We start from the raw sequence: 57671 nt of genomic DNA, 5'->3' as shown, positions 1-57671 counted from the left end.
CCGCCGCCGGTACCCAGGTTGCGGCGTTTGCCGAAGGCCTGGACCATCCGCGCTGGTTGTATGTGTTACCTAATGGCGATGTACTGGTGGCGGAAACCAACGCGCCGCCCAAGCCGGATGATTCCAAGGGCATTCGTGGCTGGGTCATGGAGAAAGTCATGGGCCGCGCTGGCGCCGGGGTGCCGAGCCCGAATCGCATCACGCTACTGCGTGACGCCGACCACGATGGTGTCGCGGAGACGCGCACGGTGTTCTTGGAGAATCTCAATTCGCCATTTGGCATGACACTGGTCGGCAACGACCTGTACGTTGCTGACTCGGACAAGCTGCTGCGCTTCCCCTATCAACCGGGAGACACCGCGATCAAGCAAGCCGGTACCAAAGTCGTCGACCTGCCGGGCGGGCCTTTGAATCACCACTGGACGAAAAACGTGGTGGCCAGCAAGGACGGCACCCAGCTGTATGTGAGCGTGGGCTCCAACAGCAACGTCGGTGAAAACGGCCTGCAAGCGGAAGAAGGCCGGGCGGCAATCTGGGAAGTCGACCGCGCCAGCGGCGAGCACCGCATCTTCGCCTCTGGCCTGCGCAACCCGAACGGTATGGCGTGGGAGCCGCAGAGCGGCAAGCTGTGGACGGCGGTCAACGAGCGTGACGAAATCGGCAGCGACCTGGTGCCGGACTACATCACCTCGGTCAAGGATGGCGGCTTCTATGGCTGGCCGTTCAGTTATTACGGGCAGCACGTCGATGTGCGGGTCACACCGCAGAATCTGGACCTGGTGGCCAAGGCGATTGCGCCGGACTACGCGGTAGGCCCACACACCGCATCCTTGGGACTGACATTCGCCGAGGGCAGCAAACTCCCGGCGCAATTCAGCAACGGCGCGTTTATCGGCCAGCATGGTTCGTGGAACCGCAAGCCGCACAGTGGCTACAAGGTGATCTTCGTGCCGTTCGAAGGCGGGCAGCCTAAAGGGCAGCCGGTGGACGTGCTGACCGGGTTCCTCGATAAGGACGAGAACGCCATGGGCCGCCCAGTGGGCGTGGTGATTGATCAGCAGGGGGATTTGCTGGTGGCGGACGATGTAGGGAATAAGGTGTGGCGGGTGTCGGCCGCTAGATAGCGGAGCAGCAAGCCTTAAGCTTGAAGCTGCAAGGTGGCGCTGCACCGTCTTGCAGCTTGCAACTTGAAGCTTATCGCTGCTTTCAGGGATTCCGCGCCAGATTCGCCGGCAACACACGCTTTGCACTCAAGTAAGCATTCTGCCAATACGCCTTGGACAAAGTATCCAACTTCACCGTACCACCGGTCTGCGGCGCATGTACAAAGCGCCCTTCCCCCACGTAGATCCCGGCGTGGCTGACCTGTGAACCACCACCGGTGGCGAAGAAAAGCAGGTCGCCGGTCTGCAGGTTCTGCTCGCTGACATCCTGGGCGCGCATCACGATCAGTTCACGGGTAGTACGCGGTAGCGAGATGCCGGCAGCGTCGCGAAACACAAAACCAATCAAACCGCTGCAATCAAACCCGGAGTCCGGCGTGTTGCCGCCCCAACGATAAGGCGTGCCGACCAGGCCCAGCGCGCGGAAGAGCACATCTTCAGCCACAGGCGAGAAATTCTGGGTGGAATAGTTGAACACCGGCTTAGGCTTCACCGCGACAGGCGCGGGCGGCGGTGGGCGGCTTGCACAGGCGCTGAGCAGCGCGGCGCAAACAATAAGAATCAGGCGGGCCGAGGTCGACATGTGCAGAACAATCCTGGTCTGGATGCGGCTTTTCGCTGCCGAACGCTGAAAACCAGAACGCGCAAGCAAAGCTCGCGCGAACGGATTACAACAATGTCCAGGGATTCTAGCGCTTACACCTCAAACTTCAAGTATCACTTTAAGTTTACTTGCTAGCGGTAACCGTCGTCGGGGCCATGGCGAGTGCGCGCTTGGCTTCGATGAAGGTTTTGCTCCAGTAGCTGGAGCCCAGGTTGTCGACTCGAACACCGCCACTGCGACGGCTACTGGAGTGGATAAACTGGTTATCGCCCAAGTAGATACCAGCATGGCTGACGCGACCACGACCAGCCGTACTAAAGAAAAGCAGATCACCGGGCTTGAGGTTGTTGCGCGAGACCAACGGTGCATTCAGGTTGATCATTTCGCGAGTGGAGCGTGGCAGGTTCATGCCCGCCTCTTCACGAAACAGGTAGCCGATGAAACCGCTGCAGTCAAAACCGGCTTCGGAGGTACCGCCGAAACGGTAACGGGTACCGATCAGGGACATGCCGCGTTCGAGGATGCTGTCGGCGAGAACTGGAAGCTGGTAAGGCTTGCTGCCGGAGAAATCGGCCAGTTCTTTTTCAGTTGCCAGCTCTTCTTCGTAAACAGAAGCAGACTGTGCAGCAACAAATTTGGCCTGGTTTTGAACCTGTGGTTTTTGCTGTTCTGCCACCTGTTGAGGGTGGGATGCGCAACCAAACAACAGGGTAACGAGTGCGAGAGGCACGAGGGGTGCGAAGCGATTTAGCATGGGCACGACCGTGGCTGGTATGTAAAGAAGCCGAGACTATGCCTTCTATCACATCGATTTGCAAATTCAATCGTGGTCTATGTGACTTCCCGATTGGACTATGCCATCTAAGCCGTCATTCCATTTATCGGTTCAAATGCGTGGCCAATTCGGCTCAAACGCAGGTTTTTTGGCGCCTGAAAATTGCCGACCCCCTTCAATTCAATGGGTTACCAGCCCAACGTTTCTTTCAGGAAAGGAATCGTCAATTTTCGTTGAGCCTGCAAGGAAGCCTGATCGAGCTGCTCGAGCAACTCGAATAAAGCGCTCATGCTGCGCGTGCCACGGGTGAGGATGAAATGCCCCACCTCGTCGGTGAGATGCAGGCCGCGACGCGATGCGCGCAATTGCAAGGCGCGCAGCTTGTCCTCGTCGGACAGCGGGCGCATCTGGAAGATCAGCGCCAGGGTCAGACGCGACTTGAGGTCAGCCAGCTTGATCGGAAGTTCACGTGGGGAAGTCGAGGCGGCAATCAATAAACGCCGACCACTGTCACGCAGGCGGTTGAACAGGTGAAACAGCGCCTCTTCCCAGTCCGCCTTGCCGGCGATCGCTTGCAGATCGTCCAGGCACACCAGCTCGTATTGCTCGAGGTGGTCGAAGATGCCGATACCACGGTCCATCAACTCAGCCAGGGGCAGGTAAACCGCTGGCTCGCCCATCTGCTCGAAACGCAGGCACGCGGCCTGCAACAGGTGAGTACGCCCTACGCCGTGCTTGCCCCACAGATAGATCAGGCTTTCGGTCCACCCGGCGTCGGCTTCGCAGAGCCGCTCGACATAGCCGAGTGCAGCGGCATTGGCGCCTGGGTAGTAGTTGATAAAGGTGGCGTCATCACGCAGACGCACACCCAAGGGCAGCTGAATCGGTTTCATGCTGACTGAACGGCTCCAAACGAACCGTTAGTGGCCTCTGTGAAAAGTTTGCAAAGTTTATACCCGTGACGCCGGGCGCACAATGCAGCAGACCACAAGCAAAATCAAAGGTTTGCGTTAACTTGTTGGATTTGCGCAGATTGTTTGGCGCTGCTGCTCCAGAAACAACAAACCCGGCCAGGACCGGGTTTGTTACGAAGCGGTTACAGCTCGGGGTCTACAACGCCGGTGTACACATCCGAATCCTTGTACAGATCGTGCATATGGCGCACCAGCACCATGATCACTGCCGCCACAGGCAGTGCCATCAGGATGCCGGTAAACCCGAACAGCTCACCGCCCGCCAGGATCGCAAAGATCACCGCCACCGGGTGCAGACCAATCCGGTCGCCCACCAGCAACGGCGTGAGCACCATGCCTTCCAGCGCCTGGCCGACCATGAACACCGCGACAATCCCCAGCATCGGGTACAGGTCGCCGCCAAACTGGAACAGCCCGGCCACCAGCGCCGCGCCGATACCGATCACAAAGCCCATGTACGGCACGATAGCGGCCAGGCCGGCGATCAGGCCGATCAATAGGCCCAGCTCCAGACCGATCGCCATCAAGCCGCCAGCATAGATGATGCCCAGCGCCAGCATCACCAGCAGTTGGCCACGCACAAACGCGCCCAACACCTCATGGCACTCGCCTGCCAGGGAAACAATGCGCTCCTCACGATCGCGCGGCAGCAGGCTGCGGATCTTGGCCATCATAATGTCCCAGTCGCGCAGCAGGTAGAACGCCACCACCGGGATCAGCACTAGGTTGGTCAACCAACCAATCAGCGCCAGGCTGGATGCAGTTGCCTGGCTGAGGATGACACCGACGATATCGGTGGTCTGGCCCATGTGTTCGCTGATGGCCGCCTTGATCTTGTCGAACTTCCAGAAGCCGTCCGACAGCCCGAGCTTGGCCTGGGCCCACGGCACCGCCGTGTGCTGCAGCCAATCGAGCATCTGCGGCGCCAGTTCATACAAGCGATACAACTGCTTGGCCAGCATTGGCAACAACACCAACACCAATGCCGTGATGATCAAGGTAAACAGCGCAAACACTGCCACTACCCCCAAGGTACGCGACAAGCCAGCCTTTTCCAGGCGATCCACCATGGGATCGAACAGGTACGCGAGCAGCAACGCAACCAGGAACGGCGTCAGGATCGAATGCAGCAGAAACACAAATACACACAGCAGGACAATCCCGCCAAGCCACACCCAACGACGCGTATCCGCCATAAACCACTCCATCTATATAAAGAAGAAAACTACTACCAACGAAAACGCAGCTGCGCTTGAGGCTCAGGTGCAGCAACAGGTTGAGTGCTATCTGCCACAGGCTGCTGGACCGGTGCTTCACTGGCAGGAATCTCCTGCAATTTAGCCAGGCTCAACTGGGTACGTAACTGATCGGCACTGCCGTTGACGCGGTACACGATGCGATCGCCATCCACCCGTTGGGGCTGGCCACCAAAGGGCTCAAGCAGATGACCCAGCGCGGCGTAACGCTCAAGGGTCATGCCTTGCACTTCCAGCAATTGCTCGGTGCTCACGCCAGGCTTGACCGCAAAACGCGGCGCCAATTTCTGGCTGACCGCCAGCATCACCGCATCGGCCACGGCAGCCGTGTCGGCACCTTGCGCCGTGCCCTGTTCGCTCTTGTCGCCCAACCACAGGCGCCATTTGGCCTGCCATTGGCTGCCTTCCTGACGCGCATGCACGGCCAGCAGAGCGTCGGCGCCGTAACGTTCGGAGGCGGCGCGCAACGGTGTGGCATCGGCACTTTCCAAGTTCGGCACGGTGGCGACCACCTGCTCATCCAGGTCACCCAGCGGTAGACGCAACGGCAGGCCACGGTGTTGCGCAGCGCGGCGCAGCGCCTGTGCGACGATCTGGCCATCGCCTACCAGGCTGCTGCCTCCAGTAGAATCGTTCAACCACCAACCGAGGATCGAGGGGCGATTGCTGCCCCAAATCGACAGGCCCGCATCGCGCAAAGCGCGGTCAGTACTGACCGGATCAAAATCCACTTGCAGGCTTTCCGGCGGGCCAGCGTCGTACCCATATTGCGTGATGATTTGTTGCGGATCCTTGCGAATCGCCGCCAGGCCCGGGCCTTCGGCGGCCTTGGCGTCACCAGTCAGGCGGATCACCATGGTTTGCACGGCACGCTGGGTAGCCTGGTCGCGCTCTTGCGGGGACTGGCTGCTGACGGGCTCAAGTACTTGATAAAGGCCATTGAGTGTTTCGGCATGACTCGCCAGGCTGACCAACGACAAGCAGCCTACAAAGAAGAAGTTACACAGACGCATGGAAGATTCCCGAACGACAAATTTAGCGGCTGCAACAGGCCGCGTGAACTCGGTTTGGCAAGGCTGTGACCACAGCCACCGGTAAAACATTCACAGGGTCATGGCAGTTTTTGTACTGTCATAACGATAGCGGGTTAAAGGCTATACCTTAATACGTACCGAAGCAGAGCCGATTAGCATTTTTTTAACCTGCTTTTTTGACCTATATGGCCCTGCCCGTCGGCCCGAGGATGGCCGCTGCCCCTCAAGCCTGATAAAATCGCGCGCCTTCGCAGACCGTCAACGGCTGGGCCTTTTACCAAAAGCGCCTGCCCGCTCGGTCGTTACCCCTGAATCCCCCCTAAAGGCCTGGATCATGAGCAAGCAACCCTCCCTGAGCTACAAGGACGCCGGTGTAGACATCGACGCCGGTGAAGCATTGGTCGAACGCATCAAGAGCGTCGCCAAGCGCACTGCGCGCCCCGAAGTCATGGGCGGCCTGGGCGGTTTTGGCGCCCTCTGCGAAATCCCGGCCGGCTACAAGCAGCCTGTACTGGTTTCCGGCACCGACGGCGTGGGCACAAAGCTGCGCCTGGCGCTGAACCTGAACAAGCACGACAGCATCGGCATCGACCTGGTTGCCATGTGCGTCAACGACCTGGTGGTGTGCGGCGCTGAGCCCTTGTTCTTCCTGGATTACTACGCGACCGGCAAGCTCAATGTCGAAACCGCGACCCAGGTGGTGACCGGCATCGGCGCTGGTTGCGAACTGTCGGGCTGCTCTCTGGTTGGCGGCGAAACCGCTGAGATGCCAGGCATGTACGAAGGCGAAGACTACGACCTGGCCGGCTTCTGCGTCGGCGTTGTAGAAAAAGCCGAAATCATCGACGGCTCCAAAGTGGCTGCCGGTGATGCCCTGCTGGCCCTGCCATCCTCCGGCCCGCACTCCAACGGCTACTCGCTGATCCGCAAGATCATCGAAGTGTCCGGCGCCGACATCGAGAACATCCAGCTCGACGGCAAGCCGCTGACCGACCTGCTGATGGCCCCTACGCGCATCTACGTCAAGCCACTGCTCAAGCTGATCAAGGACACTGGCGCAGTCAAAGCCATGGCCCACATCACTGGCGGCGGTTTGCTGGACAACATCCCGCGCGTCCTGCCAAAAGGCGCCCAGGCGATCGTCGACGTGGCCAGCTGGCAGCGTCCTGCGGTCTTCGACTGGCTGCAAGAGAAAGGCAACGTCGATGAAACCGAAATGCACCGCGTGCTGAACTGCGGCGTGGGCATGGTTATTTGCGTGGCTCAAGAGCACGTTGAAAGCGCGCTGAACGTGCTGCGTGAAGCCGGCGAGCAGCCTTGGGTTATCGGCCAGATCGCCACCGCCCCAGAAGGCGCGGCACAGGTTGAACTGAAGAACCTCAAGGCTCACTGATGCCTCAGACCTGTGATGTCGTGGTGCTGCTTTCCGGCACCGGCAGTAACTTGCAGGCCCTGATCGACAGCACGCGCACCGGCGACAGCACGGTGCGCATCGCTGCGGTGATCTCCAACCGCAGCGACGCCTATGGCCTGCAACGCGCCAGGGACGCGGGTATCGACACCCGCGCCTTGGATCACACGGCTTTCGAAGGTCGCGAGGCCTTTGATAGCGCCTTGATCGAACTGATTGACGCCTTCAACCCCAAACTCGTGGTACTGGCCGGCTTCATGCGCATCCTCAGCGCTGATTTCGTAAGGCATTACGAAGGGCGGCTGCTGAATATCCACCCTTCCCTGCTGCCCAAGTACAAAGGCATGCACACGCACCAGCGTGCGCTCGATGCCGGCGACAGCGAGCATGGCTGCAGCGTGCACTTCGTCACCGAGGAACTCGATGGCGGGCCTCTGGTCGTACAGGCAGTGGTTCCGGTAGAGTCTGACGACTCGGCGCAGAGCCTTGCGCAACGGGTTCACACCCAGGAACACAGGATTTACCCACTGGCCGTTCGCTGGTTTGCCGAAGGTCGGTTGATTCTTGGCGACCAGGGTGCATTATTGGACGGTCAGTTACTCGCGGCCAGCGGCCACTTGATTCGAACCTAGGAGATTTTATGCGTCGCGCCTTGCTCTTCGCTTTTGCGCTGTTCGCCTTGCCTGCCGTGCAAGCAGCAGACCTTCACCCCTTCTCCGCCAGCTACACCGCTGACTGGAAACAGTTGCCCATGAGTGGTTCGGCAGAACGCAGCCTGACCAAGAACAGCGACGGCACCTGGACCTTGAACTTCAAGGCCTCCATGATGATCGCCAGCCTGACCGAAACCAGTGTGATCGTGTTCGACAAGGACACCCTGCAACCGAAGAGCTACACCTTCGAACGCGGCGGCCTGGGTAAGGCGAAGAAGATCAATCTGGATTTCGACCAATCCGCCAAGAAAGTTACCGGTTTTGAAAACAAAGACCCGGTCAACGTCACCCTTGAAAGTGGCATGCTCGACAAGTCGACTTACCAGCTCGCCCTCCAGCGTGACGTGGCTGCCGGCAAGAAAAGCATGAGCTACCGTGTGGTCGAAGGCACGGACGTCGATACCTATGACTTCCGCGTCATCGGCCCTGAAAAGGTCCAGACCAAGGTAGGCGCCATCGACGCGATCAAGGTCGAGCGTGTGCGCGACCCGTCGCAGAGCAAGCGCATCACCCAGATGTGGTTTGCCAAGGACGAGGGCGGCATCCTGGTTGCCCTGCGCCAGGTTGAGACCGACGGCAAGGAATACAACATCATGCTGCAGGACGGCACCGTTGACGGTAAGGCTGTCAAAGGTAGCTGATAGGCTGATGAGCTGAAAAAGTAGCCTCGCTGAATGCGAGGCTTTTTTTCGCCTGCAGGTTTTGGGCTGGACGTTCTACCGCTATCGCTGGCTTGCTCACGAAGGTGGCGGAGGATCAACACAAGATAAACGCCCCCTCAAACATGAAACTTTTGTCATAAAACTCAGGCGCCTGCGACGCAATGTCACGGTTTATGGGGCCTGTAGCAATGTTGCGTTTTGTGCACTGAACTGTTGCGGGCAAAACCGGTTTACTTAGCAAGCTAACAAAACATATAAAAGAGGCCTGCGACGACTTGCCGCAGATCAACCAGAGATTGGAGCAAGCAGATGACTGTAAAAGTAACTGAACGCGACGATGCACACATGTCTCATGAAGCACTGGGCCATGGGATTCACATCTGGGATGTCCATCAACAAGACCAACTGGTCGGCATGTTCCACAACGAGAACGAAGCCCACAATTATAAAAACGAGCTCGAAACTCTTGAGATGAAACGCCAGGCACAAAGCTCCTGAAACGCTGATATCACGTAGACGCCCGGCCCCACGCAGCCGGGCCGCCTCCACAAAAAAACCGCCCGATGCGCGGTTTTTTGCGTTTTAGAAGCCGCTATGTCCCTACACGACTGTGCAATCGTACAAAAGCAGACATAACTTACACAGTCACAGTCCAGGTACTGCACGCCATTCCAAGCCCCCCTGAACTGGCCTGTTCCAGACGCCTCCAGGCCATGTCACAGCCTATCCCTGGCCGCAATATTTGCCGGCAAGTCACGCCCTCCGACCGCTTGAATAAACGGTTGCGAAAAAAGCGTAACAAAAAATAGACATTTGTTAATAATTCTCGATACCATTCGCACGCTTTTCACCCAGGACCGCGGATAAGGAATTCGACTTCATGCATGGCCACAACAGCACGCCGGAAAAATTACTGCTTGAGCGCTGGGGTGAAGCACTGGCCACGCCGCAATTCCTCGCCAATCACATCAGCCTTGATGCACTGATCAACACGCTGGCGCCCGCCGCCGAACGCAGTTTCCAACGTCTGATCCAGGCACTGTTTCGTGAAGGCCTGCTGGACCCCAACACTCGCACCTATGACGAACGCGGCCACTGCTGGCTGGCACTGCCTGACCAAACCCGCCTGCGCTTCGATCACCTGCGCCCCGGCCGTATGGGCAGTTGGGACCTGCGTGGCCAGGTCACGCTGCTACGTAATGACCAGACCGAGCAGAACATTCAATTCCCGTCGCAATTACTGACGCTGCTTAACAACAGCCTCGAATCATCGGCCGACCTGAACGTCTTGAGCCGTCTCAATACCGAAATCGATGACAGCTTTGTCAACGACACGCTATGCCTTGCCTTTCACGCGCAGTGGACACTCAAGCTGCACGCAGCAATGGACCCGGCCCATCAGCACAATCTGCTCAGCCACCTCAAGAACGATGCGAGTGTGACCAACGCTACGTCCGTGCTTGAACAATGGGGCACGCTGGGCCACCCATGGCACCCCAACTACAAGACCAAGTTGGGCTTGGCTACCGACCAGGTGATTGATTTCTCACCGGAGTTCGAAGCGCGCTTCCCGGTATTCCTTTGCGCGCTCCACCGCCAATATGCCCATGTCGAAGTATTGGCCGATACCGCAGATTACTGGCAGTGGTGGCAACAGCATTTTCCACAGGCAGCCCTGCAGTTGACCGCAGCGCTTGCAGCGCAGGGGCTTGAGGCGGCTGAGTACCTACCGCTGCCTGCTCACCCTTGGCAGGCACGCCAGGAGCTACCGCAACTGTTCGCCAACGAAATCGGTGACAAGCTGCTGGTGCTGACCGATATCGTCGCGTTTACCGCCCACCCGACCATGTCGTTCAGGACCGTGCTGCCTGAAGGCAGCCGCGACGCGCCGATGGTCAAACTCCCGGTCTCACTACGGCTGACCAGTGTGCAACGAACTGTTTCGCCACGCTCGGCGCGCATGGGCCCGCGAATCAGCCAGTTGCTGCTGACGATCCTTGAGCGCGAGCCCGCAATTCAGCGAATCCTGCGCATCGTCCCCGAGCGGATCGGCGTGCATTTCAAACCCCAACCGGCCAATGATGAGCACTCCCGTCACCTCGCCGTTCTCTACCGCGACAACCCGCAGAGCCTGCTCCAACCGGGCGAAATGGCTGTGCCGGTGGGCAGCCTGTTTGCCATCGACCAGCACGGCCAGCCGCTGCTGAGGCAATGGGTACGCCTGAGCAAAGGCCTGGAGGACGCCGATGCCATGCTTGCGTTCTTTCGCGACTATGCCGCGATCGCCGTACCGGCACTGTTGGGCATGTACCTGCGCTATGGCGTTGCCTTCGAGGCCCACCAGCAGAACGCCTTCATGGTCATGGCCGCAGACGGCCAATTGAACCGCCTGTTGTTGCGTGACTTCGGTGATATTCGAATCGACCGCAAGACCTTGCACGCCCACGGTTTGGATATCGAACTGCACGACCCCAAGATGACGCTGTATGACGACGCGGGCTTTGTACGTGACAAGCTGCTGCACACGGTATTCATGTGCCACCTGGGCGAACTGGTATTGCTCAGTGCCCGCCACTTCGATATTCCCCAGGCGTTACTTTGGAATGAACTGTCGGCCCAAGTCAGCCAGTGTTTCGACGACTTGCGCAGCCAGGTCGAACCACAGCGCTGGGCAACCGAGCGCGAAGCCCTGATGGAGCAGGACTGGCCGGCCAAGTCGTTCATGCGCATGCGCCTGCTGGAAAGCCATGCCGACATCGTCGGGCGGCTGCCCAACCCGCTGAGTGCCGCCGCCAATGGCAGCTAACCACACCGCGCTGCGGCTGCTGGTGGTGATTCAACTGGTGTCGATGGGGGCCATGGAAATGAGCGGCCCCTTCTGGCCCTTGCAGATCCAGAAGCTGCTCGGCGTGGCCAATGCCCAGTACACCGGCCTGCTGTCTTCGCTGGTGTATGCCGGGCCGATGATGGCGGCGATGATCCTGACGCCAATGTGGGGGCGCCTGGGTGACCGTACCGGCCACAAGCCGATGATCATTCGGGCGCTGCTGGCGCTGGCGGTGTGCCAGGCGTTGGCCGCTATCACCTTCGATCCGTGGCTGCTGGTGGCGATCAGGGTGGCGCAAGGCGCGTTGGCCGGCTTTATCGCAGCGGCCCAAGCCTACGCACTGGCCTACTGTGGTGATGGCGGGCGCGGGCACATTCTGGCGCGACTGCAATCGGCAACCGCAGTGGGGTCACTGGCTGGGCCGGTGCTGGGCGGCTGGCTGATGGATATCTCGGGCTTCGCACTGCTGTGCTACAGCGCCACCGCCGTCTGCCTGGTCTGTGCAGTGATCAGCGTGTTCCTGCCCAGCGATGCGCCGCGCTCGCGGCCAACGCGCACGTCCGCCCCCGCCGCACTGCCCAAAGGCTGGCTCGGCGCAATGCTGGGGATCATCGTATTGATTCAGGCTGCCAAGATGATGCCTCAGCCGTTTTACGCCCTCTACGTCGCCGACGTTTTAGACGCACCCGCATGGTTGATCGGCGCCAGCTATGCCGCCAGCGCCCTCACGCTGGCCCTGTCCGCCCCGCTTTGGGGGCGGCTGTTTGACCGACATCAACCGGCACACACGCTGCGCATTATCGAATGGGTCACGTGGTCCTGCGCCTTGACGCTTGCCTTCACGGCGATGGCCAACGAATGGCTGGGCTTCCTCGCCAGCCGGTTGCTGTGGGGCGTATGGCAAGGCGCGTTGCTGCCCGTCGCCTACACGTTGATCGCCAATACCGTTGCGCCCAGCCAACAGGGTTTTGCTCTGGGCATGGGCAATAGCGCCGCCAAAGCCGGCGCGCTGTGCGGCGCCTTGATGGGCGGCATCGGCATGGCGATGGTGGGCTTGGCGCACAGCTTTTGGCTGGTCGCGCTCACTTATGCCTTGGCCGCCCTGGGTATTCGCGCAATCCGTTCGCTCACCCGAACACCCGATTCATCCGGTTTTTCTGTCAATACTTCTAATAACTGAAAGGCAAGGTCATGAACAAATTGCAACTGGCAGCCCTGCTGCCCCTGCTCGGATCTATGAGCGGCCCAGCCTGGGCCGATCAAGTTGAAGAAAACCCACCAGCGCCCACCAACCTGCAATTACAGGCAACAGTGGTTTCGGCCACACGCAATGAAACCAGTATTGCGGCGATCCCTGGCTCTGTGCAGGTCATCAGCGAAGACCAGATCCGCCAGCAAACGGGTGCGGGACGCCGGGTTGCGGATATGCTCGGGCAATTGGTGCCGGGCATTGCTCCCTCCAGCGGTGGCATGAGCAACTTCGGCCAGACGCTTCGCGGCCGTAATACGCTGATCCTGATCGATGGTGTGTCCCAGAACGCCACGCGCGACAACTTCCGCCAGCTCAACAGCGTGGCACCGGAAAGCATCGAGCGCATTGAAGTGATATCCGGCGCCAGCAGTGTCTACGGTGCAGGTGCGTCAGGCGGCATCATCAATATCATCACCAAGCGCAACAAAGGTGAAGACCTGGCCTTCAGCAGCAAAATCGGCATGACCGCCGGCAACAACCTCAGCCACAAAGGTTTCTCCTACGAAACATTCCAGAGCGCAACGGGCCGTCAGGGCCCGGTGGACTGGTATGTTTCGGGTAACTACGTACAACGCAACGATCAGTTCGACGGCAACGCAAAGCGCATTCCCCAGGACACGTCCCAGGGCAGCAACATGGACACCGACACCTATGACCTGCAAGGTCGCTTCGGCTACGAGCTGGATGACGACAAGAAGATCAGCCTGTCGCTGCAAGACTACAAGGACGAGCAAGACACCCGTTACACCAAGAACCCACGCATCACCGACACCGCCGTCGCGGTCAAAGGCCTGGACCTGGATGACCAACCCTTCACCCACAACCAGGCGGTCAACCTCAACTACGCCGACAACGATTTCTACGGTCAGGGCTTGCAGGTCGAAAGTTACTGGCGGCGTGCCGACGCGTTGTTCTTCCCGGACCTGTCGCGTGGCCGCGCCGGGGTATCCGACAACAACAGCGTGCAAGATGTTTACGGCCTGCGCGCGGCGATCGATACGCAAATGCCGGACATCGGCCCGGCCACCGGCAACCTCGTCTGGGGCGCTGATTACGACCATGAAACCTCAAGCCAGCGCGGCGACCAATACCGCGTCAACGGCCTGGCCTACACCAAGACCGGCACCACGTTCGAACTCGGCCCCGACATCGCGACCAGCACCAAAGCCATCTTTGGGCAGCTGTCCTACGACATCGATGACTGGACCTTGCGTGGTGGCGTACGCCGCGAGTGGATCGAAAGCGAGGTTTCCGACAGCATCGCTTATGGCGAAATCGTCCAGACCGGCAATCGCGCGATACTGCCCGGTGGCACGCTCAAATACGATGACACCCTCTATAACCTCGGCGCGGTGTATCACCTGAGCGAAAACCAGGATGTGTTCATCAACTTCAGCCAGGGCTTTTCCCTGCCGGATATCCAGCGTTTCCTGCGTGACGTGAACAGCAAATACGACATTCAAAACCTGAATGCCCAAGCGCTGAAGGTCGACAGCTACGAGCTGGGCTGGCGTGGCAATTGGGACAAGTGGCAGGCCAACGTCACAGCGTATGAAAACACCTCGGATGTCACCCAGTTCTATGACGCCAATGATCGTGTACTGCGCCTGATCAATCAGAAAGAGCGTGTGCGCGGTATTGAAACCAGCCTGACGTACAACTTCACCGATCAATGGTCAGTAGGCGGCACTTACGCCTACGCCAAAGGCGAGACCCAGCAGAACGGCAAATGGATCGACCTGCCTGCCACACGCATCTCTCCCGCCAAGACCACCGCCTTTGTCGGCTACGACCGTGGCGACTACAGCCTGCGCCTGCAAGGTATGCGCCTGGCCGACTATGACGCCGCGTTCAAAGACAACAACGGCCGCGACATCAAAGGCTACACGCTGGCTGACCTATTGGGGTCGGTGAGGTTGCCGGTAGGTCGTCTCGAAGGTGCGGTGTACAACCTCACTAACCGCAACTACCAAAACATGTTCGCCCAGGCCAACGCGCGTGCACCGTACCCGAATGCCCAAGGTCGTACCTTCAGCCTGAGTTACGCAGTGGATTGGTGATCGGCTGACGCTACTGGTTAAAACACAAACCCCGCCTTTTGAGCGGGGTTTGTGTTTCTTGGCAGGGGCAAGCCCTTCACCACATGGCTGTTTTTACCGCCTTACCACATCAGGTCATCCGGGATCTGGTAGGCGGCGTAAGGATCATCCTCATCCGGCACTTGGCTTTCGGTGAGGATATTGAGCTGCACGATACGCTCCGGCGCACGCTCCTGGATCTTCAACGCTGCTTCGCGCGGGATCACCTCATAGCTGCCGCCGTGATGCACGATCGCCAGGGAGCCGTTGCTCAGCTTGTTGCGCATCAAGGTGTTGACCGACAGGCGCTTGACCTTCTTGTCATCCACGAAGTTGTAGTAGTCCTCGGTGGTCAGCTTGGGCAGGCGCGAGGTTTCGATCAGTTGCTTGACCTGGGCCGTGCGGGCCTTGGCCTCGGCTTTTTCCTGCTGCTGGCGGTTCAGCTCCTGGTCGCGCTTGATCTTCTCGGCCTTTGCCTCGGCTGCCAGGCGGACCTGAGTGTCGTCAGCCTCGATCTGGCCTTTGTGGACCAGGCGCTGCTGCTTCTGTTTGTCTTTGCCGACCTGCTTGGCCTGCTTTTGGTTGACCAGACCTGCTTTGAGCAACTGATCGCGGAGGGAAATGCTCATGGTGCTTACTCACTTAGGCAGCCGCTCAACCGCAGCTGGACATGTTCTTTTCCTGACGTTTGGCTTCGCCCCACAGGGCGTCCAACTCTTCGAGGGTGCAATCTTCTATGGGACGATGGGTATCGCGCAATGCCTGTTCGATAAATCGGAAACGTCGTTCGAACTTGGCATTGGCGCCACGCAGCGCGGTTTCCGGGTCGACCTTGAGGTGACGGGCCAGGTTGACCGCCGCAAACAGCAGGTCGCCGACCTCATCGGCAATAGCCACCGAGTCGTTATCGGCCATGGCTTCGAGCACTTCATCGAGCTCTTCGCGCACGTTATCCACCACCGGCAAGGCTGAAGGCCAATCGAAGCCCACCTGGCTGGCGCGTTTTTGCAACTTGGCGGCACGGGACAGGGCTGGCAAAGCGGCGGGCACATCGTCCAGCAGGGAGAGTTGCTCCGGTGCGTCGGATTTTTCCGCACGCTCCTCGGCCTTGATCTGCTCCCAGCGTTGCTTGACCTGCTCTTCGCTCAGCTGCGGGATATCCAGCGATGCATACAGATCGCCGGTGGGGAATACGTGGGGATGGCGACGGATCAGCTTGCGCGTGATGCTGTCGACCACCCCAGCAAATTCGAAGCGCCCTTCCTCCCGCGCCAACTGGCTGTAATACACCACCTGGAACAATAGGTCGCCCAACTCGCCTTGCAGGTGATCAAAATCGCCGCGCTCGATGGCGTCGGCGACTTCGTAGGCTTCTTCCAGCGTGTGCGGGACAATAGTGGCGTAGGTTTGCTTGATGTCCCACGGGCAGCCGTATTGCGGGTCGCGCAGACGGTTCATCAGGTGCAGCAGGTCATCCAGTGAATACATCAATTTGTGCCTAATCAAAAAGGAACGCCGCTGATCAAGTGTGAGAGCAAGCCCGCTCCCACATTTCAAACCGCGGTTATCCAGTGACTCATGGTGCGCGATTACGCCGGGTTTCAATGATATTCGGCAACTGGGAAATCCGCCCCAGCAACCGCCCCAGTGCGTCCAGCCCCGGAATCTCGATGGTCAGGGACATCAACGCGGTGTTGTCCTCTTTGTTCGAGCGTGTGTTGACCGCCAGCACGTTGATCCGCTCATTGAGCAGCACTTGCGACACGTCACGCAGCAAACCGGAACGGTCGTAGGCGCGAACGATGATATCCACCGGGTAGGTCAGCACCGGCACCGGGCCCCAACTGACCTGGATGATCCGCTCCGGCTCACGCCCGCCCAATTGCAGCACCGAGGCGCAATCCTGGCGGTGAATGCTAACGCCACGGCCCTGAGTGATATAGCCGACGATGGCATCCCCGGGCAATGGCTGGCAGCAACCGGCGATTTGTGTCATCAAGTTGCCCACGCCCTGGATCTGAATATCGCCACGCTTGCCAGGCTTGTAGCCGATGGCCTTGCGCGGGATCAGTTCCAGCTGTTCGCTGCCGCGTTCCGGCTCGACCAGTTGCTGCGCCAGGTTGACCAGTTGCGCCAGGCGCAAATCGCCAGCACCGAGGGCGGCGAACATGTCTTCGGCAATCTTCATGTTGGCTTTTTCGGCCAGCTTGTCGAAGTCCACCTGCGGCAGGCCCAGGCGTGCCAGTTCGCGTTCAAGCAAGGTTTTACCGGCGGCGACGTTTTGGTCACGCGCCTGCAACTTGAACCAATGGACGATCTTCGCCCGCGCCCGCGACGTGGTGATGTAGCCCAGGTTCGGGTTAAGCCAGTCGCGGCTCGGCGTACCGTGCTTGCTGGTGATGATCTCGACCTGCTCACCGGTCTGCAGGCTGTAGTTGAGCGGCACGATGCGCCCGTTGATCTTGGCGCCCCGGCAGTTGTGGCCGATCTCGGTGTGTACGCGGTAGGCGAAATCCAGCGGCGTGGCGCCCTTCGGCAAGTCGATGGCGTGGCCGTCGGGGGTAAAGATGTAGACCCGGTCCGGCTCGATATCCACCCGCAACTGATCGGCCAGGCCGCCGATGTCACCGAGTTCTTCGTGCCATTCCAGCACTTGGCGCAGCCAGGAGATTTTCTCTTCGTACTGGTTGGACCCGGCCTTGACGTCGGTGCCCTTGTAGCGCCAGTGCGCACAAACGCCCAATTCGGCCTCTTCGTGCATGGCGTGGGTGCGGATCTGCACCTCCAGCACCTTGCCCTCGGGGCCGATCACCGCGGTGTGCAGCGAGCGATAACCGTTTTCCTTGGGGTTGGCGATGTAATCGTCAAACTCCTTGGGGATGTGCCGCCACAGCGTGTGGACGATACCCAGCGCGGTGTAGCAGTCGCGCATTTCTGGCACCAGCACACGCACGGCTCGCACATCGTAGATCTGGCTGAAAGCCAGGCCTTTGCGCTGCATTTTGCGCCAGATGGAATAGATGTGTTTGGCGCGGCCGCTGATGTCGGCTTCGACACCGGTGGCCTGCAACTCCGAGCGCAACTGGTTCATCACGTCGGCGATAAAACGCTCACGGTCGAGCCGCCGCTCGTGCAGCAACGTGGCAATCTGTTTGTACTGATCGGGTTCTAGGTAGCGGAAGGACAAGTCCTCCAGCTCCCACTTGATATGGCCGATACCCAGGCGGTGCGCCAGCGGCGCGTAGATATCGAAGACTTCGCGGGCGACGCGGTTGCGCTTCTCGTCGTCGGCGGTTTTTACCGCACGGATCGCGCAGGTACGCTCGGCCAGCTTGATCAGCGCGACGCGTACGTCGTCGACCATGGCCACCAACATCTTGCGCAGGTTTTCGACCTGACCCTGAGTGCCCAGCACCAAGGACTGACGCGGGCTGAGGCTGGCGCTGATCGCGGCCATGCGCAGCACACCGTCGATCAGCTTGGCCACTACCGAGCCGAAACGCTGGCCAACGGTCGCCAACTGAATGTGCCCTTCACGCACGCCGCGATACAGCACGGCGGCGATCAGCGAATCCTGGTCCAGCTTGAGATCAGCGAGGATCTCGGCGATTTCCAACCCGGTGCGAAAGCTTGACGTGCCTTCGGCCCACAGGTTCTTGGCCGCATTGTCTTGCTGCTCAGACTCACGAGCGAACTCGCAGGCTGCTTTCAAGGCTTCACGGTCCAGTGCCGGGTCGACACTGATGGCATGATCCAGCCATGCCTCGAGATTGATACTGCCGTCGGTGTTGATCGGCTGGTGTGCTCTCACCTGTACCATCTTGCTTACCTTCCCTACGACGCACCTTGGGGGCGCCAAAAATCATCCCGACCTTTGCTGCAAGCTCCCTGGCAGTTCACGACCCTGAAGAATGCAGGCCAGTCGGATTAAACGGGCATCCTAGCCCGCTTCAAATAACGCCATGGCCTCGACATGCGCGGTTTGCGGAAACATGTCGAGAATCCCGGCACGTTTTAGCCGGTAGCCTTGCTTGACCAACTCAACCGTGTCCCGCGCCAGCGTGGCTGGGTTGCAGGACACATACACCAGACGCTTGGCCTTGAGGGTCGCAAGCTTGCGCACAACCTCCAGGGCACCATCACGCGGTGGGTCCAAGAGTACCGCAGAAAAGCCCTGTTTGGCCCATTCTGCGTCAGTCAAAGGCTGGGACAAATCGGCCTGAAAAAACTGCGCATTATGCAAATCATTGCTGACGGCATTGACGGCAGCCCGCTCCACCATGGCCTGCACACCTTCCACCGCCACCACTTCACGCACCTGGCGCGCCAGTGGCAGGGCAAAGTTGCCCAGGCCGCAAAACAGATCCAGTACCCGCTCGTCGGGTTGTGGCGCCAGCCATTCCAAGGCCTGGGCGACCATCGCCGCGTTGACCCCGGCGTTGACCTGCACGAAGTCACCTGGCCGGTAGGCCAACTCCAGGTCCCACTGTTCCAATCGAAACCCCAACACCGAGTCGGGTTCGACCGGTTCCGGCTGGCCCTCGCCATGCAGCCATAATTGCGCTTCATGGAAATGGCAGAATTCTTTGAGGATCAGCAGGTCCGCGTCCGACAACGGTGCCATATGCCGCAGCAATAACGCGATGGACGTACCGCTGAACAGCTCCACATGCCCCAGGGCCTGAGGTTTGCTCAGCCGGCGCAACAGGTTCGGCAAGCGCTGCATGATCGGTTGCAAGGCCTGTACCAGCACCGGGCAATCATCGATGGCAACGATGTCTTGGCTGGCCACGGCGCGGAAACCGACTTCCAGATGTTTGGCCTTGGCATCCCAACGCACGGCCACACGGGCGCGGCGACGGTAACCGAACTCCGGGCCACTCAAAGGTGCAGCCCACTCTTGCGGTTCGACACCCGCCACACGGGACAGTTGCTCGGCGAGCATGCGCTGTTTCAGGGCAAGTTGTTCGGCGTGGGGCAAGTGCTGCACGCTGCAACCGCCGCAGCGGCCAACGTGCGCGCACGGTGCCGGGCGACGCAGTTCGCTGGCGGTGAACACACGTTCGGTGCGCGCTTCGACGATCTTGCCGTGGGCGCCCAGTACCCGTGCTTCGACTTCTTCGCCGGCCAGCGCACCATTCACAAACCAGGTGCGGCCCTCAAAGAACACGATGCCGCGCCCGTCATTGGCCAGGCGCTCGATGGTCAGGCGTTGTTTCTTTCCTACGGGGATCTGCGGGGCTCGGCTGCCGCCCGTCGGTTGGAAACGCAGCCCCCTCTCGTGCTTGGCCATCAGTGAGGTTCGTCGAAGAGGCCGGTCGACAGGTAACGGTCGCCTCGGTCACAGATAATCGCAACGATCACCGCGTTTTCCACTTCTTTTGACAATCGCAACATACCGGCCACCGAGCCACCGGAGGACACGCCGCAGAAGATGCCTTCTTCACGGGCCAGGCGGCGGGTGGTGTCTTCGGCTTCACGCTGGGCCATGTCGATGATGCGGTCCACGCGGGTCGCGTTGTAGATCTTCGGCAGATACTCTTCGGGCCAACGGCGGATGCCCGGGATGGCAGAGCCTTCCATCGGTTGCAGGCCGATAATCTGGATCTCGGGGTTCTGCTCCTTGAGGTAGCGCGAATTGCCCATGATGGTGCCGGTGGTCCCCATCGAACTGACGAAATGGGTGATGGTGCCCCCGGTCTGGCGCCAGATTTCCGGGCCGGTGGTGGTGTAGTGCGCCTCGGGGTTGTCGCCGTTGGCGAACTGGTCCAGCACCTGGCCACGGCCTTCGGCGGCCATGCGTTCGGCGAGATCGCGCGCGCCTTCCATGCCTGCTTCCTGGGTCACCAGCACCAACTCGGCGCCATAGGCGGTCATCGCGGCCTTGCGCTCGGCGCTGCTGTTGTCGGGCATGATCAGCACCATCTTGTAACCCTTGATCGCGGCGGCCATGGCCAGGGCGATCCCGGTGTTACCCGAGGTGGCTTCGATCAGGGTGTCGCCCGGCTTGATCTGCCCGCGCAACTCGGCGCGGGTGATCATCGACAACGCCGGACGGTCCTTGACGGAGCCGGCCGGGTTGTTGCCTTCGAGCTTGAGCAACAAGGTATTGCTGGTTTCGCCCGCCATGCGTTGCAAGCGGACCAGGGGCGTGTTGCCGACGCAATCGGCGATTGTAGGGTACTGCAAGGTCATGGCGTATTCGCAATCCAGACTGCGGGGGCGGACATCATACCGGGAAAGCCCGGCAGGCCATATCACGCAAAGTGCGGTGCTTATGGCTTAAAGGCATAAGCAGAGAATGTGTTGCCTGGGAGCCCGCTCCCACGCTTGGAGTACATTCTCCTGTGGACGCTGGCTTGCCTGCGATGGCCGCGACGCGGTCAGCCTGCTAACCCAGTCGTCCATCGCCGTGGTTTCGCTGAAAAACCTCCTCCCCCATCGCCGCAATCTGGCCTTCGATCAATGCTTCGAAGGGCTTGAGCAATGGTTCGAATGAGGAGGGGGCTTCCAGCACTTGCAATGCCTGCACAATGGCTTCCACTGTGGACAAGGCACCCGGCCCTGGCGCCTTGCGTAGCCGATACCGGGAAACGGCGCCCTCGGCCAACGTTACCCGGGGCAACGCCGCCAACAATGGATTGAGGTGCAGCAGTTTGCGCGCCTTGCGCCAGGTGCCGTCGGGAACGACCAACAACACGGGCTGATCACCGGGAGCATAGGCTTGCAGCGGCTGCGCGCCCTCTGCAGGAAACAATAGTCGCGCTTGGTAGCCGTGCGGATTCAGCAAGGTAGGCAAGTCATCAAACGTCTCCCCCACTACCAATTGCGCATTGTTCAACCCCAACGCCGCCAAACGCGCAGTGTTCAGCGCATGGTTGACCTCACTCGGGTGCTGCAACAGCAATACGCGGGTGCGGCTGTCGAGGCTGGGGATCAGCGCGCACAGGCAGTGGGTGGTGGGCCGCAAGCAGCGGGAGCATTGGGGTCTGGACATAGTGGTTTCAGGCCTGGTTGAGCTGGGCTTTGAGCAAGTCGCGGAAGGTCTGGATCAGTGGTTCACGGCTGCGGCCGCGGCGCACGATCATCGAGAACGGCGCCTGGTAGCCGAAGGTCGCCGGCAGCAACACGCGCAGGTCGCCCTTGTCGGCCCAGGCCTGGGCGTAGTGCTCGGGCAGGTAGCCGATATAGGCGCCGGACAGCACCAGGATCAACTGCGCTTCCATACTTTCCACGGTCGCGGCGCTGTGCTTGAAACCGTGGCGCGCCAGTTCGGCCTGGCTCCAGTAGCCACGACCGACCATGCGTTGTTGGGTGATGACTTGCTCGGGGATACGCCGTTCATTGAATAGAGGATGCCGGGTGCTGCAATACAACCAATGCTGCTCGCGATACAGCGGCATGTAGATCAGCCCGCTCATGCGGTTGGAGAAAGCGCCGATGGCCAGGTCCAGGCGATTGTCCTGCACGCCCAATTGCAGTTCGTAAGGGCTCATCACCGACAAGTGCAGGTGCACCGCCGGGTGTTCCTGGCTGTAGGCGCCGATGACTTCGGCGAACGGCAGGGCTTTGTCGCTGACGGTGGAGTCGAGCACGCCGAGCTTGAGGGTACCGCGCAGTTCGCCCTTCAACGCCGCCGCGTATTGCTCGAACCCTTCCAACTCACCGAGCAGGCGAAGGGTTTCCTGATGGAACAACTCGCCCTTGCTGGTCAGGCTGAAGCCGCCCCGGCCGCGATGGCACAACACCAGCCCCAGCGCCGATTCCAATTGGCTCATATAAGTGCTGATGGCCGACGTCGACAGGTTGAGTGCGTGCTGGGCATTGGCGAACCCCTGGTGCCGCACGACGCTGACGAAGATGCGCAAGAGTTTCAGGTCGGGCAGAGCACTGGCCATGGGGTCTCCGAAGGCACACACAAAATCCTCTGGGAGCGGGCTTGCTCGCGAATGCGGTGGATCAGTCAAACGATCTTTGAATGACACACCGCATTCGCGAGCAAGCCCACATTTGAACCGAGTTTACCTCAGCCATTAGTTTAGAAAAATCTGAACTAAGTATTTGCCCCTGGCGATTCTTTCGTTTCCAGGGATTTCGCAGAATCGGCCCCTAATAAACAAAACAACGATGAGGCACTCCCGTGGACAAGATTTTTCACCAACCACTGGGCGGCAACGAAATGCCGCGCTTTGCCGGCATCGCCACCATGATGCGCCTTCCCCACCTGCAATCGGCCAAGGGCCTGGACGCCGCTTTTGTCGGCGTGCCGCTGGACATCGGCACCTCGCTGCGCGCCGGCACCCGCTTCGGTCCGCGTGAAATCCGCGCTGAATCAGTGATGATCCGCCCCTACAACATGGCAACCGGCGCCGCGCCGTTCGACTCGCTGTCGGTGGCGGACATCGGCGACGTGGCGATCAACACCTTCAACCTGCTCGACGCCGTGCGCATCATCGAGGAAGCCTACGACGAGATCCTCGAGCACAACGTCATCCCGATGACCCTGGGTGGCGACCACACCATCACCCTGCCGATCCTGCGGGCGATCCATAAAAAACATGGCAAGGTCGGGCTGGTGCACATCGATGCCCACGCCGACGTCAACGACCATATGTTCGGCGAGAAGATCGCCCATGGCACCACCTTCCGCCGCGCCGTCGAAGAAGGCCTGCTCGATTGCGACCGCGTGGTGCAGATAGGCCTGCGCGCCCAGGGCTACACCGCCGAAGATTTCAACTGGAGCCGCAAACAAGGTTTCCGCGTGGTCCAGGCCGAAGAATGCTGGCACCACTCCCTCGCGCCATTAATGGCCGAAGTGCGTGAAAAAGTCGGCGGCGGCCCGGTGTACCTGAGCTTCGACATCGACGGTATCGACCCGGCCTGGGCGCCAGGCACCGGCACCCCGGAAATCGGCGGGCTGACCACGATCCAGGCCATCGAAATCATCCGTGGCTGCCAGGGCCTCGACCTGATTGGTTGCGACCTGGTAGAAGTTTCGCCGCCCTACGACACCACCGGTAACACCTCGCTGCTGGGCGCTAACCTGCTGTACGAAATGCTCTGCGTACTGCCAGGCGTGGCGCACCGCTGATGAGCACGCACGAAGTGCTGCAAGCCGCCGCCGACCTGGTAGCGGCCTTCGCTCGTAATGACCGCGCCGCGTACTTCGGCGCGTTCACGGCCGATGCCAGCTTTGTGTTCTACACCCTCCCCCAACCACTGCTCAGTCGCGATGCCTACCAGGCGCTGTGGGACAGTTGGCGCCGGGACGAGGGGTTCGAGGTGCTGTCATGCACCTCGAGCAACGCCTTTGTCAGCCAGCAGGGTGACGTGGCGATTTTCATGCATGACGTGGCCACCGAGTTGCGCATGCAAGGGGAGCAATTCTTTAGCCAGGAGCGCGAGACCATTGTCTTTAGACGGCAAGGGTGTGGCACACAACAAAAACAAGGCCTGTGGCTGGCCTGTCACGAACATTTGTCCGCTATGCCGGAAGGGCTCCCGCCCCCTTAGCCAATATGATCGGAGCTGATCATGAATAATAAAAACAACGGTAAACGTATTCGCAAGATAGAAACCAACGGGGTCGAGCAGATCCCGGACCACGAACGCACCGCCACACCCAAGGATCTGTTCCGGCTGATCTTCGGCGGAGCCAATACCTTTGCCACCGCGGTGCTGGGTTCTTTCCCGGTGCTGTTCGGCTTGTCATTTCAGGCCGGCGTCTGGGCGATTGTGCTGGGCGTGCTGGTGGGTGCGCTGATCCTGGCGCCCATGGGACTGTTCGGGCCGATCAATGGCACCAACAATGCGGTGTCTTCCGGTGCGCACTTCGGCGTGCACGGGCGGATTGTCGGCTCGTTTCTGTCGCTGCTGACGGCGATTGCCTTCTTCTCACTGTCGGTATGGAGTTCAGGCGATGCGTTGGTGGGCGGTGCAAAACGTCTGATCGGCCTGCCGGAAACCGACCTGAGCCTGGGCCTGGCCTACGGCGTGTTCGCCCTTCTCGTACTGACGGTGTGCATCTACGGCTTTCGCTTCATGTTGTGGGTCAACCGCATCGCGGTGTGGGCGGCGAGCCTGCTGTTTCTGCTGGGGATCTTCGCCTTTGCCCCGGCTTTCGACCGCCATTTTGCCGGCACCGTAGCGATGGGGCAGACCGGTTTCTGGGCGGCCTTTATCGGCGCCGCGCTGGTAGCCATGAGCAACCCGATTTCCTTCGGCGCGTTCCTCGGCGACTGGTCGCGCTACATCCCGCGTGAGACGTCGAAAATGCGCATCATGCTGGCGGTGGTCCTGGCACAGATTGCCACCTTGATCCCGTTCCTGTTCGGCCTGGCCACCGCGACCATCGTGGCGATCAAGGCGCCGGACTACATCGTGGCGAATAACTATGTCGGCGGTTTGCTGGCGGTCTCACCGACCTGGTTCTTCCTGCCGGTGTGTTTGATCGCGGTGATCGGTGGCATGTCCACCGGCACTACATCGTTGTATGGCACCGGGTTGGACATGTCCAGCGTGTTCCCGCGCCTGTTGTCGCGGGTCAAGGCCACGCTGCTGATTGGGGTGATGTCGATTGCCTTCATCTTTATCGGACGCTTCGCCGCCAACCTGGTGCAGAGCGTGTCGACCTTCGCCGTGCTGATCATCACCTGCACCACCCCGTGGATGGTGATGATGATCATGGGGCTGATTGTGCGTCGCGGCTTCTACTGCCCGGATGACCTGCAGGTGTTCACCCGTGGTGAAACCGGCGGACGCTACTGGTTCAGCCATGGGTGGAACTGGCGCGGGCTGGGGGCGTGGATTCCGAGTGCGCTGGTGGGCCTGTGCTTTGTCAACCTGCCGGGGCAGTTTGTCGGGCCGCTGGGCAACCTGGCCGATGGAATTGATATCAGCCTGCCGGTCACGCTGGGGCTGGCGTCGGTGGTGTACCTGACCTTGCTGCGTGTGTTTCCGGAACCGGCGGCTGTCTACGGCCCAACCGATCCCCGCACTAAGCGCATGGATGCGGGCGTTAAACCGGCACTGCAACCCGCCGCCTGATCCTCAAAAAAAAGATAATTGGAGACTCGCCGCCATGGCTTTGGATTTATTCGTCGTACTCATCTACGCGGCCGGCATGCTCGTGCTCGGCTATTACGGCATGCGTCGCGCCAAGACCCATGAGGACTACCTGGTGGCCGGGCGCAACCTGGGCCCGTCACTGTACATGGGCACCATGGCGGCCACGGTACTGGGCGGCGCATCGACAGTCGGCACCGTGCGCCTGGGTTATGTGCATGGCATCTCCGGCTTCTGGCTATGTGCCGCGCTGGGCATGGGCATCGTTGCGCTGAACCTGTTCCTCGCCAAGCCGCTGCTCAAGCTGAAGATCTTCACCGTCACCCAGGTCCTGGAAAAGCGCTACAACCCCATGGCGCGTCAGGCCAGTGCGGTGATCATGCTGGCGTATGCGCTGATGATCGGCGTGACCTCGATCCTGGCCATCGCCACGGTGTTGCAAGTGCTGTTCGGCCTGCCGTTCTGGATTTCGGTGCTGCTCGGCGGTGGCGTGGTGGTGGTGTATTCGACCATCGGCGGCATGTGGTCGCTGACGCTGACCGATATTGTGCAGTTCGTGATCAAGACCGTTGGCCTGATGTTTATCCTGCTTCCAATCTGCCTGTATCGCGTTGGCGGCTGGGACGAGCTGGTGGCCAAGCTGCCGGCGTCGAGCTTCAGCTTCACCGCCATCGGCTGGGACACGATCATCACCTACTTCATGATCTACTTCTTCGGCATCCTGATCGGCCAGGACATTTGGCAACGGGTGTTCACCGCGCGTGACGAAAAAGTCGCACAATACGCAGGCACCTTCGCCGGCTTCTACTGCATCCTCTACGGCCTGGCCTGTGCACTGATCGGCATGGCGGCGCAGGTGCTGATTCCGGACCTGGATAACGTCAACAACGCCTTTGCCGCGATCGTGAAAGTGTCGCTGCCCGACGGGATTCGCGGCCTGGTGATTGCCGCGGCTCTCGCGGCGATGATGTCCACGGCCAGCGCCGGTTTGTTGGCCGCCTCCACCGTCCTCACCGAAGACCTGCTGCCGCGCCTGCGTGGCGGTAAACAGTCGAGCCTGGCGATCAACCGTTTGTTCACGATGCTGACCGGTATTGCCGTGCTGGGTATCGCACTGGTAGTGAACGATGTGATCAGCGCACTGACCCTGGCCTACAACCTGCTGGTGGGCGGTATGTTGATTCCGTTGATGGGGGCGATCTTCTGGAAGCGCGCGACGACGTCGGGGGCGATTAGCTCAATGACCTTGGGGTTTGTGACGGCGCTGGTATTTATGTTCAAGGACGGGCTGGATGCGAACACGCCGATTTACTACAGCCTGGCGGTCGGGCTGGTGAGTTTTGTACTGGTGAGTTTGTTGTCGCGTAAGCCGGAGGCGGTGGTGGCTCGGGCTGTGTGATGCATAACAGAATGTAGAGCGGTTTCTTCAGCGGGTGCGACGTCGGATGTCGCACCCGTTTTTTATCCCTCAACGCTCAAGTGTGAGTTTGCTGGATGATTTCCTGGACTAAAGAGGCCCATACCAATCCATGCGTTGTTCAATTTGGGGCATCCGTCTGGTGAATCACCAAGGCACGCACGCTACGCAAATCTGCCTGCTCAATCGATAGAAACCGACGACGCTCAACCCTGTCGGAAATCACCATACCTTCGCCATCAATGCTCGACATCCCACTACCCTTGCGTCCTTGTGAAGACGAAAATAGAGAAGGACGAACCGGAAAAAGACACGGATGACAGGATAGGAAGAAGGGTCCGACGACAACCCTGGTCTCGTCAGATAATCCAGTAAAGCGGTAGGGAACAAACTGCGGCTGCGCCCGAATGACAGGGAACCGAGCACGCCCTGAAAAACACCCCATTGCACAGCGCCCGCACGATCAACGAATCGATCGCATGAGCGCTTCAGGACTTACCTGCGGCGCGGGCGGCGCTGCTCATCATCTGTGCGAATAGGCACCGGTTGTAGCGGAGGCTCGATCAAGCCCAGTGCAACACCCAGATCATGGAGCCAGTTTTGAATTTTCTCTTTCATGGTTGCCCCCCTTGAGGGTAATGCTGGTAGGCGCAAGTTCTGTCGCCTTTTCCTACATTGATAGTAGCCCTAAGTCCTACGTAATGCATGAACGAAACCACAACGAACTATTACTGAATTGATTCAAATCCTGACGGATCGTTCAAGCAATTGCACGTGCGTCTCGCAGGACCTCTGCCCTGCCCTCTTGCTGAACGTCGATCCATGCATTGAGGTTAGCGCCGAGCATACCCTTTCGCCACATCAGCCAGGTGGTCGCAGTGGCAAAAGGCCCCATCAGCGGATGAACGGACACATTTTCCTTGCCTGGAAGGCTCTCGAGCATGGACTCGGACATCAACGCCACGCCGGAGCCGGCAATCACGCAGGCGAGCATGCCTTGATAGGATTCAATCTCGATTGCCCGCCCCATGGCCACACGCTCGTGGGAAAACCAGGTTTCCAGGCGAGTGCGATAAGCGCAACTGCGGCGGAAGGTGAACACTGAACGCCCGGCCACATCCTGCGGCCCGCGCACCGGCGGGTGATCGGCCTCGCATATCAGCACCAATCGTTCCTCGCACAGGGCGACGCCGTCCAGGGACGCGATGGTGATGGAGCCGTCCACGAATGCAGCATCCAGACGACCGGTGATCAAGCCTTCGAGCAACTCACCGCTGGGCGCCGATTGCACTTGCAGGTTCACCATCGGATAAGCCTTGTGATAGCGCGCCAGCAGCTTGGGCAAGTGAACCGCTGCCGTGCTGTACATGCTGCCCAACACAAAATCTCCAGCCGGTTGCCCGCCTTGCACGGCGCCATGGGCTTCGTCGTGCAACGCCAGCAGACGGGTGCTGTAGTCGAGCAACACCTTGCCTGCCGGAGAAAGCTGCAAGCGTTGGCGTTCACGCACGAACAGCTCGACGCCGAGCTGTTCCTCCATCTGCTTGAGCCGGGTCGACAGGTTCGACGGCACCCGATGCAGACGCTCGGCGGCGCGGGTGATGGAGCCCTCTTCGGCCACGGCCTGGAAAATGCGCAATTGACTGAACTCCATACCTTTCTCCAAAACTGAACAAGTTGCTCACTATTATTCAATTTTACAGAAAGTCAATCAGCTTTAGCCTGTGGGTATTCGCTTACCCGCAGGAAATTTGACCATGTCTCCCTTGATTCGCTTACTTGCCAGCTTTGTCGCCCTGATGATGGCGATGGGCATTGGCCGCTTCGCCCTCACCCCACAAATGCCGCACCTGCTCAGTGAGGGGCAGATCGGCCTGACCGGCGCAGGCCTGATCGCTGCCGCCAACTACCTGGGCTACTTCGTCGGCGCGGTGGATTCGATCTTTGCGCGCAGGCACCACCAGGTGCGCGGGCGCTTGTATGGCGGCTTATGGTTGTGTGTGTTGCTGACGCTGGCGTCGTATTGGGCTTATGGGTTCTGGCCGCACTTATTGCTGCGCTTTGGTACCGGTGTCGCGAGTGCATGGGCACTGGTGATGATCACCAGCCTCAGCCAACCATTGGCGATTTCAGCCGGGCGTCCACGCCTGGGCGCCTTGGTATTCGCCGGACCAGGGTTGGGGATACTGTTGACCGGGTTACTGGCCCTGGGCTCCAACCTGCTGGAGCAAAACTCGGCAACGTTGTGGCTGGTGTATGGCGTGGTGGCGCTGGTGATGTTGTTGGCAATCCTGCCTTTCCTGCCCAGGCCTTATGCCGATGGCCCAGCGGTTGCCAGCGGCACCGAGGTAGGCAGCAACGGCAGCATCGCGCATTTGTGCTGGATCTACGTGCTGTTCGGCCTTGGCTACATCATTCCGGCAACCTTCCTGTCGCAGATGGCCAGCGCTCAGTTCAAAGGCGCATGGCAGGCCGATCTGTTCTGGCCGTGCTTTGGCCTGGCCGCAGCGATTGGCGTGGGAGTGGCGAGCCTGCGCCGCAAGGACCCGCACACCACGCGCCGCTGGCTGATGACCACGCTGTGGCTGCAAGCGGCCGGTGTGTTCGCCTGTTTGTTCGGCAACGGCTGGGGTTTGGCGCTGGGCGTGCTGCTGTGTGGCGGGCCGTTCCTGGCCTGCATGCAGTTGGTGATGGCTCGCCTGCGGGACGTCGCGCCCCACGGCTACCAGCGCAGTACCGGGCTGCTGACCGCCAGCTTTGCCATCGGCCAACTGAGCGGCCCTTTGCTGGCATCGGTCAGCAGCCACCTCAGCGGCGGGTTGCAACCCGCGCTGGCGATTGCCGGCGCGGGCCTTTTAATAGCGGGCTCGGTACTGCTCAGCCGACAACCAGCGGCCCAGGCACACGAATCTGCTCACGCCGAGCCAACACCAGGAAAAACAGCCCACCCAGGAAGCAGCCGGTAAACCAAGCGAAGTTGGCCATAACCTGCAACGCCGGAGTAAAGGTGATCGCGACACCCACCAGCGTCGCCGGCACCAGCGCCTTGACCGCCGTCCAGTTCACGCCACCGTCGAAGTAGTAGCGCCCGCTGGGGCTGTCATCAAACAGTGCATCCACGTCGATCTTCTGTTTTTTGATCAGGTAGAAATCTACCATCAGAATCCCGAACAGTGGTCCGATAAAGGCGGCGAGGATATCCAGGGTGTAGTGGATCATCAGCGGGTTATTGAACAGGTTCCACGGCGTGATAAAGATCGACGCCACCGCGGCGATCATCCCTCCCGCACGCCAACTGATTTTGCTCGGCGCGACGTTGGCGAAGTCAAACGCCGGGGAAACGAAGTTGGCGACAATATTGATGCCAATGGTCGCGGTGACAAAGGCAAAGGCACCGAGCAACACCGCCATGCTGTTATCGATGCGCGAAACCGTGGCAATCGGGTCATGCAGCATTTCGCCGAACACCGGCAAGGTGCCCGAGACGATCACCACGGTGACCAGGGAAAACGCCAGGAAATTCACCGGCAGCCCCCAGAAGTTGCCGCGTCGTACGTCCTGCATGCTGCGGCAGTAGCGGCTGAAGTCACCGAAATTCAGGGTTGGCCCGGAGAAGTACGACACCACCAGCGCGGTGGCCACGATCACCTGGCCAAACGCCTGCCAACCCGACAGGGATTTCTCTGACAGCGTGAAGCTGATATTCGACCAACCCGCCTTCCACACGATCCAGCCGGCCAGGGCAAACATCACCGCATACACCACCGGCCCCGCCCAATCGATAAAGCGGCGAATAGACTCCATACCAGCCCAGAACACGGCCGCCTGCAGCAGCCACAGACTCAGGAAACCAAACCAGCCAAGGTAGGACAGGCCTGCAAAATGCGGTTCGGCATACACCGCCATCTGTGGGAAGAAGCGCAGCACCACAATGATCAACGCACTTGATGCCAAATACGTCTGGATCCCGTACCAGGCCACGGCGATAAAGCCACGAATCACAGCAGGGATATTCGCACCGAACACGCCGAACGCCAGCCGACAAATCACGGGGTAAGGCACAGCGGCCTGCTGGCTCGGCTTAGCCACCAGGTTGGCGATCAACTGCACAATGCAAATACCGGCGAGCAAGGCGATCAACACCTGCCAACTGGCCAGCCCCAGGGCGAATAGGCTGGCGGCGAACACATAGCCGCCAACGCTGTGCACGTCGCTCATCCAGAAGGCGAATATGTTGTACCAGGTCCACTTTTGCGGCAGTGGGCCCAAGTCCTTGTTATACAGGCGCGGGCTGTAGCCTTTGGGCAATTGTTCGGTCATCGCTGGGCTCCTCGAAATACCGGCCTGCGCTTCCGTCACGGGGTGCATACGGGAGGCGGTATGGTTTGTATACGAGACAGTCAGCAGAATGCGTGCCAATTGAGCGCAATCCCTTTGATACGGTGTTCCAAAGCGATTGATACAGGTCTAGAAGCAGGGACTACGCTCAGCTACGGTGCACATCAATCCTGTACACAATCAACGGTGCACTCGATGTGCACACAAGTAGCCCACCGTACAGCACGCCGCAGTCAGAAAGGTGCCCCAGGCCATGTCCATGATTGCCAACTGCGCGGACCAACCTTGCAGCGTGGCCCAGTTGCTCAGGTCATAGGTGCCGTAGGCAACCAGCCCAAGCAAGGCTCCAAGGCGGGCGGCGCGTTGCCAACGGGTGCTGGGCAAGACCACGAACACTACGCAACCCAGTACATAAAGGAGATAGAAGAATGTCGCGGGCAACAGGCGGGGCTGATCCAGCATCAGTGGACCCAGCAGGGATTTGTAGGTGGGTCCCATGAGGACGCCAAGCCAGAGGCCGTCCAGGATCAGGAACGCGAGCAGAGTGCCGAGGTAGGCGAAGAGCGTTTTCTTGGTCATTGATGAAACCTCTGTAGGCACCGGACGGCGCCTACAGAAGAGCAAAGTGCGATCAGCTTAGTTCAATGCGATCCGCGTGAATCACGATCTGGCCCTGCTTATACAGCGCACCAATGGCTTTCTTGAAGTTGCCCTTGCTCACGCCGAACACGTTACTGATGACCGTCGGGTCGCTTTTGTCGCTGACCGGCAAGGTGCCGTTGTTTTCACGCAACTTGGCGAGGATCTTCGCGTTCAGGCTGGAGGCTGCTTCCTGGCCGACCGGTTGCAGGCTCAGGCTGATATTGCCGTCAGCGCGGATCTCTTTGATAAAGCCCTTTTCTTCCTTGCCCGGGCGCAGGAACTTGAACACTTCGTTCTTGTGGATCAGGCCCCAATGCTTGTTGTTGATGATCGCCTTGAAACCCATATCAGTGGCTTCAGCCACCAGCAGGTCGACTTCCTGGCCCACCTGGTAGTTCGCCGGCGTTTTGTCCAGGTAACGATCCAGGCGTGCAGTGGCGGTGATGCGCTTGGTGTGTTTGTCGAGATAAACGTGCACCACGCAGTATTCACCTGCGGTCATCTGGCGTTTTTCTTCCGAGTACGGCAGCAACAGATCCTTGGGCAAGCCCCAGTCAAGGAACACGCCAATACTGTTGACTTCCACCACTTTCAAACTGGCGAATTCGCCCACTTGAACTTTTGGTTTTTCAGTGGTGGCGATGAGTTTGTCATCGCTGTCCAGATAGATGAAAACGTTAAGCCAGTCTTCATCTTCGCTGGGAATATCTTTAGGGATATACCGATTAGGCAAGAGGATTTCACCGTCTTGCGCACCATCCAGGTACAAACCGAAGTTAGTGTGTTTTACCACTTGCAAGCTGTTGTAGCGCCCGACTAAAGCCATGTCCAAATACCCTCATTGCGTGAGCGGCATTCTACCCGAGTTGGACCCGCCACGCGCGGGCGCCTGAAAAAACGCGGGCTGACGTGGCCTAGCAATAGCACCACCCAACGCACAGCCCCCGCTCGTCCGATCAACCGGCTGGTTTTTCCAAGCCGCCAACCGTCGTCCACCCCATGGTTTCGAATTAAAACAATAAGTTAGGGGGTTTATTTCAACAATGAAACTTTACCATTTCCGGCCGCAGCACTTATTCCCGGGAGATATTTACCAAGCAATTGTCAAGTATTTCCTGTACGATGCCTGGCCAAGTTAATTTTCTACAGGTTAGTGGCCGCCATGCGTGTAAAAGCATCCAACAGCAAAGCAAAGCCAGCTCCAGCCGTTGAAACCAGCGAATCGATCAACAGCCAGATCGCTGCGTTCCTTAAGTCCGGCGGCGAAATCCAGCAAATTGCCAAAGGCGTGAGCGGCCAGACTTTCGGCCCATCCAAGCAGATCAGCTTGGGTAAAAAGTAATACTGTGCAACACGCCTGGTCCCTAAGCGTCTTGCCCTCAAGGCGCTAGGACTAGAGTTCGAAATACCCTCTCCAATCATCCACATATTTGCATGAATCGACGAACGGGCCTCACCTGCCGGCATTCGCCGGTATGCTTGCACGCGTCTAGCGCGGGCATCTGCCCGATGTCCTTCGTCACTGCTCCTCGCTTTTCATGGTGTGAAGCATGCTCAAATCCTGTATTTTCCTGGTCGCAGCCCTGCTGGCCAGCCCCTTCGCCGAAGCGCAAATCTTTCAGCGCGAATTTGGCGATTTCGATTTGAAATTGGGCACCACTCCCAGCCGCAGCATGGCGCAGGGCTTGGTCAAGCCGACGTCGCCTGGCAGCGACTCGTTCCATGGCGGGTTGGACCTGAGCCACGACAGCGGCCTGTACTTCGGCCAGTTTTCCCCAAATATGGGCTTGTCCTCAGCCAGCACCCTCGAAGTCGATTCCTACATGGGTTTCAAACACCCCTTCGACCAGACCTTAGGCTACGAAGTGGGCTTGATCCATTACAGCTACCCCAAGCTCAGCCCCCTCGACAGCCAGGAGTTCTACGGCGGCCTGAACCTGCTGGGCAATCGCTTTGGCGCCTCCTTCAGCAACGACCCGGACCGCCAAGACAGCACCCTATTTGCCGACCTCGGCGGCACCCAGCCTTTCGGCATTGGGGTCAGCATGAAATACACCACTCATCAGTTGGGCACTCCAGTCTCGGTGGACGGCGGCTCCATCCGCGCCTTCAGTGACTGGTCGGTGCAGTTCTCGCGGGACTGGATGGGCGTTGACCTGAACCTGATCTACAGCGACTCCAGCCTGAGCGGCGGGGATTGCTCGGCGTATTCCGGACATAATTCGCAATGCGATGGTCTGTTGACGTTGAAGGCTGCGCGGACGTTCTATTAATGGGCTGAACTGTCGCGCCCAGCGCGGGTTCACATGTGACACCCCATTCCGCGAAGGACCCGCCCATGCTGCGTCGGCTCAAATTACTGGTGGTATTACTGACCGTGAGCCTGATGCTCGCCGGCTGCAATCGTGTGGGCCTGGCCTACCGCAACCTGGACGTGATCATCCCCTGGACCCTCAACGATTATCTGGACATGAACGCCGGGCAAAAGAGCTGGTTCAACGACAGACTCAAGGAACACCTGGCCTGGCACTGCACCACGCAACTGCCGGTTTATCTGGATTGGCTGGATCGCCTGCAACAGATGGTCGACAACAATCAAGTCACCGAAGCCGCACTACAGTCCAGAACTGTCGAGGCCAAGCAGGCTATTGACGAGATCGCCCGTGAGATCACGCCATCAGCCATCGAACTGCTCAAGGGCCTGGACGATCAGCAGGTCAGGGAAATGAACGAGGCATTGGCCAAGGATCTACGCAAGCGCCGGGATGAATACATCAAGCCGCCCCTCGCCCAGCAGATCAAAGAGCGCGCCGAGCGTATGAGCAAGCGCCTGGATGCGTGGATCGGCCCGCTCAGCACCCGTCAGCAAAGTCGCGTAACGGCCTGGTCGCTCGCTTTGGGAGACCAGAACACGGGATGGATCGGCAACCGTGCGCAGTGGCAGGCTCAATTCATCGACGCCGTGCAACACCGCGGTAGCGCCGACTTTCCGCAGAAAATGCAGCAGCTGCTGGTGGATCGGGAAAGTTTGTGGACCCCGCAATACCGCGCCGCTTATGCCCAGACAGAAGCGGCAGCGCGCAGTCTGTTGGTCGACCTGATGGGTGACAGTAGTGCGCAACAACGCTTGAAGCTGACGCAGAAGATTGATGGGGTGCGCAGCGAATTCAAGGCACTCAAATGCCTGAAGGCCGCCACACATTGACAATGTGGGAGCAGGCTTGCCCGCGATAGCGGTGGGTCAGTAACGATTATATCGACTGACACGCTGTCACCGCGGGCAAGCTCCCACAGGGGAGCTCAGGCAATCTGAGCTTTTGAAGCCACTTCGGCAAACGTCGCCGGATCCAGCGCATCCGCCTGCTCATCCAACACCTGACGCGGGTGATCGTTGCCCGGGATCGAACTGTCGATCAGTGCCAGCAGCTGCGCACCGAGTGCAGTCAGGATGAAATTCTCGCCATTACCGCCCTCTTCCTCAGGGCGCGATTCAATAAAGCCACGCTTGAACAGCAGCGCCTCATAATCGGCAGCAGTCCTTTTCAGCGCATCCAGGTTGCCGGTCGAGTCGCCCGCCGTTGCCTTCTCGGCTGCTTCCTGCTCGGCATACTTGCGCGGCGCGAAGCTGCCCTCGCCGTTCTGCACTTCATGCAACAGCCGTTCGATCAGATCCCAGTTGTAAGTCGTCATCCTGATTCCTCCTGCAGGCTTAAGGAAAAGTAGCCCGTCTTGAGGTGTGACCCGTCACGTCAGCCGCCGTTCAGCCAAATAGACGGCGGGCCATTTCTCTGAACTTTCCAGACGTTCGCGCCCTCAACAGCACATAACCGCCAAGGAGGTCTGTCCATGAAAACCCTGAAAAACCTGGCTATCGCCGCCACGCTGCTGACTGCTCTGCCAACCTGGGCTTGCACACCAGACGAGGCCACGGCCAAGCGAGAACAACTGGCCCAGGAAGTGGCCAAACTGACCGAACAGAACCCGACCAAGGCCAAGGAGATAAACGACGAGCTGCAGAAGATGGATCTGGATACCGAAAGCGCCGAGTTTCCTGACAAGTGCCAGTTGATCGATGCCCGGTTCAAGGAGCTCAAGGAAGCAGCCGCCAAAGCCAAAAGCTGAAGGCATAAAAAAACCGGACAAATGTCCGGTTTTTTTCCATCACTCAAGCCTTACTCAGCAGCCGGTGCTTCCGGCTTGCGGCGCTTAAGTGGCGCCATGCCATCCTTGCTCACGATCGACAGGTTGTCGGTCTTCGGCCGGTTGGCGATCTTGCGCTTGGTCGGCGACTTGGCGCCGGTTTTCTTCTTGTCGCCCTTGGCGTCGGTCTTTTTCTTCTTCACGCCAACCGCCTTGCCCGACGCCTTGACCTTCTTCGGCCCGGTGTAGGTGCCTTTGACTTCCTTGATGGTGCGACGCTCGAACGACTGCTTGAGGTAGCGCTCGATGCTCGACATCAGGTTCCAGTCGCCGTGGCAGATCAGCGAAATGGCCAAGCCATCGTTGCCGGCACGCCCGGTACGGCCGATACGGTGCACGTATTCGTCGCCGCTGCGCGGCATGTCGAAGTTGATCACCAAGTCCAGGCCGTCCACGTCCAGGCCGCGCGCGGCAACGTCAGTGGCAACCAGAATCTTCACGCCGCCAGCCTTGAGGCGGTCGATGGCGAGTTTGCGGTCCTTCTGGTCTTTGTCACCGTGCAGCACGAACGCCTTGTATTCCTGGGCCACCAGGCGACCATAGATGCGGTCGGCCGCAGCGCGGGTATTGGTGAACACGATGGCTTTCTGATAAGTCTCGTTGGCCAGCAGCCAGTTGAGAATCTGCTCTTTGTGCACATTGTGGTCGGCAGTGACGATCTGCTGACGCGTGGTCGCGTTCAGGTCGCTGACGTTGTTGACCTGCAGGTGCTCAGGGTTGTTGAGGATCTTGGCGACCATTTCACGCAGGGTCGAACCGCCGGTGGTGGCGGAGAACAGCATGGTCTGCTGGCGGTTGACGCACTCGGCTACCAGGCGCTGCACGTCGTCGGCAAAGCCCATGTCGAGCATGCGGTCGGCTTCGTCCAATACCAGCACTTCAACTTCCTTGAGGTCAAGGTTGCCGGCGTTGAGTTGCTCGATCATGCGGCCAGGGGTGCCGATCAGGATATCCGGCACCTTGCGCAGCATGGCGGCCTGGACCTTGAAGTCTTCGCCGCCGGTGATCAGCCCGGACTTGATGAACGTGAACTGCGAGAAGCGCTCCACTTCCTTCAAGGTCTGCTGGGCCAGCTCGCGGGTCGGCAGCAGGATCAGGGTCTTGATGCTGACGCGGACTTTGGCCGGGCCAATCAAACGATGCAGAATCGGCAGGACGAAAGCGGCGGTCTTGCCACTCCCGGTTTGAGCAGTCACCCGCAGGTCACGCCCTTCGAGCGCGAGCGGGATGGCCGCTGCTTGCACCGGCGTAGGCTCGACAAATTTAAGCTCGGCCACGGCTTTGAGCAGGCGTTCGTGCAGGGCGAATTGGGAAAACACGGGTGCTACCTCGAAGAAATACAAAAAAACAGCTGCATAGGTTACCGGTTTCGGGCGTCCAAACCGAGTTTCTTTACGCGAACGGTACTAATCATCTGCTTTTTTGTCAGGGCATTTGTCCATGACGTCAACTTTGTCGCACTTAAATGCTCTAATCGCTCCGTCTTGTCTTACAGAAGAATCGGTCTCATCCATGGATATCAAACAGCTTTGGATCAACGTCCAAGACCTTTGGGGCACCCTCGATCAACACCCATTGCTCCATGCCAGCCTCGGGCTGCTGGTGTTGCTGGTCGTGGCGCTGCTGCTTGGACGTGTAGCGCGTTATCTCATTCTCCACGCCGTCAAATTGCTCGGCCGGCAACCGGCCCTGCACTGGGTCAACGATCTGCGGCACAACAAAGTCTTTCATCGCCTGGCCCAAATGACGCCATCGCTGATGATCCAGTTCGGCCTGTACCTGGTGCCGGACCTGAGCAAGACCGCTATTCTGTTTATCGGCAACGTGGCCCTGTCGCTCACCATTCTGTTCCTGGTACTGGCCATGAGCGCACTGCTCAACGCCTTACTGGACATCTACGCACGCACCGAACACGCACGCACCCGTTCGATCAAGGGCTATGTGCAGTTAGCGAAGATGGTGTTGTTCGTGTTTGGCGCGATCATTATTGTCGCCACCCTGATCGACCGTTCGCCGCTGTTGCTGCTCTCAGGCCTGGGTGCGATGTCGGCGGTGATCCTGTTGGTTTACAAGGACACCTTGCTGTCGTTCGTCGCCAGCGTACAACTGACCAGCAACGACATGTTGCGGGTCGGTGACTGGATCGAAATGCCCCAGGTCGGCGCCGACGGCGATGTGGTGGACATCACCTTGCACACAGTCAAGGTGCAGAACTTCGACAAGACCATCGTCTCCATTCCCACCTGGCGCCTGATGTCCGAGTCGTTCAAGAACTGGCGCGGGATGCAGGCCTCCGGCGGGCGCCGCATCAAGCGCTGCCTGTATATCGACGCCAGCGGTGTGCGCTTCCTGCGTGACGATGAAGAACTGCGCATGACCCAGGTGCACCTGCTCACCGACTACATCGGGCGCAAGCAGGCTGAACTCAAGGCCTGGAACGAAGCTCAGGGGAACAGCGCGCAATTGTCGGCAAACCTGCGCCGAATGACCAACCTCGGCACCTTCCGCGCTTACGCCCTGGCGTACCTGAAAAGCCACCCGGACATCCAGCCGAACATGACCTGTATGGTGCGCCAGATGCAAACCACCGCCCAGGGCGTGCCGCTAGAAATCTACTGCTTTACCCGCACCACAGCGTGGGCGGATTACGAGCGGATCCAGGGGGATATCTTTGATTACCTGCTGGCGGTATTGCCGGAGTTTGGCTTGAGCTTGTATCAGCAGCCGAGTGGCAATGATCTGCGCGCAGGGATGTTGCCGGCGGTGCTCGGGGCCAGTCATTTGCCGGCCCCGGAAAAAATATCGATTTAACGACGCGGCCTATTGTGGGAGCGAGCTTGCTCGCGAAGGTGATGAGTCAGCAAAACAAAAGAGGTGCTGATTGACATACCGCATTCGCGAGCAGGCCCGCTCCCACAAGGGGTTCAGCGTAACAATGGCGCCTTTCGCACACCCAACCGACTGATCCACACCGCCCCCAGAATCACCAACCCACCCAAGGCCAAGCGGCCCAGCGGTTCGTGCTGGCTCCAGATCAGCAGGTTCAGCAGCAGCCCCACCGGCACATGCAGATTGTTCATCACCGCCAAGGTGCCGCCATGGACCAGGCAGGCGCCTTTGTTCCACCAATACATCCCCAGGGCGGTGCTGACCAGTCCAAGAAACACCAGCACGCCCCATTGCAGCGGTGCTTCCGGCAGAAAGTTCGACTTGCCGAACAGCAGGAACGCCGGCAACACCACCAGCAACGCGCCCACGTAAAAGTAACCAAAGCGTCGGTAGTGCGGCAAATCACTGGGATAACGAGCGACCAAGTGCTTGTACATCACCTGCCCGGCGGCGTAGGTGAAGTTGGCCAGTTGCAACAGCAGGAAGCCCCCAAGGAAGTGCGGGGTGATCTGGTCGAAACGGATCACCGCCGCGCCGGCTACCGCCACCAACGCGGCGATCAACGCCCAGGGGTTGAAACGGCGGTTGAGGGCATCTTCGATAAGGGTCACGTGCAGCGGCGTGAGAATGGTGAACAGCAGCACCTCCGGCACCGTGAGCACGCGAAAGCTCAGGTACAGGCACACGTAGGTCACGCCAAACTGCAGCGCGCCAATCACCAGCATGCCGCGCATGAAGGCTGGCTCCACCGAACGCCAGCGCGTCAGCGGGATAAATATCAGCCCGGCCAGCAACACGCGCACCAGCACGGCAAAGTAGCTGTCGACGTGACCGGCGAGGTATTCGCCGATCAAGCTGAAGGAAAATGCCTGAATCAGAGTGACAACCAGTAGATAGCCCATGCGCGCCTCATTTCGAATGGGCGGGACATTAAAGGTTTTCGACGATTGAAGAAACTCGGGGCAAAAAAAACCCGACCTCGCTAATGCGTCAGTCGGGCAGGAGCACTCAGGAGCAAAAAGTGCAAAGGGAGGTTCGATACGCGTACTTGAAGGGTTGCGTGGAGCTAGATAAACATCGAGGGATTATCTGGCGATTAAAAGATCAGGCGACCTGTGCCAGCAGCGCCTTGGCGTGGTTAATGCCTTTTTCCTGGAAGTCCCCACTCAGGTTCACCCCTTCGGCGTGAATGAAGGTGACGTCGTGAATCCCGATGAATGCCATAACCTGACGCAGGTAGGGTTCCTGGTGATCGGAGGTGGCACCCGTGTGGATGCCGCCGCGCGCGGTGAGCACGATGGCGCGCTTGCCGGCCAGCAAACCCTGAGGGCCGGTGGCGGTGTATTTGAAGGTCACACCCGCACGCAACACGTGATCCAGCCAGGCCTTGAGGGTGCTGGGGATGGCAAAGTTGTACATCGGTGCAGCCATCACCAATACGTCGGCCGCCAGCAGTTCGTTGGTCAATTCGTCGGAGCGCTCCAGGGACGCCTGCTCGTTGCCGTTGCGTTGATCCGCAGGTTTCATCCAGCCGCCGAGCAAGTTGGCGTCCAGGTGCGGGACCGGGTTGAGGGCCACGTCACGCACAGTGATCTGATCCGCCGAGTGGGCGGCCTGCCATTGGCTGATGAACTGCCGGGTGAGTTGGCGGGAAATCGAATCCTGCTGGCGGGCGCTGCTTTCGATGATCAGAACATTGGACATGGCTTTGTAGGCTCCATCTGTAATTGCTGTAATTCGATGGAGTGAAGATTAAACAGAGCCAATTCGATTAAAAAGCGCAAAAAACTGCTATAACCCATCTATAAATCTGCTTATAAACGGAGTATCGCTGTCGGCATGCTCCGCTCTCGGGTTACTTCGGCGCGCAAGCCAAGGCGATGCGCATCTTGATAATGGCGCGGTTGAACTTGGCCGTGGTGTTCGTGCTTTTTCCCGCCGGCACCGTGACCGTACGGCGACGCGGTGATTCCGGGCCGTTGGTGAAGGTTACCGAGCATACGGCGTCAATCGTGCCGTAGTTATTGAGCTGGATCGAACTGATATCGCCGTCCACATCGTAGGTGGTGTAATCGATACTGACGCCGTCGATCTTTTTTTTGACGTCGATGGGGTAGGCAAATGCGCTCATCGGCAGCAGCGCCAGCAACACACAACAGAATTTTCTCATTCGGCAGTCTCCAATAAGGGCTGTCAGCTTAGGACAAGAGGAACCCATCTTGAAAGCGCCCCGCGTTACCCTCGATCAGTGGCGCACGTTGCAAGCCGTGGTCGACCATGGCGGCTTCGCCCAGGCGGCCGAAGCGCTGCACCGTTCGCAGTCTTCGGTGAGCTACACCGTGGCCCGCATGCAAGACCAGCTCGGTGTACCGCTGCTGCGCATTGATGGGCGCAAGGCGGTGCTCACCGACGCCGGTGAAGTGCTGTTGCGCCGCTCCCGGCAACTGGTGAAAAACGCCAGCCAGCTGGAAGACCTCGCGCACCATATGGAGCAGGGCTGGGAAGCCGAGGTCCGTCTGGTGGTGGACGCGGCCTATCCGAACGCGCGCCTTGTACGCGCCCTCTCCGCCTTCATGCCGCAGAGCCGTGGTTGCCGCGTGCGCCTGCGTGAGGAGGTGCTGTCGGGCGTTGAAGAGCTGCTGATTGAAGGCGTGGCCGACCTGGCGATTTGCGGCTTTAGCATCCCCGGCTACCTGGGCACGGAAATGAGCGATGTGGAATTTGTCGCCGTGGCCCACCCCGAGCACACCCTGCACCGCATGAATCGCGAACTGAGTTTCCAGGACCTGGAAAGCCAGATGCAGGTGGTGATCCGCGACTCCGGTCGCCAGCAACCGCGCGATGTGGGCTGGCTCGGCGCCGAACAGCGCTGGACCGTCGGCAGCCTGGCCACCGCCGCCGCCTTTGTGGGCAGCGGCCTGGGCTTTGCCTGGTTGCCTCGGCATATGATCGAACGTGAACTCACCGAAGGCGTGCTCAAGCAGCTACCCTTGGAACAAGGTGGCAGCCGCCACCCCACGTTCTACCTGTATTCCAACAAAGACAAACCCTTGGGGCCGGCGACGCAGATCCTCGTGGAACTGCTGCGCGCCTTTGACACGGCACCCCTGGACGCGCCTTTCGCCGCCCCCCGGCAAGCCTGAAACGGAGTTCATGCATGGCCTGGTTCGACCACGAAGGATGCAGCCTGCACTACGAAGAATACGGCCACGGCACCCCGCTGATCCTGATCCACGGCCTGGGCTCAAGTTGCCAGGATTGGGAGCTGCAGATTCCGGTGCTGGCCAAACATTACCGCCTGCTCGTGGTGGATGTGCGCGGTCACGGGCGCTCGGATAAACCGCACGAACGCTACAGCATCCAGGGCTTCACCTTTGATCTGCTCGCGCTGATCGAACACCTGGACCTGCCGCCCGCCCATGTGGTGGGTTTATCCATGGGCGGCATGATTGCCTTCCAACTGGCGGTGGATGAACCGGCGCGGGTCAAGAGCCTGTGCATCGTCAACAGCGCGCCGGAGGTGAAGGTACGCAGCGCCGATGATTACTGGCAGTGGGCCAAGCGCTGGAGCCTGGCGCGCGTGTTCAGCCTCGCCACTATCGGCAAGGCGCTGGGCGACCGCTTGTTTCCCAACCCGCACCAGGCCGACCTGCGCCGCAAGATGGCCGAACGCTGGGCAAAAAACGACAAACGTGCTTATCTCGCCAGCTTCGATGCGATTGTAGGCTGGGGTGTGCAGGAACGCCTTTCGAGGATTGCCTGTCCAACCCTGGTCATCAGCGCCGACCACGACTACACCCCCGTGGCGCAAAAAGAAAACTATGTAAAACTGCTGCCCGATGCGCGACTGGTGGTGATCAGAGATTCCCGCCATGCCACGCCCTTAGATCAACCTGAAGTCTTTAACGCCACGCTGCTCGATTTTCTAAAGACAGTCGAAACCACTACCCAGGATCATTGACCCATGCTGAAAAAAATCGCCTTTCTTGCCGGTTCTGTTTTGTTCGCTGCCAACCTGATGGCGGCCGAACCCGCCAAGGCGCCTCACGTACTGATCACCACCACCAACGGCGACATTGAAATCGAACTGGACCCGGTCAAGGCCCCGATCAGCACCAAGAATTTCCTGGCCTATGTCGACAAGGGCTTCTACAACAACACGATTTTCCACCGTGTGATCCCGGGCTTCATGGTCCAGGGCGGTGGGTTCACCCAATCGATGTCGCAAAAGCCAACCGAAGCGCCGATCAAGAACGAAGCCAGCAATGGCCTGCATAACGTACGTGGCACCTTGTCCATGGCGCGCACCAGTGATCCGGATTCGGCCACCAGCCAGTTCTTCATCAATGTGGCCGACAACGCTTTCCTCGACCCAGGCCGTGATCGCGGTTATGCCGTATTCGCCAAAGTGGTCAAGGGCATGGACGTGGTCGACGTGATCGTCAATTCGCAGACCACCACCAAGCAAGGCATGCAGAACGTGCCTATCGATCCTGTCTACATCAAGTCGGCCAAGCGCATCGACTGAGGTCTGCAGGAAGCTCCGTGCGCAGCCCACAAGGCTACGCGCGCATTTGAACAGGAGAGCCCGCCAGGCGGGCGTCAACCCTAATGCTCTATCGTCGTTTTGAACAACTGATCGATATTTTCCGCGACGCGCCAAGCGCCGCCCCGCCCGATAAAGTCCTGCCGTTCTACCTCTACTACCTGCGCCAGGTGTGGCCGTGTTTTGCCGCGCTGTTGGTGGTGGGCTTGATCGGCGCATTGATCGAAGTCGCGCTGTTCAGCTACCTGAGCCGTATCATCGACCTGGCCCAAGGCACGCCGCCCGCCAACTTCTTCCAGGTCCACAGCACCGAGCTGATCTGGATGGCCGTAGTTGCCCTGTTGCTGCGTCCGATCTTCGGCGCCCTGCACGACCTGCTGGTGCACCAGACCATTAGCCCCGGCATGACCAGCCTGATCCGCTGGCAGAACCATAACTACGTACTCAAGCAGAGCCTGAACTTCTTCCAGAATGACTTCGCCGGGCGTATCGCCCAGCGCATCATGCAAACCGGCAACTCGCTGCGTGACTCTGCCGTGGCTGCGGTGGACGCGATCTGGCACGTGGCGATCTACGCCATCAGTTCCCTGGTGCTGTTTGCCGAGGCCGACTGGCGCCTGATGATCCCACTGGTGAGCTGGATCATCTGCTACAGCCTGGCATTGCGCTATTTCGTGCCCCGCGTGAAGGAGCGCTCGGTGATTTCGTCCGAGGCGCGCTCCAAACTGATGGGCCGCATCGTCGATGGCTACACCAACATCACCACCTTGAAGCTGTTTGCCCATACTCAATCCGAGCAGGAATACGCCAAGGAAGCGATCATCGAGCAGACTGAAAAAACCCAGCTGGCCAGCCGCGTGGTGACCAGCATGGACGTGGTGATCACCACCATGAACGGCCTGCTGATTGTCACCACCAGCGGCCTGGCGCTGTGGCTGTGGACGCAGTCGCTGATTTCCGTGGGCGCCATCGCGCTGGCCACCGGCCTGGTCATTCGCATCGTCAACATGTCCGGCTGGATCATGTGGGTGGTCAACGGCATTTTCGAAAACATCGGCATGGTGCAGGACGGCCTGAAAACCATCGCACAGCCACTGGCCGTGATCGACCGCGACAACGCCCCGCGCCTCAGTGTGCCCCGGGGCGAAGTGCGCTTCGAGCAGGTAGATTTCCACTACGGCAAGAAGAGCGGGATCATTGGCGGCCTTAACCTTGAGATCAAGGCCGGTGAAAAGATCGGCCTGATCGGCCCGTCCGGTGCGGGCAAGTCGACGCTGGTCAACCTGTTGCTGCGACTCTACGACCTGCAAGGCGGGCGCATCCTGATCGACGGCCAGAATATCGCCGAGGTCGCCCAGGAAAGCCTGCGCGCACAGATCGGCATGATCACCCAGGACACCTCGTTGCTGCACCGCTCGATCCGCGACAATCTGCTGTACGGCAAGCCCGACGCCACCGACGAAGAACTCTGGGCCTCCGTGCACAAGGCCCGCGCCGACGAGTTCATCCCGCTGCTCTCGGACGCTGAAGGCCGTACAGGGCTGGATGCTCACGTGGGTGAGCGCGGCGTGAAACTCTCCGGTGGGCAACGCCAACGTATCGCCATCGCCCGCGTACTGCTCAAGGACGCGCCGATTTTGATCATGGACGAAGCCACGTCAGCCCTGGACTCGGAAGTGGAAGCGGCGATCCAGGAAAGCCTGGAGACCTTGATGAAAGGCAAGACGGTGATTGCGATTGCGCACCGCTTGTCGACCATTGCACGGATGGACCGCCTGGTGGTGCTGGAGAAGGGCCTGATTGCCGAGAGTGGCAGCCATGCCGAGTTGCTGGCGCATGGGGGGTTGTATGCGCGGTTGTGGCAGCACCAGACGGGTGGCTTCGTCGGTATCGACTGAAACAACACCGCGATCCCCTGTGGGAGCCGCAATCGTGCTGTACGCAGTGCACTGCCCACACGGGCGCGGAAGTAAATCTGCAGGGAGCATCACTGATTTACTGATTCGGTAGAGCGATCTATCAAGGACGTGTTGCACGTGTTCAAGCGTTCAGTCACAGCGGGGTTAGGTACGGTTTGGTTGGTGTTGGCCGCGTGTTGGCGGAAGGTTTCGGGCCAGGGAATTACCGGTGTACATCGTGGCGCAGGTTGTCAGCGGGGTTTGTCAGAAGGGCTGACTTCTATTAAAACGTAAATAGTCGTGATGAAAATATAATAAAAAAAAGCGCGTTTTTTTGCGTAAACAGAATTGTAGCCTAGGGTTTATCATTGTTTACCTTGCATAAACATGAGCGAATTCAGCGCGCGTTCATGTTGCGCAAACAGGCACTCTCAACTTCGGTCCGGGCGAACAAGTTCAGCAGTCCCGAACTGCAAGTGGCACACGACTGCATTGCGCGTTTGAAAGGTGAGAACGAGCGTCTACAGAGGGAGAATGATCGGCTACTCGAACAATTTGTACGGTGGGCCTACAACGCTTACAGCCGGGATTGGATGAGCAGTTTCCATCCCACCCTCTACCCACCATCAATCGACAGCAGATTCCAAAGCTGTAACAGCCTGCAATCGAAAACGACCATATTCACATGCTCATAATGCAAATTATTTCAACGATGTTTAAACTCAGTAGTTACAGGTTGCTCACGACAATGTGCAACATAATATTTCGCTACCGCTGCCGCAATCGTATAAACCACGATCAACTCAAGTAGCTTTCTACCTGTTCTTCCGCGAAAAGCTGCTCGTTAACTGAGGGTGCGCAAACCCCCTCATTTCCTGATAATCAAACTAACGATACGAGCTTTCGTCAGGTGAACTATTACTTGTTGAGACTTTGCGTTCGGCACCCTGCGGGGCCCGTTCCGCGTGGACTGCAAAGGGCTGTGAGGGTGGTATGGCACTGCCATGCAAATCAACATCAGACAGATCTCATAGTATTTCGGTAATTTCCTACATACAAAATTGAATTCATAAAGACTCATGAGTATTTCATAACGCTTGATTATTTATTGGTTGTTTTTAATCTTGTGAGCTGACTAGAATCCTCCTCGGTAATTTCCTACCACGCAATACACCAAATAGTAATTTTGCTCTGAGCTGCCTGGTTTTCGTGATGGCGTTCTTCCGTCTCGTAGAGTTATGTCTGGAGGATGTATGGCTTCAAACAGCTTTCAAAATGAAGTGCCCAAGGCACGGGTCAATATCAAGCTCGATTTGCACACCGGCGGGGCACAGAAAAAAATTGAATTACCACTGAAGCTGATGGTGATGGGCGATTACAGTAACGGTAAAGAACAGCGCTCGTTATCAGAAAGAAGCAAGGTAGGCATTAATAAAAACAACTTCGACAGTGTCTTAGCTGAGTTTTCTCCAAGCTTGAAATTGGCGGTGGAAAATACCCTGGTCGATGATGACGCCGACACCGCTGTCGCGTTGAATTTCCAGAGCATGAAAGATTTCGAGCCAGAGCAGGTAGCGCGGCAAATTCCGCAACTGCGAGCCCTGCTGGCGATGCGCAATCTGCTACGCGACCTCAAATCCAACCTGTTGGACAACGCGACCTTCCGCCACGAGCTGGAACGCATCCTCAGAGATGACGCGCTGAGTGACGAGCTACGAGTCGAACTGGCCGCTCTGGCACCACAAGAAGATCGTTAATTGCCCTCGGTTCGTTAATAAGGAAGTTTTTACCATGTCCGCAGAACAATCATCCGCACCCTCGCAGTTGACTAAAACCCACGACGCAGACAGCGGCCAAGGTATCTATGGCGCTTTGTTCGCCAAGATCAACCTCAGCCCGGTTGCGCAGTTGAGTGGCATCGAAGCGTTTCAAAACTCCGAGGCCCTGTCCGAAGCGTCTGCGGATGAACGGGTCACTGCGGCCGTCAGTGTCTTCCTGGACCTGCTCAAACAGTCGTCACATAAAGTCGAGCGCCTAGACAAAGCCCTGCTGGATGAACACATTGCGTCGTTGGACGCACAGATCAGCCGTCAACTCGACGCGGTCATGCATCATCCCGACTTTCAGCGTGTCGAGTCGACTTGGCGCGGCGTGAAATCGTTGATTGACCAGACCGATTTCCGCCAGAACGTGCGTATCGAACTGTTGGATATCAGCAAGGATCATCTGGTCCAAGACTTCGAAGATGCGCCTGAAATTGCCCAAAGCGGTCTGTATCTGCACACCTACACCCAGGAATACGACACCCCGGGTGGCGAGCCGATTGCAGCGGCGATTTCCAACTACGAGTTCAATCGCGGCCCGCAGGATATTGCTCTTTTGCGTAATATCTCCAAAGTGGCAGCAGCGGCGCACATGCCGTTCATTGGTTCCGTAGGTCCTGCGTTCTTTGGCAAGCAGTCGATGGAAGAAGTGGCGGCGATCAAAGATATCGGCAACTACTTTGACCGGGCCGAATACATTAAGTGGAAGGCGTTCCGCGACAGCGACGACTCCCGTTACATCGGTTTGCTCATGCCCCGCGTGCTGGGTCGTCTGCCGTATGGCCCGGACACTGTCCCGGTGCGCAGCTTTAACTATAGCGAAAGCGTCAAGGGCCCGGATCACGAGAAATACCTGTGGACCAACGCTTCGTTCGCTTTCGCCGCCAACATGGTCAAGAGCTTTATCACCAACGGTTGGTGCGTACAGATTCGCGGACCGCAATCGGGTGGCGCAGTCACCGATCTGCCGATTCACCTGTACGACCTGGGCACTGGCAACCAGGTGAAGATTCCTTCCGAGGTAATGATTCCGGAAACCCGCGAATTCGAATTCGCCAACCTCGGGTTCATCCCACTGTCGTACTACAAGAACCGCGACTACGCGTGTTTCTTCTCGGCCAACTCGGCGCAAAAGCCGGCGCTGTATGACACTGCTGACGCCACGGCCAACAGCCGAATCAATGCGCGTCTGCCGTACATCTTCCTGCTGTCGCGCATCGCCCATTACCTGAAGCTGATCCAGCGCGAAAACATCGGGACGACCAAGGACCGCCGTTTGCTGGAACTGGAGCTGAACAAGTGGATCGGTGGCCTGGTCACCGAAATGACCGACCCTGGCGACGACTTGCAAGCCTCCCACCCGCTGCGCGATGCCAAGGTGACGGTAGAAGACATCGAGGACAACCCTGGCTTCTTCCGCGTCAAGCTGTACGCGGTGCCGCACTTTCAGGTCGAAGGCATGGACGTGAACTTGTCGCTGGTTTCGCAGATGCCCAAGGCAAAAGCCTAAGCCACTTCGTAGGGAAATGATGTCATGAAGATCGACCGCCCCCTGTGGGCTGCGGGGGCCTTACTGTCCCCGCAACAATTCCAGCAGCAGGCACGCTGGGAGGCCTGGGCTAACGAGAGTGTGGCCCATCTGTCTCTGGTACACCCCTGGGGTGTTCAGGGGGTGGCGTTCGACCTGCAAGCCTTACGCCTGGGTAAGCTCAAGGCCACTCATGTGCGGGTGCGTATGCCTGATGGCACGTTGGTCGATACCGACCATGTGGATCGGTTGCCAGCCGCCCTGGAGTTGGCTCGCCTGCTGCCCGATGACGCCCAAGAGGCTACGTTGCTCTTGGCGTTGCCACTGGAACAAGCCAATGGCAATAACTGTGTGTTCGACGGAGCGAGGGCCGAGCGGCCAACGCGTTATCGCCAGGATTGGCGGCAAGTGCAGGATATCTACGCCGACGAGGTGCAGTCGATTGGCGTGCTGGAGCACGCCCTGACCCTGCGCTTGGCTGACGACGAAAATGCCGATTACCTGACCTGTCCGATCGTACGTCTGGTGCGTGACGGACAGGGCGAGTGGAACCTTGATCCTGATTATGTGCCGCCGTTACTCAGCTTCGCGGCCCATCCAGGGCTGCTGACCCAGCTCGATAACCTGCTGACCCAATTGTCCGCCAAGCGGCAACGGCTGATGGGCATGCGCCGCGAGAGCAATCAGCGCATGGCGGATTTTGCCGTGGCCGATGTGTCGTTGTTCTGGTTGCTCAATGCATTGAACACCTACCAACCGGTACTGGCCGACCTCAAGGTACATCCGGCACGGCACCCCGAACAGGTGTACCTGGAGCTGATCAAGCTGGCCGGCAGCCTGCTGACTTTTTCGCTGGAGCAGGACCTGGACTGTATTCCTGCTTACCGACACGAACAGCTGGAAAGTGTATTCCCGCCCCTGATGCGCACCATCTCCACCTTGCTGGAAGCCAGTCTGCCGTCGCGGGTTATTGCCCTGGAGTTGGAGGAAGTGGGGGCTAATCGCTGGCAAGTCACACTCAACGATGCACGCCTGCGTGAGAGGGACGGTGCTGACTTCTACCTGTCGGTGCGCTGCCGAATGCCGGCGGCACAGTTGCAGAGCCAGTTCCCGCGCCTGTGCAAGGTGGGGACGCCGGACGATGTCGATTACCTGGTCAACGCAGCCCTCGACGGTGTGCCGTTGCAGCCGCTCAGCCATGTGCCAGCAGCCATTCCATTGCGCCTGGAAAACCAGTACTTCGCCCTTGATCTGGGCCATGCCAAAGGGCAAGCGATGCTGGCTGAAGGGACCTGCGCGTTCTATGTGCCGAGCACGCTGGTTGACATCAAACTCGAACTGTTTGCGGTACTGCGCGCATGAATCTGACTCCCTCGAAAAAACATGCCGTCACCGCGCAGGAGCTTGATGCGCTGTTGCAAGACAGCTACCTACTGGTCGTCGAACTGCGCCAGGGCGCCTCGATACAAGATGGTCCGGAACTGTGGAAACGCTGCGAGAAGCAGGTCGAGCAGGTCCAGCAGGGGCTCAAGGATGCGAACATAAACACACGCAGCATTGAGCTGATCAGTCACGCCCTGTGTGCCTTGCTGGACGAGACCGCGCTCAGCTGTGCCAAGGGTGATGCCCATGCCCAATGGGCCAGTGAGCCCTTGCAGGCCAAGTTCTTCAATCGCCACCAGGCCGGTGAGTTTTTGTATGAAGACATGCGCGAATCACTTCGCCAGCCCTCGCCTGACGTACTGGTACTGACAGCCTTTCAGCGGGTCCTGATGCTCGGCTTTCAGGGCCGGTACCGTAACGTGGGCGATCCCGAGCGTGAGCAACTGCTGGACGCGTTGAATGCACGGGTCGCCCCCCTGGCGCTCAACCAGGCGGTCATGACCCAGGGCATCGGCCATCGAATGAATCCTCTGCGTGGGTTGCGATCTCCACTGGTTCATATCCTGGCGGCGGGCCTGTTACTGATCGGTGCTTGGTGGGGGTTGGATCACTGGCTGGGCAGTCTGATCGCCACGCTTGTACCTGGCCAGGCGTGAGTGGTGGTATGACGCTCAAGCTGACACAAAACCTTTGGCTGTGGGGCGGCACGCTTGCCTTGATGCTGCTGATGGTCATACCGTTCGCCGGCTGGATAAGTGCCGTGGCGGCATTGGTCGTTGTGATCGTGGTCGCCTGGGCCTGGGTCCGGGTGGGACGCCGTTTTGCACGGCAGGGCCAGCAGTTGGTGTTGGTCGGCGATACCTTCCTGCCACCGACTGCCTACCGTCAGCCGGTGATATTGGTCTGTGGCGATGGCCTGAGTGGTCTATTCGGTGCGGTGCCAGCTGACCAATTGGCCCTGCGCACCACCTCGCAGGGGTGTTATGTGCGTATCCCCAGCCTTGAGCAACTATTACCGATCATCACGGGCATCCAGGCCTTTCGCCCGGACTGGGGTGGGCAACTTAGCGTCATGTTTGTTGCCAACCCCGGCGAGCACACCGACGCAGCAGAGCTTGCGGGTCAGGTGCGCGTCTTTTGCCATCAGCTCGCCCTGGTGCGCAAGCGCGGCCTGGCACTGCCGCTAATGCTGGTGAGTTATGTGCAAGCCGCAAAAGGCGAAAGGACCTGGTTCAGTTGGGAGGCCGGTCAACCCAGCCCTCTGGTGCGCGAGGCTGGTGCCTGTATCAGCCTGACCGACTGGCAGCGGCAGGCCGCCGACAGTGCAACCTACGCCGCACGTTTGTGCAGGAGCGTTCAGGTCAGCAGCGTGGCGACGTGGCTGAAGGAAACACTACTTCCGCACTTCGAGCCCCGTGACACTCATCACCCACTGGCCTGCGCCATCACTCTGGTACCGGTTCTACCCCTACAGGTCGCCGGCAATCTATGGCAACAATGGTTACGTGACAAGGTGGGGTTGAGTGATGCCGGGCAACCGCTGGTGGAGGTAAGTCCGGCTTTACCGTTTCCTGATCCCTTGCTGAATCTGCTGCCGCTCCACGCCCGACGCTCCCCAGCCCTGTGGGCAAGTGTAGTGGCGTGCTGGTTGTTTGCGGTAGCTGGCGTCGTGGCCCTGGCCAGCTCGGCATGGCAGAACAACCTGCTGCTGCGGCAGGTCAGTGACGACTTGCGACGCTATGCCTCCATTCCCCCAGCCGAGCGTCGTGACCAACCCCAATTCGTCTTGCGTGAAAACGCTGTTGCAGTGTTGCGCCAAGATGCCAGTCGCCTGGACGACTACTACCGACAGGGCGAACCGCTGGCACTGGGCCTGGGACTGTATCGCGGCGAAATTTTGCGCCAGCCGCTGTTGGCGACCATCGCCAGTCATCGACAACCGCCCAAAGCCCCCCCGCTTGCGAAGGTTCCCAACCCGGTGCGCCTGGACAGCCTGTCACTGTTCGGCACGGGCAGCGCTGAACTTAAGGCTGGCTCGACCAAGGTGCTGATCAACGCCCTGGTCAACATCAAGGCCCAGCCAGGCTGGCTGATTGTTATTGCCGGGCATACCGATGTCACCGGCAGCCCCGAGCAAAACCTTGAACTGTCCCGCGCCCGCGCCGCCTCGGTGCGTGACTGGATGCAGCGCATGGGCGACATCCCCGACAGTTGTTTTGCGGTCCAGGGCTTTGGTGCCAACCAGCCAGTGGCCAGCAATGACACCGAGGTTGGGCGTGCTGCCAACCGTCGCGTCGATATCCGTCTGGTGCCGGAGGTGGGGGCCTGTGCGTTGCCCACAGCGGTGCTGGACAGACACCCCCGGCCGCATCCAGCGGCATTCAAATTTTGAGAAAAGGAGCTTTACATGGCTATTCCCGTTTACCTCTGGCTGCAAGATGACGGCGGTGCTGAAATCAAAGGGTCCGTGGACGTACAAAAGCGCGAAGGCAGTATCGAGGTCATCGCCCAGGACCACAGCCTGTACATCCCCACCGACAACAACACCGGCAAGCTGACTGGCACCCGGGTGCACACCCCGTTCCTGTTCTCCAAGGAAATCGATGCGTCCAGTCCTTACCTGTACAAGGCGGTGACCACTGGCCAGACCCTCAAGAGCGCCGAGTTCAAGTGGTACCGCATCGATGACGCCGGCCAGGAAGTCGAGTACTTCATCACCAAGCTGGAAAACGTCAAGGTCGTAAAAGTCGCGCCGAAAATGCACGACGTCAAAGACCCGAGCAAGGAAAAGCACAACCACCTGGAGCAGATCGAGCTGCGTTACGAGAAGGTCACCTGGACCTACAAAGACGGCAACATCATTCACTCCGATTCCTGGAACGAACGCCAGAGCGCCTGATGCGAGAAGGCCAGCAGGCGGGTTTCCGTCTGCTGGTTCGCGGTGTGCAGGGTTGAGCGTCCGCTCGCGGGCGCTGAGCCAAACACATCGAACTGTCTGTGCTGTAGACGGCACACCGAAAATCCACAACAGGGATGTATCCCATGGCTCAGAGTTCTGCCCGTTTGCTTCGCCGCCTCAACCCCTATTGCGCTCAGGCACTGAGCGCGGCGGCATCCTTGTGCCAGAGCCGCGCCCATGGGCTGATCAGTATCGAGCACTGGTTGCTCAAGTTGCTGGAGCAGGGCGAAGGCGACCTGACCCTCATCGCCCGTCGCTACGAATGGGATATGGATGCACTCTGGCGCGGCCTGCTCGATCACCTCGACAGTCTGCCGCGCAGTGTGCAGGCCAAGCCGCAGCTGTGTGGCAAGCTGCAACAACTGATCAAGAACGCCTGGTTGCAGGCATCCCTGGATGGCAACAACGACACGTTGCGCTCGGCCCACCTGCTCGGCGCACTGCTGGAGACGCCCAGCCTGCTCACCTGTGATGCCGCCTGGCCGCTGCTCAGTATCAGCGACACCCAGTTACAGCGGTTATTCGAAATGCTCGACCAGCATTCCGAAGAGCGGCCACAGGTGCAACAAGAGGCCGTGCTGAACCGAACCGAGACCTCTGTAACACAGGCTTCATCCAGTGCGGACAAGTCAGAAGCCCTGAAAGTCATCTTGGACAAATTCACCCACGACGTTACCGCTAAGGCCTGGGCGGGACAGATCGATCCGGTGTTCGGCCGTGACGATGAGATTAGGCAGGTCATCGACATTCTCAGTCGCCGGCGCAAGAACAACCCGATCTTGGTGGGTGAACCCGGGGTGGGTAAAACCGCGCTGGTTGAAGGCCTTGCATTGCGCATCGTTGAAGGCAATGTCCCTGACAGCCTCAAGCCTGTCAGTGTTCGCACGCTGGATCTGGGCCTGCTGCAGGCCGGCGCCGGGGTGAAAGGCGAGTTCGAACAACGCCTGAAAAACGTCATCGACGCCGTGCAGCAATCGCCTCACCCGGTACTGCTGTTTATCGACGAAGCGCACACCCTGATCGGCGCCGGCAACCAGGCCGGCGGTGCTGACGCCGCCAACCTACTCAAGCCTGCCCTGGCGCGCGGCGAGTTGCGCACCATCGCAGCCACGACCTGGAGCGAATACAAACAGTATTTTGAACGTGACGCCGCCCTGGAACGACGTTTCCAGATGGTCAAGGTCGACGAACCGGATGACGCCAACGCCAGCCTGATGCTGCGCGGCCTCAAGGCGCGTTATGCCAGCCACCATGGCGTGCATATTCTGGACGCTGCGGTACAGGCGGCGGTCAACCTGTCGCGGCGCTACCTGACCGGCCGCCAACTGCCGGACAAGGCCGTCGACCTGCTGGATACCGCCAGCGCAAGGGTACGCATGAGCCTCGATTGCGAGCCCCAGGCGCTGGTCCGCATCAAGGCCCGGCAGACCGCCCTGGAGCTGGAGCGTCAAGCCCTAGAAGAAGATCAACAACTGAGTGGCAGCTCCGCAGGCGAGCGTTTGGCGATCATCGCTGCGCAACACGCCGACCTGCACCGCCAGCAACTAGAGCTTGAGGAGCAATACCGCCGCGAACTCGACCTCACCCAACAACTGCTTGATGCCCGTCAGGCCGAACCGCCACGGATGGACGCTTGCCTGCACCTGCAACAACAACTGAGCGACGCCCAGGGCAACCAGCCATTGCTCTCCCTGGACGTTGACGCCCGCAGCGTGGCCGAAGTGATTGCCGACTGGACCGGCGTGCCGCTGGGCAGCTTGCTAAAGGACGAACAAGCCAACCTGCTGGAGCTGGAGCAACAACTGGGTGAACAAGTGATCGGCCAGGACCACGCCCTCGGCGCCTTGGCCCAACGCCTGCGTGCGGCCAAGACCGGACTCACGGACGAGAAGGCACCGCTGGGTGTGTTCCTGCTGGTGGGCACCAGTGGCGTCGGCAAGACCGAAACCGCCCTGGCCCTGGCCGACAAGCTGTTCGGTGGCGAAAAATCACTGATCACCATCAACCTCTCGGAATACCAGGAAGCCCACACGGTCAGCCAGCTCAAAGGCTCGCCGCCCGGTTACGTCGGTTATGGCCAGGGCGGTGTGCTCACTGAAGCGGTGCGTCAACGTCCTTACAGCGTGGTGCTACTCGATGAGGTAGAAAAAGCGCACCGCGACGTCCTCAATCTTTTTTATCAAGTCTTCGACCGTGGCTGCATGCGTGATGGCGAAGGACGGGAAATCGACTTTCGTAATACGGTCATTCTGATGACCTCCAACCTGGGTAGCGATGAACTGCAAGCCTGCCTGCAAGAGTTCCCCGGCGCGCCGGACAGCATTCTGCACGAGCTGCTGCGCCCGATCCTGCGCGAGCACTTCCAGCCGGCCCTGTTGGCGCGCTTCCAGACTTTGATCTACCGCCCGCTGCAAGCCGACGCCCTCAAAAACATCGTCGCGATCAAGCTTGCTCAGGTCGCCAAACGTCTGCAGCGCCACTACGGGTTGGATTGCCAGATCGACGCAGCCCTCAACGAGGCCCTGGTGACCGCCTGCCTGCTGCCTGACACGGGAGCGCGCAACATCGACAGTCTGCTCAATCAGCAGATCCTGCCGGTGCTCAGTCAGCAATTGCTGCAACGCCAGGCCGCCCAGCAGAAAATCCTCGGCGTGACCCTGGGCTACAGCGATGAAGAAGGCATTGTGCTGAATTTCACAGACACCCAAGACGCGACATTACCCGTCGCCATGGAGGTCTGAACATGCTCAACGAACTGCGCACTTTCTTCGATCACAGCCGTCACACACTCACCGTTCGCGACGTTGACGCACGGCTCGACGTTCTCGCTTTCGAGGGTTCAGAGGCCCTGAGCCAACCGTTCAACTACCGTGTTGAATTCACCTGCTTCGACAGCGATATCGGCGCCGAAAAAATCCTCGGCCAGAACGCCTGTTTCAGCCTGCACGGTGCACCGCACAACCTGCCGTTTTTGGGCCTGAGTGCGCCCAAGGTCAAGCCACTGCGCACGCTGCACGGTGTGGTCACCGGATTTAAACGCCTGTCCGGCTCCATTGATGAAGCCCGCTACGAAATCACCCTCGAACCACACCTGGCGCTGCTTGGCCAAGGCCGGCAATTTCGGATCTACCAACACCAGTCGGTGCCGCAGATCGTCGAAAGTATTCTGCGTACCCGCCACGATTTTGAAGGCCAGGACTTTCTCTTCAACCTAGTGCGTGAATACCCCAAGCGCGAACAAGTCATGCAGTACGGCGAAAGCGATCTGGCCTTCATCAACCGTCTGCTGGCCGACGTCGGCATCTGGTACCGCTTCACCCGTGACGAGCGCCTGAACATCGACGTGGTGGAGTTTCACGATGACCAACGTCACTATCAGTTCGACGTCGCGCTGGCGTACCGCCCTCAGTCGGGCCTAAGCAGCAGCGGGCAGGATGGCGTGTGGGCCTTGCAATCCAGCCATCAAGTCGTAGAAAAACACGTCAACATCCGCGCCTACCATCACCGTGTTGCCACGGCCCACCTGAATGGCGATGTTGATCAAACCCGTGGTGCCAGCACCACCTACGGTGAGGCCTACCACTACGCCGAACCGTACACCGTACTGGGTGATCCCTATGCCCATGACGAAGACCTGCAAAGCGAAAGCGGTTTTTTCTATGCACGCCTGCGTCATGAACGTTACCTCAATGGCCAGACGCAACTTAGCGGCATCAGCAGCAGCGCCACCTTGGCGCCTGGTCAGGTGCTTAAAATATCCGGTGGCGCCCCGCAGGCTTTTGCACCGGGTGCGGTGATCACTCATTTGACCATCCGCGCTGCTCGCGACCGTAGTTTTGAGGTCAGCTTTGAGGCCATTCCCTACTCGGAAACGGTGTGTTTTCGCCCGGAGCTGAAAGATAAACCGCAAATTGCCGGCACCGTCCCGGCCCGTGTCACCAGCCCGCAGGAGCACGACCCCTACGGCCACATCGATATCGAAGGGCGCTACAAAGTCAGCTTCCTGTTTGACCGCGACAGTTGGAAACCCGGTGAAGAAAGCTTGTGGCTACGCCTGGCCCGACCCTACGCCGGCGATACCCACGGTCTGCACCTGCCGCTGATTCCTGGCACCGAAGTCGCCATTGCCTTTGAACAGGGCGACCCGGACCGTCCGTACATCGCCCATGCCCTGCACGACAGCCAGCACCCCGACCACGTGACGCTGGGTAAACGCGACTACACGCGCAACGTGC

General features: G+C 59.4%; 52 protein-coding genes (1 of these 52 running past the window's edge). 30 read left to right on the top strand and 22 right to left on the bottom strand.

Annotated elements, in window-relative coordinates; all coding sequences use genetic code 11:
* A protein-coding gene (locus tag AACY36_RS09380) for a PQQ-dependent sugar dehydrogenase (protein WP_339416678.1) crosses the window boundary here: on the top strand, positions 1-1124 show its 3' portion. The gene continues 190 nt to the left of window position 1, outside the view; only the last 1124 of its 1314 coding nucleotides appear in the window; the start codon falls outside the window, past its left edge; it ends in the stop codon at positions 1122-1124.
* 82 nt (positions 1125-1206) lie between these two features.
* Here AACY36_RS09380 and AACY36_RS09375 read toward each other — a convergent pair whose 3' ends face one another.
* The 5 genes from AACY36_RS09375 to AACY36_RS09355 form a co-directional block, all read right to left on the bottom strand.
* Complete coding sequence (locus tag AACY36_RS09375; RefSeq protein WP_339416679.1) at positions 1207-1746, bottom strand: C40 family peptidase; 540 nt, start codon at positions 1744-1746, stop codon at positions 1207-1209.
* A gap of 145 nt (positions 1747-1891) precedes the next feature.
* Positions 1892-2521: a C40 family peptidase gene (locus AACY36_RS09370; RefSeq protein WP_339416680.1), complete on the bottom strand. Its 630-nt coding sequence runs from the start codon at positions 2519-2521 to the stop codon at positions 1892-1894.
* A 209-nt stretch (positions 2522-2730) separates the two neighbouring features.
* Complete coding sequence (gene hda, locus AACY36_RS09365; RefSeq protein WP_305433881.1) at positions 2731-3435, bottom strand: DnaA regulatory inactivator Hda; 705 nt, start codon at positions 3433-3435, stop codon at positions 2731-2733.
* A 203-nt stretch (positions 3436-3638) separates the two neighbouring features.
* On the bottom strand, positions 3639-4712 hold the full coding sequence (locus tag AACY36_RS09360) for an AI-2E family transporter (protein ID WP_339416683.1): 1074 nt from the start codon (positions 4710-4712) through the stop codon (positions 3639-3641).
* A 32-nt stretch (positions 4713-4744) separates the two neighbouring features.
* Entirely contained in the window at positions 4745-5785 is a 1041-nt protein-coding gene (locus AACY36_RS09355; RefSeq protein WP_339416685.1) for a DUF2066 domain-containing protein, read from the bottom strand.
* Between the two features lie 355 nt (positions 5786-6140).
* Here AACY36_RS09355 and purM point away from each other — a divergent pair, with 355 nt between their 5' ends.
* From purM to AACY36_RS09320, 7 genes are all read left to right on the top strand, one after another.
* Positions 6141-7199 (top strand): phosphoribosylformylglycinamidine cyclo-ligase, encoded by a 1059-nt coding sequence (gene purM / locus AACY36_RS09350; RefSeq protein WP_314559612.1) that lies wholly within the window; start codon positions 6141-6143, stop codon positions 7197-7199.
* Positions 7199-7849 (top strand): phosphoribosylglycinamide formyltransferase, encoded by a 651-nt coding sequence (gene purN / locus AACY36_RS09345; RefSeq protein ID WP_339416686.1) that lies wholly within the window; start codon positions 7199-7201, stop codon positions 7847-7849. Before purM ends, purN begins: the two co-directional genes overlap by 1 nt.
* A gap of 8 nt (positions 7850-7857) precedes the next feature.
* The gene (locus tag AACY36_RS09340) at positions 7858-8571 is read left to right on the top strand and encodes a DUF3108 domain-containing protein (RefSeq protein WP_339416688.1); all 714 of its coding nucleotides are present in this window, start codon (positions 7858-7860) and stop codon (positions 8569-8571) included.
* Between the two features lie 330 nt (positions 8572-8901).
* A complete protein-coding gene (locus tag AACY36_RS09335) occupies positions 8902-9090 on the top strand; it encodes a hypothetical protein (protein ID WP_078738442.1) in 189 nt (62 codons plus the stop codon).
* Between the two features lie 382 nt (positions 9091-9472).
* Positions 9473-11398 carry an IucA/IucC family protein gene (locus AACY36_RS09330; RefSeq protein WP_339416689.1) on the top strand — a complete coding sequence of 642 codons (1926 nt, stop codon included), beginning with the start codon at positions 9473-9475 and terminating at the stop codon, positions 11396-11398.
* The gene (locus AACY36_RS09325; protein WP_339416690.1) at positions 11388-12599 is read left to right on the top strand and encodes an MFS transporter; all 1212 of its coding nucleotides are present in this window, start codon (positions 11388-11390) and stop codon (positions 12597-12599) included. The genes AACY36_RS09330 and AACY36_RS09325 overlap by 11 nt, the downstream gene beginning before the upstream one ends.
* An 11-nt stretch (positions 12600-12610) precedes the next feature.
* Positions 12611-14731 (top strand): TonB-dependent receptor, encoded by a 2121-nt coding sequence (locus tag AACY36_RS09320; protein ID WP_339416691.1) that lies wholly within the window; start codon positions 12611-12613, stop codon positions 14729-14731.
* A gap of 101 nt (positions 14732-14832) precedes the next feature.
* On the opposite strand, the gene AACY36_RS09315 is transcribed toward AACY36_RS09320, so the two are convergent.
* From AACY36_RS09315 to AACY36_RS09285, 7 genes are all read right to left on the bottom strand, one after another.
* A complete protein-coding gene (locus AACY36_RS09315) occupies positions 14833-15378 on the bottom strand; it encodes a DUF2058 domain-containing protein (RefSeq protein WP_339416692.1) in 546 nt (181 codons plus the stop codon).
* Positions 15379-15403: 25 nt separating this feature from the next.
* Positions 15404-16237: a nucleoside triphosphate pyrophosphohydrolase gene (gene mazG / locus AACY36_RS09310; RefSeq protein ID WP_339438384.1), complete on the bottom strand. Its 834-nt coding sequence runs from the start codon at positions 16235-16237 to the stop codon at positions 15404-15406.
* A gap of 88 nt (positions 16238-16325) precedes the next feature.
* Complete coding sequence (gene relA / locus AACY36_RS09305) at positions 16326-18569, bottom strand: GTP diphosphokinase (RefSeq protein ID WP_339416694.1); 2244 nt, start codon at positions 18567-18569, stop codon at positions 16326-16328.
* A 120-nt stretch (positions 18570-18689) separates the two neighbouring features.
* Positions 18690-20042, bottom strand: coding sequence for a 23S rRNA (uracil(1939)-C(5))-methyltransferase RlmD (rlmD, locus tag AACY36_RS09300; protein ID WP_339416695.1), 1353 nt, complete (start codon positions 20040-20042; stop codon positions 18690-18692).
* Positions 20042-20944: a cysteine synthase CysM gene (gene cysM, locus AACY36_RS09295; RefSeq protein WP_339416697.1), complete on the bottom strand. Its 903-nt coding sequence runs from the start codon at positions 20942-20944 to the stop codon at positions 20042-20044. Before cysM ends, rlmD begins: the two co-directional genes overlap by 1 nt.
* A gap of 196 nt (positions 20945-21140) precedes the next feature.
* Positions 21141-21746 (bottom strand): tRNA-uridine aminocarboxypropyltransferase, encoded by a 606-nt coding sequence (locus AACY36_RS09290; protein WP_339497007.1) that lies wholly within the window; start codon positions 21744-21746, stop codon positions 21141-21143.
* A 7-nt stretch (positions 21747-21753) separates the two neighbouring features.
* Entirely contained in the window at positions 21754-22647 is an 894-nt protein-coding gene (locus AACY36_RS09285; protein ID WP_339493465.1) for a LysR family transcriptional regulator, read from the bottom strand.
* Positions 22648-22889: 242 nt separating this feature from the next.
* On the opposite strand from AACY36_RS09285, the gene speB reads away from it, so the two are divergent.
* From speB to AACY36_RS09265, 4 genes are read left to right on the top strand one after another with little or no spacing between them, the layout of a single operon-like run.
* On the top strand, positions 22890-23840 hold the full coding sequence (gene speB, locus AACY36_RS09280; RefSeq protein ID WP_003210733.1) for an agmatinase: 951 nt from the start codon (positions 22890-22892) through the stop codon (positions 23838-23840).
* On the top strand, positions 23840-24262 hold the full coding sequence (locus tag AACY36_RS09275; RefSeq protein WP_339497006.1) for a YybH family protein: 423 nt from the start codon (positions 23840-23842) through the stop codon (positions 24260-24262). The genes speB and AACY36_RS09275 overlap by 1 nt, the downstream gene beginning before the upstream one ends.
* Positions 24263-24283: 21 nt before the next feature.
* Positions 24284-25795, top strand: a complete 1512-nt coding sequence (locus AACY36_RS09270; protein ID WP_339427395.1) for a purine-cytosine permease family protein — start codon at positions 24284-24286, stop codon at positions 25793-25795.
* A gap of 34 nt (positions 25796-25829) precedes the next feature.
* Entirely contained in the window at positions 25830-27212 is a 1383-nt protein-coding gene (locus tag AACY36_RS09265; RefSeq protein ID WP_339416707.1) for a sodium:solute symporter, read from the top strand.
* 513 nt (positions 27213-27725) lie between these two features.
* Here AACY36_RS09265 and AACY36_RS09260 read toward each other — a convergent pair.
* Together AACY36_RS09260 and ptrR are read right to left on the bottom strand one after the other, a co-directional pair.
* Positions 27726-27848 carry a PA1414 family protein gene (locus tag AACY36_RS09260; protein ID WP_003193089.1) on the bottom strand — a complete coding sequence of 41 codons (123 nt, stop codon included), beginning with the start codon at positions 27846-27848 and terminating at the stop codon, positions 27726-27728.
* A 142-nt stretch (positions 27849-27990) separates the two neighbouring features.
* Positions 27991-28884, bottom strand: coding sequence for a putrescine utilization regulator PtrR (gene ptrR, locus AACY36_RS09255; protein ID WP_339416709.1), 894 nt, complete (start codon positions 28882-28884; stop codon positions 27991-27993).
* A 103-nt stretch (positions 28885-28987) separates the two neighbouring features.
* Between ptrR and AACY36_RS09250 the strand changes: the two genes are divergently transcribed.
* A complete protein-coding gene (locus AACY36_RS09250) occupies positions 28988-30196 on the top strand; it encodes an MFS transporter (RefSeq protein WP_339427394.1) in 1209 nt (402 codons plus the stop codon).
* On the opposite strand, the gene AACY36_RS09245 is transcribed toward AACY36_RS09250, so the two are convergent.
* The 3 genes from AACY36_RS09245 to AACY36_RS09235 form a co-directional block, all read right to left on the bottom strand.
* Positions 30108-31550 (bottom strand): NCS1 family nucleobase:cation symporter-1, encoded by a 1443-nt coding sequence (locus AACY36_RS09245; protein WP_339416713.1) that lies wholly within the window; start codon positions 31548-31550, stop codon positions 30108-30110. The two genes, AACY36_RS09250 and AACY36_RS09245, sit on opposite strands and share 89 nt — an antisense overlap.
* Positions 31551-31748: 198 nt before the next feature.
* The gene (locus tag AACY36_RS09240; RefSeq protein WP_339416715.1) at positions 31749-32147 is read right to left on the bottom strand and encodes a DUF2177 family protein; all 399 of its coding nucleotides are present in this window, start codon (positions 32145-32147) and stop codon (positions 31749-31751) included.
* 52 nt (positions 32148-32199) lie between these two features.
* On the bottom strand, positions 32200-33036 hold the full coding sequence (locus AACY36_RS09235; protein WP_339416717.1) for a CvfB family protein: 837 nt from the start codon (positions 33034-33036) through the stop codon (positions 32200-32202).
* Between the two features lie 336 nt (positions 33037-33372).
* On the opposite strand from AACY36_RS09235, the gene AACY36_RS09230 reads away from it, so the two are divergent.
* The 3 genes from AACY36_RS09230 (at position 33373) to AACY36_RS09220 (ending at position 35415) form a co-directional block, all read left to right on the top strand.
* On the top strand, positions 33373-33552 hold the full coding sequence (locus tag AACY36_RS09230) for a hypothetical protein (protein ID WP_003193095.1): 180 nt from the start codon (positions 33373-33375) through the stop codon (positions 33550-33552).
* A gap of 208 nt (positions 33553-33760) precedes the next feature.
* Positions 33761-34483, top strand: a complete 723-nt coding sequence (locus AACY36_RS09225; protein WP_339416719.1) for a TorF family putative porin — start codon at positions 33761-33763, stop codon at positions 34481-34483.
* A gap of 65 nt (positions 34484-34548) precedes the next feature.
* Positions 34549-35415: a DUF6279 family lipoprotein gene (locus tag AACY36_RS09220; protein WP_339427393.1), complete on the top strand. Its 867-nt coding sequence runs from the start codon at positions 34549-34551 to the stop codon at positions 35413-35415.
* Between the two features lie 95 nt (positions 35416-35510).
* Here AACY36_RS09220 and AACY36_RS09215 read toward each other — a convergent pair whose 3' ends face one another.
* Positions 35511-35900: a transcriptional regulator gene (locus tag AACY36_RS09215; protein ID WP_339416723.1), complete on the bottom strand. Its 390-nt coding sequence runs from the start codon at positions 35898-35900 to the stop codon at positions 35511-35513.
* Between the two features lie 156 nt (positions 35901-36056).
* On the opposite strand from AACY36_RS09215, the gene AACY36_RS09210 reads away from it, so the two are divergent.
* A complete protein-coding gene (locus tag AACY36_RS09210; RefSeq protein WP_339416725.1) occupies positions 36057-36332 on the top strand; it encodes a hypothetical protein in 276 nt (91 codons plus the stop codon).
* Between the two features lie 50 nt (positions 36333-36382).
* Here AACY36_RS09210 and AACY36_RS09205 read toward each other — a convergent pair whose 3' ends face one another.
* Positions 36383-37729 (bottom strand): DEAD/DEAH box helicase, encoded by a 1347-nt coding sequence (locus AACY36_RS09205; protein ID WP_339427392.1) that lies wholly within the window; start codon positions 37727-37729, stop codon positions 36383-36385.
* A 193-nt stretch (positions 37730-37922) separates the two neighbouring features.
* Between AACY36_RS09205 and AACY36_RS09200 the strand changes: the two genes are divergently transcribed.
* Entirely contained in the window at positions 37923-39221 is a 1299-nt protein-coding gene (locus AACY36_RS09200) for a mechanosensitive ion channel family protein (RefSeq protein WP_339416728.1), read from the top strand.
* A gap of 113 nt (positions 39222-39334) precedes the next feature.
* On the opposite strand, the gene AACY36_RS09195 is transcribed toward AACY36_RS09200, so the two are convergent.
* The 3 genes from AACY36_RS09195 to AACY36_RS09185 form a co-directional block, all read right to left on the bottom strand.
* The gene (locus AACY36_RS09195) at positions 39335-40201 is read right to left on the bottom strand and encodes a carboxylate/amino acid/amine transporter (RefSeq protein WP_339427391.1); all 867 of its coding nucleotides are present in this window, start codon (positions 40199-40201) and stop codon (positions 39335-39337) included.
* Positions 40202-40403: 202 nt separating this feature from the next.
* Entirely contained in the window at positions 40404-41003 is a 600-nt protein-coding gene (locus tag AACY36_RS09190) for an FMN-dependent NADH-azoreductase (protein WP_339427390.1), read from the bottom strand.
* 151 nt (positions 41004-41154) lie between these two features.
* Positions 41155-41469 carry a 3-phosphoglycerate kinase gene (locus AACY36_RS09185; protein ID WP_339416734.1) on the bottom strand — a complete coding sequence of 105 codons (315 nt, stop codon included), beginning with the start codon at positions 41467-41469 and terminating at the stop codon, positions 41155-41157.
* Positions 41470-41518: 49 nt separating this feature from the next.
* Here AACY36_RS09185 and AACY36_RS09180 point away from each other — a divergent pair, with 49 nt between their 5' ends.
* The 12 genes from AACY36_RS09180 to AACY36_RS09125 form a co-directional block, all read left to right on the top strand.
* The gene (locus AACY36_RS09180; RefSeq protein WP_339416736.1) at positions 41519-42442 is read left to right on the top strand and encodes a LysR family transcriptional regulator; all 924 of its coding nucleotides are present in this window, start codon (positions 41519-41521) and stop codon (positions 42440-42442) included.
* 14 nt (positions 42443-42456) lie between these two features.
* Positions 42457-43260, top strand: coding sequence for an alpha/beta fold hydrolase (locus AACY36_RS09175; RefSeq protein WP_339427389.1), 804 nt, complete (start codon positions 42457-42459; stop codon positions 43258-43260).
* Between the two features lie 3 nt (positions 43261-43263).
* Entirely contained in the window at positions 43264-43827 is a 564-nt protein-coding gene (locus AACY36_RS09170) for a peptidylprolyl isomerase (RefSeq protein ID WP_065873821.1), read from the top strand.
* A gap of 83 nt (positions 43828-43910) precedes the next feature.
* Positions 43911-45743 carry an ABC transporter ATP-binding protein gene (locus tag AACY36_RS09165; RefSeq protein WP_339497005.1) on the top strand — a complete coding sequence of 611 codons (1833 nt, stop codon included), beginning with the start codon at positions 43911-43913 and terminating at the stop codon, positions 45741-45743.
* Positions 45744-46996: 1253 nt separating this feature from the next.
* Positions 46997-47500 (top strand): type VI secretion system contractile sheath small subunit, encoded by a 504-nt coding sequence (gene tssB / locus AACY36_RS09160; RefSeq protein WP_339416743.1) that lies wholly within the window; start codon positions 46997-46999, stop codon positions 47498-47500.
* Between the two features lie 34 nt (positions 47501-47534).
* Positions 47535-49076, top strand: a complete 1542-nt coding sequence (tssC, locus tag AACY36_RS09155) for a type VI secretion system contractile sheath large subunit (RefSeq protein WP_339427388.1) — start codon at positions 47535-47537, stop codon at positions 49074-49076.
* A 24-nt stretch (positions 49077-49100) separates the two neighbouring features.
* On the top strand, positions 49101-50456 hold the full coding sequence (tssK, locus tag AACY36_RS09150) for a type VI secretion system baseplate subunit TssK (protein ID WP_339416745.1): 1356 nt from the start codon (positions 49101-49103) through the stop codon (positions 50454-50456).
* On the top strand, positions 50453-51133 hold the full coding sequence (gene tssL, locus AACY36_RS09145) for a type VI secretion system protein TssL, short form (protein ID WP_339427386.1): 681 nt from the start codon (positions 50453-50455) through the stop codon (positions 51131-51133). Before tssK ends, tssL begins: the two co-directional genes overlap by 4 nt.
* A gap of 8 nt (positions 51134-51141) precedes the next feature.
* The gene (locus tag AACY36_RS09140; RefSeq protein WP_339416747.1) at positions 51142-52869 is read left to right on the top strand and encodes an OmpA family protein; all 1728 of its coding nucleotides are present in this window, start codon (positions 51142-51144) and stop codon (positions 52867-52869) included.
* 15 nt (positions 52870-52884) lie between these two features.
* The gene (locus AACY36_RS09135; protein WP_124377347.1) at positions 52885-53376 is read left to right on the top strand and encodes an Hcp family type VI secretion system effector; all 492 of its coding nucleotides are present in this window, start codon (positions 52885-52887) and stop codon (positions 53374-53376) included.
* A 143-nt stretch (positions 53377-53519) separates the two neighbouring features.
* Positions 53520-56177, top strand: a complete 2658-nt coding sequence (gene tssH, locus AACY36_RS09130) for a type VI secretion system ATPase TssH (protein WP_339416748.1) — start codon at positions 53520-53522, stop codon at positions 56175-56177.
* A 2-nt stretch (positions 56178-56179) separates the two neighbouring features.
* A partial coding sequence (locus AACY36_RS09125; protein ID WP_339416749.1) for a type VI secretion system Vgr family protein occupies positions 56180-57671 on the top strand: 1492 nt, incomplete at its 3' end.

It is taken from the genome of Pseudomonas sp. EA_15y_Pfl1_P101 (assembly GCF_963970835.1).
In the GTDB taxonomy this organism is placed as follows: Bacteria; Pseudomonadota; Gammaproteobacteria; order Pseudomonadales; family Pseudomonadaceae; genus Aquipseudomonas; species Aquipseudomonas tritici.
This window is presented reverse-complemented; position numbering and strand designations above follow the sequence as displayed.

Bases quoted from the DNA above. Each gene is read 5' to 3' on its own strand.
- AACY36_RS09375 (WP_339416679.1), bottom strand. From the start codon at position 1,746: ATGTCGACCTCGGCCCGCCTGATTCTTATTGTTTGCGCCGCGCTGCTC.
- AACY36_RS09370 (WP_339416680.1), bottom strand. From the start codon at position 2,521: ATGCTAAATCGCTTCGCACCCCTCGTGCCTCTCGCACTCGTTACCCTG.
- hda (WP_305433881.1), bottom strand. From the start codon at position 3,435: ATGAAACCGATTCAGCTGCCCTTGGGTGTGCGTCTGCGTGATGACGCC.
- AACY36_RS09360 (WP_339416683.1), bottom strand. From the start codon at position 4,712: ATGGCGGATACGCGTCGTTGGGTGTGGCTTGGCGGGATTGTCCTGCTG.
- AACY36_RS09355 (WP_339416685.1), bottom strand. From the start codon at position 5,785: ATGCGTCTGTGTAACTTCTTCTTTGTAGGCTGCTTGTCGTTGGTCAGC.
- purM (WP_314559612.1), top strand. From the start codon at position 6,141: ATGAGCAAGCAACCCTCCCTGAGCTACAAGGACGCCGGTGTAGACATC.
- purN (WP_339416686.1), top strand. From the start codon at position 7,199: ATGCCTCAGACCTGTGATGTCGTGGTGCTGCTTTCCGGCACCGGCAGT.
- AACY36_RS09340 (WP_339416688.1), top strand. From the start codon at position 7,858: ATGCGTCGCGCCTTGCTCTTCGCTTTTGCGCTGTTCGCCTTGCCTGCC.
- AACY36_RS09335 (WP_078738442.1), top strand. From the start codon at position 8,902: ATGACTGTAAAAGTAACTGAACGCGACGATGCACACATGTCTCATGAA.
- AACY36_RS09330 (WP_339416689.1), top strand. From the start codon at position 9,473: ATGCATGGCCACAACAGCACGCCGGAAAAATTACTGCTTGAGCGCTGG.
- AACY36_RS09325 (WP_339416690.1), top strand. From the start codon at position 11,388: ATGGCAGCTAACCACACCGCGCTGCGGCTGCTGGTGGTGATTCAACTG.
- AACY36_RS09320 (WP_339416691.1), top strand. From the start codon at position 12,611: ATGAACAAATTGCAACTGGCAGCCCTGCTGCCCCTGCTCGGATCTATG.
- AACY36_RS09315 (WP_339416692.1), bottom strand. From the start codon at position 15,378: ATGAGCATTTCCCTCCGCGATCAGTTGCTCAAAGCAGGTCTGGTCAAC.
- mazG (WP_339438384.1), bottom strand. From the start codon at position 16,237: ATGTATTCACTGGATGACCTGCTGCACCTGATGAACCGTCTGCGCGAC.
- relA (WP_339416694.1), bottom strand. From the start codon at position 18,569: ATGGTACAGGTGAGAGCACACCAGCCGATCAACACCGACGGCAGTATC.
- rlmD (WP_339416695.1), bottom strand. From the start codon at position 20,042: ATGGCCAAGCACGAGAGGGGGCTGCGTTTCCAACCGACGGGCGGCAGC.
- cysM (WP_339416697.1), bottom strand. From the start codon at position 20,944: ATGACCTTGCAGTACCCTACAATCGCCGATTGCGTCGGCAACACGCCC.
- AACY36_RS09290 (WP_339497007.1), bottom strand. From the start codon at position 21,746: ATGTCCAGACCCCAATGCTCCCGCTGCTTGCGGCCCACCACCCACTGC.
- AACY36_RS09285 (WP_339493465.1), bottom strand. From the start codon at position 22,647: ATGGCCAGTGCTCTGCCCGACCTGAAACTCTTGCGCATCTTCGTCAGC.
- AACY36_RS09275 (WP_339497006.1), top strand. From the start codon at position 23,840: ATGAGCACGCACGAAGTGCTGCAAGCCGCCGCCGACCTGGTAGCGGCC.
- AACY36_RS09270 (WP_339427395.1), top strand. From the start codon at position 24,284: ATGAATAATAAAAACAACGGTAAACGTATTCGCAAGATAGAAACCAAC.
- AACY36_RS09265 (WP_339416707.1), top strand. From the start codon at position 25,830: ATGGCTTTGGATTTATTCGTCGTACTCATCTACGCGGCCGGCATGCTC.
- AACY36_RS09260 (WP_003193089.1), bottom strand. From the start codon at position 27,848: ATGAAAGAGAAAATTCAAAACTGGCTCCATGATCTGGGTGTTGCACTG.
- ptrR (WP_339416709.1), bottom strand. From the start codon at position 28,884: ATGGAGTTCAGTCAATTGCGCATTTTCCAGGCCGTGGCCGAAGAGGGC.
- AACY36_RS09250 (WP_339427394.1), top strand. From the start codon at position 28,988: ATGTCTCCCTTGATTCGCTTACTTGCCAGCTTTGTCGCCCTGATGATG.
- AACY36_RS09245 (WP_339416713.1), bottom strand. From the start codon at position 31,550: ATGACCGAACAATTGCCCAAAGGCTACAGCCCGCGCCTGTATAACAAG.
- AACY36_RS09240 (WP_339416715.1), bottom strand. From the start codon at position 32,147: ATGACCAAGAAAACGCTCTTCGCCTACCTCGGCACTCTGCTCGCGTTC.
- AACY36_RS09235 (WP_339416717.1), bottom strand. From the start codon at position 33,036: ATGGCTTTAGTCGGGCGCTACAACAGCTTGCAAGTGGTAAAACACACT.
- AACY36_RS09230 (WP_003193095.1), top strand. From the start codon at position 33,373: ATGCGTGTAAAAGCATCCAACAGCAAAGCAAAGCCAGCTCCAGCCGTT.
- AACY36_RS09225 (WP_339416719.1), top strand. From the start codon at position 33,761: ATGCTCAAATCCTGTATTTTCCTGGTCGCAGCCCTGCTGGCCAGCCCC.
- AACY36_RS09220 (WP_339427393.1), top strand. From the start codon at position 34,549: ATGCTGCGTCGGCTCAAATTACTGGTGGTATTACTGACCGTGAGCCTG.
- AACY36_RS09215 (WP_339416723.1), bottom strand. From the start codon at position 35,900: ATGACGACTTACAACTGGGATCTGATCGAACGGCTGTTGCATGAAGTG.
- AACY36_RS09210 (WP_339416725.1), top strand. From the start codon at position 36,057: ATGAAAACCCTGAAAAACCTGGCTATCGCCGCCACGCTGCTGACTGCT.
- AACY36_RS09200 (WP_339416728.1), top strand. From the start codon at position 37,923: ATGGATATCAAACAGCTTTGGATCAACGTCCAAGACCTTTGGGGCACC.
- AACY36_RS09195 (WP_339427391.1), bottom strand. From the start codon at position 40,201: ATGGGCTATCTACTGGTTGTCACTCTGATTCAGGCATTTTCCTTCAGC.
- AACY36_RS09190 (WP_339427390.1), bottom strand. From the start codon at position 41,003: ATGTCCAATGTTCTGATCATCGAAAGCAGCGCCCGCCAGCAGGATTCG.
- AACY36_RS09185 (WP_339416734.1), bottom strand. From the start codon at position 41,469: ATGAGAAAATTCTGTTGTGTGTTGCTGGCGCTGCTGCCGATGAGCGCA.
- AACY36_RS09175 (WP_339427389.1), top strand. From the start codon at position 42,457: ATGGCCTGGTTCGACCACGAAGGATGCAGCCTGCACTACGAAGAATAC.
- AACY36_RS09170 (WP_065873821.1), top strand. From the start codon at position 43,264: ATGCTGAAAAAAATCGCCTTTCTTGCCGGTTCTGTTTTGTTCGCTGCC.
- AACY36_RS09165 (WP_339497005.1), top strand. From the start codon at position 43,911: ATGCTCTATCGTCGTTTTGAACAACTGATCGATATTTTCCGCGACGCG.
- tssB (WP_339416743.1), top strand. From the start codon at position 46,997: ATGGCTTCAAACAGCTTTCAAAATGAAGTGCCCAAGGCACGGGTCAAT.
- tssC (WP_339427388.1), top strand. From the start codon at position 47,535: ATGTCCGCAGAACAATCATCCGCACCCTCGCAGTTGACTAAAACCCAC.
- tssK (WP_339416745.1), top strand. From the start codon at position 49,101: ATGAAGATCGACCGCCCCCTGTGGGCTGCGGGGGCCTTACTGTCCCCG.
- tssL (WP_339427386.1), top strand. From the start codon at position 50,453: ATGAATCTGACTCCCTCGAAAAAACATGCCGTCACCGCGCAGGAGCTT.
- AACY36_RS09140 (WP_339416747.1), top strand. From the start codon at position 51,142: ATGACGCTCAAGCTGACACAAAACCTTTGGCTGTGGGGCGGCACGCTT.
- AACY36_RS09135 (WP_124377347.1), top strand. From the start codon at position 52,885: ATGGCTATTCCCGTTTACCTCTGGCTGCAAGATGACGGCGGTGCTGAA.
- tssH (WP_339416748.1), top strand. From the start codon at position 53,520: ATGGCTCAGAGTTCTGCCCGTTTGCTTCGCCGCCTCAACCCCTATTGC.